50 protein-coding genes and 1 pseudogene (2 of these 51 running past the window's edge) are annotated in these 57,410 nt (G+C 60.7%); 36 read left to right on the top strand and 15 right to left on the bottom strand.

What is annotated here, in order from left to right; translation table 11 throughout:
* The 3 genes from LG30_RS0112205 to LG30_RS0112215 form a co-directional block, all read right to left on the bottom strand.
* A protein-coding gene (locus tag LG30_RS0112205) for an ATP-binding protein (RefSeq protein ID WP_033130984.1) crosses the window boundary here: on the bottom strand, positions 1-200 show its 5' end (the start). It extends 1,261 nt beyond the left edge of the window; 200 of the gene's 1,461 nt are visible here — the first part of the coding sequence; the start codon lies at positions 198-200; the stop codon falls past the left edge of the window.
* Positions 197-913, bottom strand: coding sequence for a response regulator (locus LG30_RS0112210; RefSeq protein WP_033130985.1), 717 nt, complete (start codon positions 911-913; stop codon positions 197-199). The genes LG30_RS0112205 and LG30_RS0112210 overlap by 4 nt, the downstream gene beginning before the upstream one ends.
* A gap of 87 nt (positions 914-1,000) precedes the next feature.
* Positions 1,001-1,819, bottom strand: a complete 819-nt coding sequence (locus LG30_RS0112215; protein ID WP_033130986.1) for an SDR family oxidoreductase — start codon at positions 1,817-1,819, stop codon at positions 1,001-1,003.
* A gap of 238 nt (positions 1,820-2,057) precedes the next feature.
* Between LG30_RS0112215 and LG30_RS0112220 the strand changes: the two genes are divergently transcribed.
* Positions 2,058-2,699, top strand: a complete 642-nt coding sequence (locus LG30_RS0112220) for a class I SAM-dependent methyltransferase (RefSeq protein ID WP_033130987.1) — start codon at positions 2,058-2,060, stop codon at positions 2,697-2,699.
* Positions 2,700-2,767: 68 nt separating this feature from the next.
* Entirely contained in the window at positions 2,768-3,985 is a 1,218-nt protein-coding gene (locus LG30_RS0112225) for a winged helix-turn-helix domain-containing protein (protein ID WP_033130988.1), read from the top strand.
* A gap of 109 nt (positions 3,986-4,094) precedes the next feature.
* Here LG30_RS0112225 and frdD read toward each other — a convergent pair whose 3' ends face one another.
* The 7 genes and pseudogenes from frdD to mscM form a co-directional block, all read right to left on the bottom strand.
* Positions 4,095-4,451, bottom strand: a complete 357-nt coding sequence (gene frdD, locus LG30_RS0112230; protein ID WP_033130989.1) for a fumarate reductase subunit FrdD — start codon at positions 4,449-4,451, stop codon at positions 4,095-4,097.
* An 11-nt stretch (positions 4,452-4,462) separates the two neighbouring features.
* Positions 4,463-4,861 carry a fumarate reductase subunit C gene (locus tag LG30_RS0112235; RefSeq protein ID WP_033130990.1) on the bottom strand — a complete coding sequence of 133 codons (399 nt, stop codon included), beginning with the start codon at positions 4,859-4,861 and terminating at the stop codon, positions 4,463-4,465.
* A gap of 16 nt (positions 4,862-4,877) precedes the next feature.
* A complete protein-coding gene (locus tag LG30_RS0112240) occupies positions 4,878-5,612 on the bottom strand; it encodes a succinate dehydrogenase/fumarate reductase iron-sulfur subunit (RefSeq protein ID WP_033130991.1) in 735 nt (244 codons plus the stop codon).
* Positions 5,605-7,389 (bottom strand): fumarate reductase (quinol) flavoprotein subunit, encoded by a 1,785-nt coding sequence (gene frdA, locus LG30_RS0112245; protein ID WP_033130992.1) that lies wholly within the window; start codon positions 7,387-7,389, stop codon positions 5,605-5,607. Before frdA ends, LG30_RS0112240 begins: the two co-directional genes overlap by 8 nt.
* 514 nt (positions 7,390-7,903) lie before the next feature.
* A pseudogene (locus tag LG30_RS20985) lies at positions 7,904-9,779 on the bottom strand (methyl-accepting chemotaxis protein).
* A gap of 158 nt (positions 9,780-9,937) precedes the next feature.
* Positions 9,938-10,615: a glycerophosphodiester phosphodiesterase gene (locus LG30_RS0112255; protein WP_033130993.1), complete on the bottom strand. Its 678-nt coding sequence runs from the start codon at positions 10,613-10,615 to the stop codon at positions 9,938-9,940.
* Positions 10,616-10,764: 149 nt separating this feature from the next.
* Positions 10,765-14,037 carry a miniconductance mechanosensitive channel MscM gene (gene mscM / locus LG30_RS0112260; protein WP_033130994.1) on the bottom strand — a complete coding sequence of 1,091 codons (3,273 nt, stop codon included), beginning with the start codon at positions 14,035-14,037 and terminating at the stop codon, positions 10,765-10,767.
* A gap of 155 nt (positions 14,038-14,192) precedes the next feature.
* Here mscM and LG30_RS0112265 point away from each other — a divergent pair, with 155 nt between their 5' ends.
* Positions 14,193-15,530 carry an MATE family efflux transporter gene (locus tag LG30_RS0112265; protein ID WP_033130995.1) on the top strand — a complete coding sequence of 446 codons (1,338 nt, stop codon included), beginning with the start codon at positions 14,193-14,195 and terminating at the stop codon, positions 15,528-15,530.
* Between the two features lie 88 nt (positions 15,531-15,618).
* Here the strand turns inward: LG30_RS0112265 and LG30_RS0112270 are convergent, their stop codons facing one another.
* Positions 15,619-16,446, bottom strand: coding sequence for a M23 family metallopeptidase (locus LG30_RS0112270; RefSeq protein WP_033130996.1), 828 nt, complete (start codon positions 16,444-16,446; stop codon positions 15,619-15,621).
* Between the two features lie 258 nt (positions 16,447-16,704).
* Here LG30_RS0112270 and LG30_RS0112275 point away from each other — a divergent pair, with 258 nt between their 5' ends.
* The 6 genes from LG30_RS0112275 to LG30_RS0112300 all read left to right on the top strand — a co-directional run bounded on the left by LG30_RS0112275 (position 16,705) and on the right by LG30_RS0112300 (position 23,255).
* Positions 16,705-17,247: a fimbrial protein gene (locus LG30_RS0112275; protein ID WP_033130997.1), complete on the top strand. Its 543-nt coding sequence runs from the start codon at positions 16,705-16,707 to the stop codon at positions 17,245-17,247.
* A gap of 46 nt (positions 17,248-17,293) precedes the next feature.
* A complete protein-coding gene (locus LG30_RS0112280) occupies positions 17,294-18,019 on the top strand; it encodes a fimbria/pilus periplasmic chaperone (protein ID WP_238566429.1) in 726 nt (241 codons plus the stop codon).
* Between the two features lie 75 nt (positions 18,020-18,094).
* Positions 18,095-20,674 (top strand): fimbria/pilus outer membrane usher protein, encoded by a 2,580-nt coding sequence (locus tag LG30_RS0112285; protein ID WP_238566430.1) that lies wholly within the window; start codon positions 18,095-18,097, stop codon positions 20,672-20,674.
* A complete protein-coding gene (locus LG30_RS0112290) occupies positions 20,671-21,399 on the top strand; it encodes a fimbrial biogenesis chaperone (RefSeq protein WP_033130999.1) in 729 nt (242 codons plus the stop codon). The genes LG30_RS0112285 and LG30_RS0112290 overlap by 4 nt, the downstream gene beginning before the upstream one ends.
* Positions 21,392-22,435, top strand: a complete 1,044-nt coding sequence (locus LG30_RS0112295; RefSeq protein ID WP_033131000.1) for a fimbrial protein — start codon at positions 21,392-21,394, stop codon at positions 22,433-22,435. The genes LG30_RS0112290 and LG30_RS0112295 overlap by 8 nt, the downstream gene beginning before the upstream one ends.
* Before the next feature lie 37 nt (positions 22,436-22,472).
* Complete coding sequence (locus LG30_RS0112300) at positions 22,473-23,255, top strand: BPSS1780 family membrane protein (RefSeq protein WP_033131001.1); 783 nt, start codon at positions 22,473-22,475, stop codon at positions 23,253-23,255.
* Positions 23,256-23,303: 48 nt separating this feature from the next.
* Here LG30_RS0112300 and LG30_RS0112305 read toward each other — a convergent pair whose 3' ends face one another.
* Positions 23,304-24,206 (bottom strand): LysR family transcriptional regulator, encoded by a 903-nt coding sequence (locus LG30_RS0112305; RefSeq protein WP_033131002.1) that lies wholly within the window; start codon positions 24,204-24,206, stop codon positions 23,304-23,306.
* A gap of 123 nt (positions 24,207-24,329) precedes the next feature.
* Between LG30_RS0112305 and LG30_RS0112310 the strand changes: the two genes are divergently transcribed.
* The 4 genes from LG30_RS0112310 (at position 24,330) to oxyR (ending at position 28,777) form a co-directional block, all read left to right on the top strand.
* Positions 24,330-25,187: a Vmh family MBL fold metallo-hydrolase gene (locus LG30_RS0112310; protein WP_033131003.1), complete on the top strand. Its 858-nt coding sequence runs from the start codon at positions 24,330-24,332 to the stop codon at positions 25,185-25,187.
* Between the two features lie 81 nt (positions 25,188-25,268).
* Complete coding sequence (locus LG30_RS0112315) at positions 25,269-25,919, top strand: DsbA family protein (protein WP_033131004.1); 651 nt, start codon at positions 25,269-25,271, stop codon at positions 25,917-25,919.
* 160 nt (positions 25,920-26,079) lie between these two features.
* Positions 26,080-27,717 carry a methyl-accepting chemotaxis protein gene (locus LG30_RS0112320; protein WP_033131005.1) on the top strand — a complete coding sequence of 546 codons (1,638 nt, stop codon included), beginning with the start codon at positions 26,080-26,082 and terminating at the stop codon, positions 27,715-27,717.
* 163 nt (positions 27,718-27,880) lie between these two features.
* On the top strand, positions 27,881-28,777 hold the full coding sequence (oxyR, locus tag LG30_RS0112325) for a DNA-binding transcriptional regulator OxyR (RefSeq protein ID WP_033131006.1): 897 nt from the start codon (positions 27,881-27,883) through the stop codon (positions 28,775-28,777).
* 66 nt (positions 28,778-28,843) lie between these two features.
* Here the strand turns inward: oxyR and LG30_RS0112330 are convergent, their stop codons facing one another.
* Complete coding sequence (locus tag LG30_RS0112330) at positions 28,844-31,333, bottom strand: penicillin-binding protein 1A (protein WP_033131007.1); 2,490 nt, start codon at positions 31,331-31,333, stop codon at positions 28,844-28,846.
* Positions 31,334-31,630: 297 nt separating this feature from the next.
* Here LG30_RS0112330 and tapM point away from each other — a divergent pair, with 297 nt between their 5' ends.
* The 22 genes from tapM (at position 31,631) to LG30_RS0112440 (ending at position 54,770) form a co-directional block, all read left to right on the top strand.
* The gene (tapM, locus tag LG30_RS0112335; protein WP_033131008.1) at positions 31,631-32,692 is read left to right on the top strand and encodes a PilM family type IVa pilus assembly protein TapM; all 1,062 of its coding nucleotides are present in this window, start codon (positions 31,631-31,633) and stop codon (positions 32,690-32,692) included.
* Positions 32,680-33,249, top strand: a complete 570-nt coding sequence (gene tapN / locus LG30_RS0112340) for a PilN family type IV pilus biogenesis protein TapN (RefSeq protein ID WP_033131009.1) — start codon at positions 32,680-32,682, stop codon at positions 33,247-33,249. Before tapM ends, tapN begins: the two co-directional genes overlap by 13 nt.
* The gene (gene tapO / locus LG30_RS0112345; protein ID WP_033131010.1) at positions 33,246-33,845 is read left to right on the top strand and encodes a PilO family type IV pilus biogenesis protein TapO; all 600 of its coding nucleotides are present in this window, start codon (positions 33,246-33,248) and stop codon (positions 33,843-33,845) included. Before tapN ends, tapO begins: the two co-directional genes overlap by 4 nt.
* Before the next feature lie 2 nt (positions 33,846-33,847).
* Positions 33,848-34,375, top strand: a complete 528-nt coding sequence (locus tag LG30_RS0112350; protein WP_033131103.1) for a pilus assembly protein PilP — start codon at positions 33,848-33,850, stop codon at positions 34,373-34,375.
* 16 nt (positions 34,376-34,391) lie between these two features.
* Positions 34,392-36,611 (top strand): type IV pilus secretin PilQ, encoded by a 2,220-nt coding sequence (locus LG30_RS0112355; protein WP_033131011.1) that lies wholly within the window; start codon positions 34,392-34,394, stop codon positions 36,609-36,611.
* Between the two features lie 191 nt (positions 36,612-36,802).
* Complete coding sequence (gene aroK / locus LG30_RS0112360; protein ID WP_033131012.1) at positions 36,803-37,321, top strand: shikimate kinase AroK; 519 nt, start codon at positions 36,803-36,805, stop codon at positions 37,319-37,321.
* Positions 37,322-37,337: 16 nt separating this feature from the next.
* On the top strand, positions 37,338-38,420 hold the full coding sequence (gene aroB, locus LG30_RS0112365; RefSeq protein WP_033131013.1) for a 3-dehydroquinate synthase: 1,083 nt from the start codon (positions 37,338-37,340) through the stop codon (positions 38,418-38,420).
* Positions 38,410-39,933 carry an SPOR domain-containing protein gene (locus LG30_RS0112370; protein WP_033131014.1) on the top strand — a complete coding sequence of 508 codons (1,524 nt, stop codon included), beginning with the start codon at positions 38,410-38,412 and terminating at the stop codon, positions 39,931-39,933. Before aroB ends, LG30_RS0112370 begins: the two co-directional genes overlap by 11 nt.
* Positions 39,934-40,003: 70 nt before the next feature.
* The gene (locus tag LG30_RS0112375) at positions 40,004-40,876 is read left to right on the top strand and encodes a Dam family site-specific DNA-(adenine-N6)-methyltransferase (protein ID WP_033131015.1); all 873 of its coding nucleotides are present in this window, start codon (positions 40,004-40,006) and stop codon (positions 40,874-40,876) included.
* A 471-nt stretch (positions 40,877-41,347) separates the two neighbouring features.
* Positions 41,348-42,019, top strand: coding sequence for a ribulose-phosphate 3-epimerase (rpe, locus tag LG30_RS0112380; RefSeq protein ID WP_033131016.1), 672 nt, complete (start codon positions 41,348-41,350; stop codon positions 42,017-42,019).
* On the top strand, positions 42,009-42,674 hold the full coding sequence (locus LG30_RS0112385) for a phosphoglycolate phosphatase (protein WP_033131017.1): 666 nt from the start codon (positions 42,009-42,011) through the stop codon (positions 42,672-42,674). Before rpe ends, LG30_RS0112385 begins: the two co-directional genes overlap by 11 nt.
* Before the next feature lie 34 nt (positions 42,675-42,708).
* Entirely contained in the window at positions 42,709-43,713 is a 1,005-nt protein-coding gene (trpS, locus tag LG30_RS0112390) for a tryptophan--tRNA ligase (RefSeq protein WP_033131018.1), read from the top strand.
* A gap of 122 nt (positions 43,714-43,835) precedes the next feature.
* Positions 43,836-44,051 (top strand): hypothetical protein, encoded by a 216-nt coding sequence (locus LG30_RS0112395; protein WP_033131019.1) that lies wholly within the window; start codon positions 43,836-43,838, stop codon positions 44,049-44,051.
* Positions 44,052-44,072: 21 nt separating this feature from the next.
* A complete protein-coding gene (locus LG30_RS0112400) occupies positions 44,073-44,654 on the top strand; it encodes an aminodeoxychorismate synthase component II (protein ID WP_033131020.1) in 582 nt (193 codons plus the stop codon).
* A 278-nt stretch (positions 44,655-44,932) separates the two neighbouring features.
* Complete coding sequence (locus tag LG30_RS0112405; protein ID WP_033131021.1) at positions 44,933-46,150, top strand: aspartate aminotransferase family protein; 1,218 nt, start codon at positions 44,933-44,935, stop codon at positions 46,148-46,150.
* A gap of 76 nt (positions 46,151-46,226) precedes the next feature.
* A complete protein-coding gene (astA, locus tag LG30_RS0112410) occupies positions 46,227-47,246 on the top strand; it encodes an arginine N-succinyltransferase (RefSeq protein WP_033131022.1) in 1,020 nt (339 codons plus the stop codon).
* A gap of 69 nt (positions 47,247-47,315) precedes the next feature.
* Entirely contained in the window at positions 47,316-48,782 is a 1,467-nt protein-coding gene (gene astD / locus LG30_RS0112415; protein WP_033131023.1) for a succinylglutamate-semialdehyde dehydrogenase, read from the top strand.
* A 188-nt stretch (positions 48,783-48,970) separates the two neighbouring features.
* Positions 48,971-49,768 (top strand): DUF1338 domain-containing protein, encoded by a 798-nt coding sequence (locus LG30_RS0112420; RefSeq protein ID WP_033131024.1) that lies wholly within the window; start codon positions 48,971-48,973, stop codon positions 49,766-49,768.
* A gap of 525 nt (positions 49,769-50,293) precedes the next feature.
* Positions 50,294-51,172 carry a helix-turn-helix domain-containing protein gene (locus LG30_RS0112425; protein ID WP_081966166.1) on the top strand — a complete coding sequence of 293 codons (879 nt, stop codon included), beginning with the start codon at positions 50,294-50,296 and terminating at the stop codon, positions 51,170-51,172.
* Between the two features lie 79 nt (positions 51,173-51,251).
* On the top strand, positions 51,252-52,631 hold the full coding sequence (dcuC, locus tag LG30_RS0112430) for a C4-dicarboxylate transporter DcuC (RefSeq protein WP_274518501.1): 1,380 nt from the start codon (positions 51,252-51,254) through the stop codon (positions 52,629-52,631).
* A 12-nt stretch (positions 52,632-52,643) separates the two neighbouring features.
* A complete protein-coding gene (locus LG30_RS0112435) occupies positions 52,644-53,954 on the top strand; it encodes a lyase family protein (RefSeq protein ID WP_052101028.1) in 1,311 nt (436 codons plus the stop codon).
* Positions 53,955-54,065: 111 nt separating this feature from the next.
* Positions 54,066-54,770, top strand: a complete 705-nt coding sequence (locus tag LG30_RS0112440; RefSeq protein WP_081966170.1) for an oligogalacturonate-specific porin KdgM family protein — start codon at positions 54,066-54,068, stop codon at positions 54,768-54,770.
* A 191-nt stretch (positions 54,771-54,961) separates the two neighbouring features.
* Here LG30_RS0112440 and LG30_RS0112445 read toward each other — a convergent pair whose 3' ends face one another.
* On the bottom strand, positions 54,962-55,558 hold the full coding sequence (locus tag LG30_RS0112445; protein ID WP_033131028.1) for an HAD family hydrolase: 597 nt from the start codon (positions 55,556-55,558) through the stop codon (positions 54,962-54,964).
* Between the two features lie 175 nt (positions 55,559-55,733).
* Between LG30_RS0112445 and LG30_RS0112450 the strand changes: the two genes are divergently transcribed.
* Positions 55,734-57,086: an MDR family MFS transporter gene (locus tag LG30_RS0112450; RefSeq protein WP_033131029.1), complete on the top strand. Its 1,353-nt coding sequence runs from the start codon at positions 55,734-55,736 to the stop codon at positions 57,084-57,086.
* 81 nt (positions 57,087-57,167) lie between these two features.
* Here LG30_RS0112450 and nifJ read toward each other — a convergent pair whose 3' ends face one another.
* Positions 57,168-57,410, bottom strand: the end of a protein-coding gene (nifJ, locus tag LG30_RS0112455; protein ID WP_033131030.1) for a pyruvate:ferredoxin (flavodoxin) oxidoreductase. 3,288 nt of this gene lie beyond the right edge of the window; only the last 243 of its 3,531 coding nucleotides appear in the window; its start codon lies beyond the right edge, outside the window; it ends in the stop codon at positions 57,168-57,170.

A 57,410-nucleotide genomic window follows, 5' to 3' on the forward strand; every position in this document is an offset into this window, starting at 1 on the left:
AGCTCGCCGCGTTGCTTCAGATAACGGCTGAGCAGCTGGTTGGTGATGCGGGCGGACTGGGCGAGGCGGGCATCGAACAGCTCTTCCATCTCGTGGTTCGCTTCGAGATAGCCGATGAAGCCGCTGACGGCCAGGCTGACACTGACCAGAGCCAGTATCCCGGCAAGCAGGAAGCGGCGGATGGAGCGGACGCGAGTCATGAACGGGGCGATCCTTCGGCGCTTGAGGCATTGCGTTGCGAGTCAATCTGCGACTCGATCTGCGGCACTATATACCCCACCCCGCGGATGTTGCGGATGAGTTCGGAGTAGAACTTCTTGCGCAGGTGGTGGATGTGCACCTCCACCGCGTTGCTCTCGGCCCCTTCATCCCAGCCATAGAGACTTTGCTGCAGTTGCTCCTTGCTCAGCACCCGGCCGCATTGGCTCACCAGCTCCTGCAGCAGTTTGTATTCGTGGGGAGTGAGCCGGACGGGCTCGCCCTGATAGGTGACCTGCTGGGCATCGGGGTGGATCAGGATATCCCCGTATTCCAGGCTGGCCTGCGCCTGCCCCTTGCTGCGGCGCACCAGGGCGCGCAGGCGGGCATTGAGCTCCTGCAGGGCGAAGGGCTTGACCATGTAGTCATCGGAGCCCGCATCCAGCCCGACCACTCTATCGTCGAGGGCATCGCGGGCGGTGAGGATCAGCACGGGTAGCTGATATCCCTCCCGGCGCAGCTTGCGCAGCAAGCTGATGCCATCGATGTCCGGCAGGTTGAGATCCAGGATCATGGCGGCAAACTCGTCACTCTTGAGTGCGGCGAGGGCCGGCAAGCCCTGTTGCAACCAGTCCACGGTGTAACCGCTGTGACGAAGGGCATCCTGCATGCCATCCCCCAACATCACATCATCCTCTACCAACAGGATCCGCATCTTTGTCGTTCTCCATCCATCAAATAGTCGCCATCAGACAGGCAGACGGCTCCAGTTTACATCATCGAGGAAGCAGGATGGCACTCATCACTTGGCGTTGTGGCCGGTGATGCCGGGCTGCCCGTGGCGGGCATAGTGTTTGATGACTGCTTGCTGGCGGGCAAGCAGCCGGTCGACCAGCCAGGGACAGAGGGCGTTGAGGCGCACCATCATCGCCTGCGGCCAGCCGAGCCAGCGGCGGCGGGTCTCGTTGCACAAGGCGATGACGGCCTGCTCGGCCACCACATAGGGGCTATCGATGGGGGTGCCAAGGGCCACGTTCATGGCGTAGGCGGCCTCGGAGTCCAGCCGGGTGCGGGTGGTGCGCGGGGCGAAGTGGAGCACCCTGATGCCCGAGCCTTCCAGCTCACGGCCGAGGGCCTCGCTAAAACCGTGCAGGGCAAACTTGCTGGCGCAGTAGACGCTGTAACCGGGGTGGCCGACGGCCCCCAGATTGGCCCCCACGTTCATGATGACGGCGGGTTTGCGCATCCTCGGCAGCAGGGCGCGGGTGAGTTGGATGGGGGCCTCGATGTTGAGGCGCAGCTGGCGCTCGACCTGCTCCGCGCTCTGATCTTCCAGCCAGGCGAACTGGTTGGTGGCAGCGTTGTTGATCAGCACGTCCAGCCCTTCATCCAGCATGGGGTGTTGCAGCAGGCTGGCCCGCTCGGACGCCGAGCCGAGATCGGCGATCACTATCTGGTGCCGATCGGACTGAGTCAGATCCCTGCGCAGTCGCTCCAGTGCGACTGCCCTGCGGCCCTGCAACAGCAAGTACGCACCCTGCGCCGCCAGCTCCTGAGCCAATGCTTCGCCTATCCCGCCGCTGGCACCGGTGAGCAGCACGCGTTTTCCTTGCAGTTTCATGATGAGATGTTCATCCCTAAGAGCAGACCGAGAGAAGGCGCAATCCGGCCTGGGTTTGGGGCCATGAGGGCCGCCGACCCGCACCTGTTGCTCGCAAGAATAAGGGACCAGGCTTAAGGAACCCTTAAGGGAGGCATAACAGTCCACTACGAACGGCCGAGCAGGGGGGACAAAATCCCTTGCCAGCGACCGAGGGGGCAGGCACCCTGCCGGGCATTCGTTCAACGCGAGACTCCTTATGGCTTCCTCCCCCTGCTGCCCACTCTGCGACCATCCCAACAGTTATTCTCTGCCCGTTGCCGGCAAGCATTACCATCGCTGTCTCGGCTGTGAGCTGGTCTGGCTGGATCCGGCCTTCCATCTGGCGCCGGCGGCGGAGAAGGCGGTCTACGACGGACACGACAACCAGGTGGACGATCCCCGCTACCGCGGCTTCCTGATGCGGGCCTTCGGGGAGGTGCTCGCCCGGGTGCCACCCCCGGCCAGCGGCCTCGACTTTGGCTGTGGCCCCGGCCCTGCGCTGATCGCCATGGGACGGGAGGCGGGCTTTGAGATGGCGGGCTACGACAAGTTCTACGCCGACGAGCCCGAGTTGCTCAATCGGCAATATGACTTCATCACCAGCACCGAGGTGATCGAGCACATCGCCGATCCGCGCAGTGCGCTGGACGGGCTTTGGGATTGCCTGAGATCCGGCGGCATCCTGGTGCTGCAGACCCAGCGGGTGCTCGGTGACGAGCGCTTCAGGAGCTGGCGTTACCGCCACGATCCGACTCACATCGTGTTCTTCGCCGAGGCGTCGTTTCGTGCCCTGGCGGATCGCTGGCAGGCAGAGGTCCAGTTCCCCCATGCGGATGTGGCCGTCATCACCAAACCCTGAGTCAGCCGTTTTCATTTGGCCATGAGTTGGGCATGCTGGGAGCCTGTTACCAAGGAGCTGGTATCCCCATGTCGATCCCTCATCTCTCCCTGCAAGACGCCCGTCACCTGCAACTCGCGGCCCAGGGGCTGTTGACGCCCCCCAGGCGCAAGGCGCGACCGGCCGACGTGCTGGCCTGCATTCAACGCATGGCGCTGCTGCAGATAGACACCATCTCAGTGGTGGCGCGCAGCCCCTATCTGGTGCTGTTCAGCCGCCTTGGCCAGTACGAGCCCGCCTGGCTGGAGCAACTGCTGGCAGGAGGTGACATCTTCGAATACTGGGCCCATGAGGCCTGCTTCGTTCCCCGCGAGGACTACCGGCTGCTGCGCCATCGCATGCTGGATCCCGCCGCCATGGGCTGGAAGTTTTCGGCTAACTGGCTCGCGGCTCATCAGCAGGAGATAGGCCAGATCATCGAGCGGATCCGCGAGCATGGCCCGGTGCGCGCCGCTGACTTTGAACGCAAGGAGGGCAAGGGCAATGGCTGGTGGGACTGGAAACCGGAGAAGCGCCACCTGGAGGTGCTGTTCACCGCCGGCCAGCTGATGGTGCGCGAGCGGCGCAACTTCCAGCGGGTCTACGATCTCGCCGAGCGGGTGCGTCCGGACTGGGACGACGGCCGGGACTTGCCGAGCTCGGAGCAGGCGCAGAGGGACATGGTGCGTACCAGTTGCCGGGCGCTGGGACTGGTCAAGACCGGCTGGGTGGCCGACTACTATCGCCTGCGCCGTGGCAAGTACGATGCCCTGCTCCATCAGCTGGCGGACGAGGGGGAGCTGCTGCCGGTGCGGGTCGAGGGCTGGCAGCACGGCGCCTTCGTCCACGCCTCCCTGGCCGATGAGCTGGCGCAGGCGCAGGCGGGTTCCCTCAAGGCGACCCATACCGCAGTGCTCTCACCCTTCGATCCCCTGGTGTGGGATCGCAAGCGGGCCAAGGAGCTGTTCGACTTTGACTACCGCATCGAGTGCTACACCCCGGCTCCCAAGCGCCAGTACGGCTACTTCGTGCTGCCCCTGCTACACCGGGGCCAGCTGGTGGGCCGCCTCGATACCAAGGCCCATCGCAAGGAGGGGGTGTTCGAGGTCAAGAGCCTCTATCTGGAGGCAGGGGTCAGGGTGACCAATATACTGGCGCAGGATCTGGCCAGGGTACTGCAGAAGCTGGCGGACTGGCACCGGACGCCGATCCTGCAACTTGGTGCCATCCCCGCGCCCCTGTTGGCGCTGTGGTCCAAGGCGTCCTAGTGGACAGGCGTCATCGCTAACTCATTGCAGGCAAATAATGCAGGCAAATAAAAACCGGGCGCCTTGGTGAGAGGCGCCCGGTTTGGCGTGTCGATCTGGTAGCTGCTTGTTACTGGAGAACCAGCACCATCAGCAGGCCGACGGTGATGGCGGACACCAGGAAGGCGAAGCCATAGAACACATAGTGGTGCAGCTTGGTGGTGTGGATCCCAAGGTCGTGCAGGCCGTGGTAGATACGGTGCATGCCGTGCCAGATCGGCAGGGCGATGATCACCAGCAGGATGCAGGCACCCCACCAGGAGCTGGCGAAGGCGTGTACGCGCTCAAAGCTCATGGTCTCCACGTCCATGATGCCCATGGGCACCAGCAGACCGGTAATGAGGACAATCACCGGCAGCAGCATGGCAACCACCATGCCACCGGCACCAAAGAGTCCCCAGTAAATGGGTTCGTCAGAACGTCTCATCATTTATCTCCTCAAGCCACGATGATCAGGATCAGCAGGGATACCACCGCCAGTGCCACGTATTGGGCGATGACAATCGGCTTCTCCGGCACCAGGTCTTCACCGCGGAAGATGCGCATGGCCTTGGGCGCCAGGGCGAACCAGGTCTTGGCGTGGAACAGGCAGGCTGCCAGTGCGATGACGTGGAACAGGATGGCGATTGGGCTCTGCAGGGATTCCAGCCAGCCGTTGAACGCTTCCTGACCCTGGACCAGGCGCATCAGCCCCCACATCAGCACCACGGCGTAGATGGAGACGAAGATACTGGTGCCTTCGCGGATCATGTAACCGGTGTAGAAGGCGTTCTTCAGCCACCAGTCTTTCTTCATTTCGCGCACGTAGGGCTTACGTTTGCTATTGGTGTTGTTCATGGTCTCACTCCTGGTCTCAATCCGGCTTGAACATGGCGATCATGTAGTCCTTGGCGCTCTCGACCTTGCCAAGCTGGATGGCGGCGGCCGGATCCACGCCCTTGGGACAGACGTCGGAACAGTAGCCCACGAAGGTACAGCCCCAGACGCCTTCGTCCTGGCTGAGGATCTTCATCCGCTCTTTGGACGCGCCATCGCGGTTGTCGGCGTTGTAGCGATAGGCCAGTGCCAGTGCCGCAGGACCGGTGAACTTCTTGTTGATGCCGTACTGCGGGCAGGCGGCGTAGCACAGACCACAGTTGATGCACATGGAGAACTGGTGATACTTCGCCATGTCAGCCGGGGTCTGGATGTACTCGCCGTCGCACAGGTTACGCGGCTCAGACGGGATGATGTAGGGCTTGATGCTCTCCAGCTTCTCGATGAAGTCGGACATGTCGACCACCAGATCGCGCTCGATCGGGAAGTTGTTGAGCGGCTCGATCTTCATCTTGCCCGGCAGATAGTCCCGCAGGAAGGTCTTGCAGCCCAGCTTCGGAATGCCGTTGACCATCATGCCGCAGGAGCCGCAGATCGCCATCCGGCAGGACCAGCGGAAGCTCAGGGTGGAGTCCAGCTGATCCTTGATGTACTGCAGCGCGTCCAGCAGGGACATCTCTTTCAGGTAAGGAACCTGGAAGGTCTGCATCCAGGGCTCGTTGTCCTGCTCCGGTCGGTAGCGCAGGATCTCAATTTCGATCATCTCAGCCATTCTTCTTAGCCTCGTCTTGTTTCTCACCCTCGGAACCGTACACACGTTTTGCCGGTTGGGATTTAGTGATCTTCACATCGGAGTAATCGATGGTCGGGACGCCTTCCTGGTTGTAGAAGGAGAGGGTGTGCTTGAGGAAGTTCACGTCGTCGCGATCCTCGTAACCGTCCAGACGCTGGTGGGAACCACGAGACTCTTTGCGGTTGATGGCGGAGTGCGCCATGGCTTCGGCCACGTCCAGCATGTAGCCCAGTTCGATGGCGTACAGCAGATCGGTGTTGAAGACGGAGGACTTGTCGTTGATCTTGACCTTCTTGTAACGGGCTTTCAGCTCGTTGATCTTGTCGATGGTGCCCTGCATCAGCTCTTCGGTACGGTAGATACCGACCCCGGCTTCCATGGACATGCCCAACTCATTGCGGATATCGGCCGGGTTTTCGGTGCCGTCGATGTCGAGCAAGGAGAGGTGCTGCTTGATCAAGGCCTCGGCCTTGGCGGCCAGGGCGGCGGTGTCGCCGTGGGCCTGGGTCTTGGCGAATTCACCGGCGTGTTCACCGGCCACCTTGCCAAAGACCACGATCTCGGACAGGGAGTTGGAGCCCAGACGGTTCGCGCCGTGCAGACCGACGGAGGCACACTCGCCGAGGGCATACAGACCCGGCATGCGAGTGGCGCACTGGCCGTTGGTCTCGATGCCACCCATGGTGTAGTGGGCGGTCGGACGGACCGGGATGGGCTCCTTGACCGGATCCACACCCACGTAGGCCTTGGCCAGCTCGCAGATGAAGGGCAGACGCTCCTTGAGGTACTTCTCGCCCAGATGGCGCAGGTCGAGGTGAACCACGTCGCCCATGGGGCCCTGGATCACGCGGCCTTTCTGCTGCTCTTGCCAGAATGCCTGGGAGAGGCGATCGCGGGGACCCAGCTCCATGTGTTTGTTCTTCGGCTGGCCGACCGGGGTTTCCGGGCCCAGGCCGTAGTCTTGCAGGTAGCGGTAGCCATCCTTGTTGAGCAGGATGCCACCCTCACCACGACAACCTTCGGTCATCAGGATGCCGGTGCCCGGCAGACCGGTCGGGTGATACTGGACGAATTCCATGTCGCGCAGGGGCACGCCGTGGCGGTAGGCCAGCGCCATGCCGTCACCGGTGACGATGCCACCATTGGTGTTGTAGCGATACACGCGACCGGCGCCACCGGTGGCCAGAATGACGGACTTGGCCTGGATGAAGCGGGTGATGCCGTTCTGGATGTCGAAGGTCAGGACGCCTTGCACGCGGCCATCTTCCACGATCAAGTCCATGCAGAAGTGCTCGTCGAAGCGCTTGATGCTCGGGTACTTGATGGAGGTCTGGAACAGGGTGTGCAGGATGTGGAAACCGGATTTATCTGCGGCGAACCAGGTGCGGGGGATCTTCATCCCGCCGAAGGCGCGTACGTTGGCCTTGCCATCCGGCTTGCGGCTCCAGGGGCAACCCCAGTGCTCGAGCTGGACCATCTCCTTGGTGGCGTTGTTGACGAAGTAGTCCACCACGTCTTGCTCGCACAACCAGTCGCCACCGGACACGGTGTCGTTGAAGTGGTTTTCGAGGGAGTCATCATCACGGACGACGCCGGCGGCGCCACCTTCTGCGGCCACTGTGTGGCTGCGCATCGGGTAAACCTTGGAGATCAGGGCGATCTCCAGCTCAGGGTGGGCCTCTGCTATGGCGATAGCGGCACGCAGGCCACCACCACCGGCACCGATGATGGCGACATCGGTCTTGATAATATCCACATCTGCCTCCTTAGGGATAGATTTGCTGGGCACGATTTTGCTCGATTAAAAAAATTCAGGCTTGATGCAAGTCAAACTGGTTTGTTTTAGTGCGTGGCAATGGTGGTTTTTACTGTAACCACCCCATTCCTTGGATAAAAACGCCGTCATTATCGCCATCCATCAGTCATCCGGATCAGCCATTAACATTGCTATGGTTATTTTAACCCCAAGATTATATGTAGTTTTCTTTCAAAAAAATGAGAAATGCCTCTCTTTTTAGGTATTACCCATAAAGTTTTTAAGTTTTTTATCAAAAATATTTAATAATAATTATTCTCATGCCTTTTGCACGTAAAAAGACTTCAAAAAAGTAATGCGAATATAGTGGAGTTGAGGCACGAATAGGCTGTATGTGACCTGAATGGAGAGGGGCGTCACAAAAATGACCGGGGTGGTCATCTGGTAATAACTACTGAAACAAAAGGGTTTTTACGAAAAAAAGGGCCTGGATGGCCCCTTGGTTTGGGTGGTCTCAGATGCGGAACATGCCCACCTGATTGTTCAGCTCACCTGAAATATTTTTAAGTTGAGCCGACAGGTTGCGGGAGCTGTCGGCATCCACCGCCAGCTCGTCGGAGACGTCCTTGACCGCCTGGATGTTGCGGCTGACCTCGTCGGTCACCGCCCGCTGCTCCTCGGCGGCACTGGAGATCTGGGTCGCCATGTCGGAGATCTGATTGATGGAGGTGGTGATCTGCTCCAACGCCTGAGTGGCATCGTTCGCATCTTCCACGCTGTTCTGGGCCAGCAGTTGGCCCTCGTGCATGGTGCTGACGGCGCCCTGAGTGTTGCGTTGCAGGGTCTCTATCATGCTGCGGATCTCGACGGTGGAGCTGTGGGTACGCTGGGACAGCACCCGCACCTCGTGCCACCACCGCGAAGCCGCGGCCCTGTTCACCGGCCCGGGCGGCCTCGATGGCGGCGTTCAGCGCCAGCAGGTTGGTCTGCTCGGCGATGCCCTGGATGGTGGAGAGGATGGTGTTGATCTCCTGGGCGTTCTTCTCCAGCTCCTGGATGATGCCGGAGGCCTGCTTGACCTGGGTGGCGAGATCCGTGATGGAGCGCTGGTTGCGGGCGATCACCTGCTTGCCGTGCTCACAGCTGCTGGAGGAGCTGCGGGCCGCATCCGCGGTCTGCTCGGCGTTGCTGGCCACCTCCACCGCGGTGGCGGACATCTCGTGCACCGCTGTGGCGATCTGGGAGATCTCGTTCTGCTGGCGCGCCAGACCCTGGTTGGACTTCTCCGCCATGTCGTGGGACGACCTGGCCTGCTGGTTCAGCTGCCCGGAGGAGTTGGAGATGTCCTGTACCATCACGTGGATCCGCTCGATGAAGGTGTTGACGTGTCTGGCGACCGTGCCCACCTCGTCTTCCCGCTCGATCTTGATGCGGCGGGTCAGGTCGCCGTTGCCGCGGGAGAGATCGGCAATCGCCTCGCCGAGGGTCTTCAGCGGTGCCAGGGAGCTGTTGATGGCGACGTAGGAGAAGCCCGCCACTATGAGGATGGTGAGCAGCCCCTGCAGCAGGGCGGAGCTGACCATGCGGGACACCGACTGATAGGCAACCGCCTCGTCCACCACTATGCCGAAGTACCAGTTGGTGTTGGGGATCTCGGTGAGATCGAACACGCTGGCCTTGCCGCTGATCTCCATCTCGGAGATGGTGTTGTCATGGGCCAGTTCGTTGACCTTGGCCGCCGTCAGCTCGGGGGAGAGGGCGGTGGCGGGCTTGAGGGTCAGCGCCTTGTCCGGGTGGGCTATGATGGTGCCGTTGCTGTCCACCAGGATGGCGTAGGTGCCCTCGGAGTTCATGGCCAGCACGTCGCGCACCAGCCCCTCGATGGAGACGTCACCGGCGATCACCCCCTGGGTGTTGCCACGGCTGAAGGGCTCGGCGATGGTGATGATGAGGTTGCCCGACGCGGCATCGGCGTAGGGGGCCGTGATGGCGAGCTTGCCCGCCGCCATGGCGTCCTTGTACCATGGACGCTGGCGCGGATCATAGCCGGCCGGCAGGCTGGTCTGCTTGCTCTGGATCATCCGGCCATCCTGGGTGCCCACGTAGACCAGATCGAAGTTGCCCGCGTTCATGGACTGGGCCAGGTGGCTGATGGGCTCATCCTCCTTGGCGAAGGCCTCCTTGGTGGAGCTCACCATGCTGATGCGGGCGTCCAGCCAGCGGGAGATCCCCTTCACGTTGGAGGCCGAGCTGTCGTCGATGAAGCTCCAGATCAGCCGCTGGGTTTCGCTGCGCAGCTGGGAGGTGTTGTACCAGACCTGCAGGCCGGTGATGACCAGGATGATGGCCCCGATGGCGAGGACCAGCTTGTTCTTGATGGATAGATTCATGTGTACATCCTTGTGAGCGTCAATCTGATATCTGGGTGTGGTCTGTTATTGTTATGAGCCAATGTTGTATCGGCTTGAATTGCACTTTATGTATCCCGATGCGCACTTATTTTTCCGTTTTTTTCACCTTCTTATAGCCCGCCAGGGCGCGTCAATACTCAGCTGAATCGATCTGGCCGGTTGGTAAAGATACCATCGACACCCATGGCTGCGAGTGTGTCTCTGTCACTCGGCTCATCGACCGTATAGACCAAGACTCTCAACCCTCGCCGGTGGGCATCCGCCACCAGCCCGGCATCGACGAAGTCCACATCGCAGTTGAGTGACCAGGCCCCCAGCTGCTCGGCAAAGCGGGCATGTTGCAACGGCAGGTTGGCGGTCAGGGCGCCAAGGCGCAGCTCGGGCCGTAACCGGGCGAAGCGTGCCAGCTCGGGATGATGGAACGAAGAGATGACCCAGTGCGCCGGGGTGAAACCGAGCTCAGACTCGGCGCGCCGGGTCAGGGCCGCCACCGGCTTGGCGGTATGGGCTCCCTTGAGCTCTATGTGCAGCTCGCAGCGCCCCCCGATCAGGGCCATCACCTGCCACAGGGTCGGAATATGTTCCCCTTCGCCCGCATCCAGTCTTGCCAGATAGGCGCGAGATTGCTGGGCGAGCACGCCGTGGCCATCGGTGCAGCGCTCCAGCCGCCGATCGTGGAATACCCAGAGCTCGCCGTCTGCTTGCTGCACGTCGAGCTCGATGGCGCTGACCCCGAGTTCGATGGCCAGCGCCATCGCCTTGAGGGTGTTTTCCGGCGCCAGCCCGCTGGCGCCGCGATGGGCAATGATCTGCATGCTGTGTTCCTCTCTCATCTACCGGGGCTAGCCCCGGCTCATTCTGATATCGATCTGCTGGTGCGGCAGATGCATGCCCAGTCGATGCAGCTTCTCCAGGATCAACGAATGGACTTCATGGGTGCACGATGGACATGGGGTGATCCCGCTCATCCGCGGCTCATCCTGATATCGATCTGCTGGTGCGGCAGATGCATGCCCAGTCGATGCAGCTTCTCCAGGATCAACGAGTGGACCTCATGGGTGATCGGCATGCGGTGATCCATGTTGTTCACGTAGAGGCGGATCTCGTAGATGAGCGCCGAGTCGGTGAACTCGACCAGGAATACCTCGGGAGTCGGGGTATCCAGCACCAGGCTGGACTCCTGCACACACTGCTCCAGCAACTGCTGCACTCGCTTGGGTTCCTGAGTCAGGCCGATGCGGATGCGCAGCTTGACCCGGGTGATGGCATCGGACAGGGACCAGTTGATGAACTGCTCGGTGATGAAGGCCTTGTTGGGGACGATGATCTCCTTCCTGTCCCAGTCGACTATGGTGGTGGCGCGGGTCTTGATCTTGGTGACTGTGCCGGTCAGATCGCGGATGGTGACGGTGTCGCCGAGCCGGATCGGCTTCTCGAACAGGATGATGAGGCCGGAGACGAAGTTCGCGAAGATCTCCTGCAGGCCGAAGCCGAGGCCCACCGACAGCGCCGCCACCAGCCACTGGGTCTTGGACCAGTCGATGCCGAGCATGGAGAAGCCGGTGAGGGCGCCTATCAGGATCACCATATATTTGCTGACGGTGGTCAGGGCGAAGCCGGTACCGGGGGAGAGGCTCAGATGCTGGAGCAGGGTGAGCTCCATCAGCCCCGGCAGGCTGCGGGCGGTGACCACGGTCAGGATGAAGGCGAAGGCGGTCAGCATCAGATCCTGCAGGGTAATGGCGGAGAGCTGCTCTATGCCGGCCACCTTGCTGCTCACCTGCCACACCTCGATGCTGCTGAGGAAGCTGAAGGCCGAGTTGAGATCCGACCATTGCACCACCACCAGTATGGTGAAGCCCAGCATCAGCAGGGTGCGCACCAGCCCCAGCGACTGGGCGCTGATGGTGTCCAGATCCAGCTCGGGCTCCTCCACCACGTCCGGGATCTCTGAGCTGAGATCGTCCTCGTCCCGTTCCCGCTGGGCCAGGATCTCGGCCCGCTTGCTCTTGGCGCGATCGAAGGCGAGGCGGCGGCGCTGGATCAGCATCCAGCGATGGGCCAAGTAATAGACAAGCAGGCAGCCGAGCCCCAGTAGCAGGCTCAGCTCCAGCTGGCGCAGCAGGGTGCGGGAGGTATAGAAGTAGCCGAACAGGGAGCCCAGCACCGCCAGCAGGGGGGCCAGCATCAGGCTGTTCCAGATGAAGTGGTGCAGCAAATGGGGCTTGGTCATGTCGGCCTGGCCCCAGGTCAGCGGCAGCTTCTCCCGGTTGAGGCGGGCGAAGAACAGCAGCAGCCAGAGCGCCCCTATGATGAAGGCCAGGCGGCCGAGGGAGTCGTAGAAGGCGTGCTCCTGATAGCTGTTGGCCATGCCCTGCACGAAGAAGCTCGGGATCAGCACCAGCAGCAGGGTGCGGAACTGGCCCCACACCCGCTGCACCGGTTCTTTCGGCCAGCGAAAATGCAGGATCAGGATCCCCTTCTCCAGGGTCAGATGGCGGGCGACCAGCAGCGCCAGCAGCAGAAACCAGATCTCGCCGAGGCCACGGGCCACGGCCACCGCGAAGGGGTATTGCCAGGCGCCGTCCAGCAGGCCGCGCATCATCAGCACCATGGCGGGCAGCGGCAGGGCGGCGAGCAGGGAGCGCACCAGCAGCCGGCTGGTGAGGCTGAACTTGTCCTGGGTCACCTTGCCGATGCGCGGGGCTATGTAGTGGCTGTACTGCACCAGGTGGCGCCCCAGCTTGGCCCAGCACCAGGCCAGCACCAGCAGGCCGAGCCCGGCCAGGGTGAGGTTCATGGGGTTGTTTTCCACGATGGCCCTGGGCAGTTGCAACCAGTTGGCGGGATCGATCAGCAGGCTCAGCGCGGTGGGCACCCCGAGCAGCACGGTCGGGGTGAGCGGGCGCACATCCGGCATCCAGAACAGGTGGCTGGCGCTGATGTCCCGGATCTCGTCGATTTTGCTGTTCTGACGGCTGTAGAGCAGCTTGAGCCGGGTCTGCTCCTGGATCAGGGTGTCGGAGGCGTCGTTGAGCCGGGTCAGCAGTTGCCGTCTGGCCTTGAGCAGGTTGTCGAGCACCGCCTGCTGGGCCCTGTCCAGGGTGATGTCATCACCGCTGAGCAGGCTGTTGCGGATCTGGTCGGGATCCTTGAGGGCATCCTGCTCTGTCTCGTACTGGTACTTCGCCATGCGCGCCTTGACGATGGCGGACTCCAGCTTCTCCAGCGGGAAGTAGTTGGGCAGATCGGCCAGCTTGCTGCGCAGGTTCTCACCGTAGGCGTTGCTGATCTGCAGCCATTCCAGCTGCTCGCGCACCGAGTTGACCAGATCGTTGAGTCCTGACAGGGAGGTGTCGATGTCCCGCTGTTCGTCCTGCACCCGTTCGATCTGCTCCTCCAGGGCGCCGAGTTGCAGGGAGAGCGCCTGATTCTGCTGTTGCTGCTCCTGCAGCAGAGGCAGATCCGAGGTGAGCTGCCGGCGCAGCCGCTCGCTTTCCGCCAGCGCCTGCTCCGTCTTCTCCCGCCGCAGCAGGTTCTGTTGCGTCAGCAGGCTGTTCTGCCACTCGTCCTCATCGGTGATGGCGAGGTTGAGCTCCTGCAGCTTCAGCTTGCCGAGATCGTTGCGCTGCTGGGCGGAGAGCTGCTCCAGCTCCAGCATCTGGATCCGGTCAGACAGGCTCTGCTCCTTGAGGCGGGTGGCCAGTTGATGGGCCTCCTGCAGGCGATCCGACTCGTTGCTGAAACTCAGGCGATCGAGCTGGGCGCGGGTCTGCAGCAGCTGCTTGCGCAGCTCGTCGACCCGCAGGTGATACTCCTGGCCCGTGCTCTCCAGCTGGTTGAGACCATCCATCACCGCCTGGCGCTCCTTGCGCAGGTTGATCTGGCGGTTGCTGCTCAGGCTGATGGCCTGGCGCAGTGCCTCCTCCTTGAGGGAGGAGAGGGGCGGGCGGGACTGGGGCTGATAGTTGTGCAGGCTCTCCTTGAGGCGGGCCGACTCCTTGGGGTAGTCGATGAGGATCTGCTGGTAGACCTTGCCCTGCTCCCGGTAGCGCTGGGCATCCCGGGCGTATTGCAGCGCCTGCTGGTAGCTCTCCCGCAGTTGCTGGTTCTCCGGAATATCGGTTTTGGGCACGCTCTGCAGCAGCTCTTCAACTTGAGTGATGGCGTCATTGGCCTGAGCGAGAGAGGGGAAGAGGCTGACGAAGATCAGCAGACAGAGCAGGCGTTGCAACATGGCGCACGTTTCCGTTCATGAAAAGTCGCCTTAGCCTAAAGCAGGGGCCAGGGCGGGTAAAGCCTTCCAGGTTAATGATTCACAACATAAATGACGGGTGATCAGGGCCTTGTTTGGCTATTATCCCGCTCGTTTCTCCTGTTGCAGAGTATCTTATGTCCTCCCTCGATTTGGGCACTGCGCCCCTCTCTCGCCTCTTCCTGCGTTATGTCACCCCGACGGTGGCGGCCATGCTGGTCACCGGGGTCTATGTGACCATAGACGGTATCTTCGTCGGCCATATCCTGGGTCAGGATGGCCTGGCCGGCATGATGCTGGCCTACCCCATCTGCGCCGTGCTCTATGCGGTGGGAGCGCTGATCGGCATGGGCTCCTCGTCGCTGGCCTCCTTCTACCTCGGCAAGGGGGAGCAGGGGAAGGCGCGTCACATCGTCGGCAACGCGCTGGTGATGGTGCTCATCGCCTCGGCCGTACTCGCTTTTATCGGCATTAATTACGGCGATTCAATGCTGGCCTGGATGGGGGCCGAGGGGGAGATCTTCGACGCCGGCCTGGCCTACTTGCAGTGGTACGCCTGGCTCGGGATCTTCGCCGTGCTCTCCATGGCGTTCACCGCCCTGCTGCGCAACGATGGACGACCCGGCCTCACCACCTGGATCCTGGTGGGCGGCGGCGTGCTCAACGTGCTGCTCGATTACCTGCTGATGGTGGTGATCCCCTGGGGGCTGGCGGGGGCGGCGATTGCCACCATGCTCTCCCAGGCGGTGACCGGCGGGCTCTGTCTGTGGCACTTCTTCACCCCCCGCAGCCAGTTGCGCATCCGCTGGGACACCCTGGTGCCGGACTGGCGGCTGATGGGGGAGACGCTGCGACTCGGGGTGTCGAGCTTCCTGATGTACCTCTACCTGTCGGTGGTGCTGGCGCTGCACAACAAGGCGCTGCTGTCGGTGGGGACCTCGCTGCACGTGGCCGCCTACGGGGTGATCAGCTACAGCGAGGCCTTCTTCTACCTCATCTTCGAGGGGATCGCCATGGGTATCCAGCCCATCGCCAGCTTCAACGCCGGGGCGGGCAACTGGCAGCGGGTGCTGCGGGTACGCAATCTGGCGTTAGGAGTGACTATGGTGGTGGCACTGTGCGGCATGATCCCGCTCTATCTGTGGCCAGAAGCAGTGGTTTATCTGTTTGCAGGGGACAACGCGGCCCTGCTGCCGGTGGCGACTCTCGGCATCTGGCTCTACTTCTGGGGCCTGCCGATGGAGGGCCTGCTGCTGGTGGGGGCGACCTACTTCCAGGCCATCAACCGGGCTCGTATCGCCTCTTTGCTCACCGGCGGCAAGCTGGTACTGATCGGCGGCTTCCTGTGGGGTTTCTCTTCCCTGTGGGGGGTGGCCGGGGTCTGGCTGGCGCTGCCGACCTGCAGCACTGTGCTGGTATTGGTGATGTGGCGGGCCATGCGCAAGGAGGTGGGGCTGCATGCCGGCGCGAGCTGAATATGATTGCCACCGGACCCTGGGTGACGGATGTGAAAAAAGAAGAGGCAGCCCAGGCTGCCTCTTCTTTTTTATGACGTGAGCCAGCTCAGGGCTTGAAGGCCCCGATAAAGATGGCGGGGTCGACGCGGGCATCGTTGAGACTGACGTTCCAGTGCATGTGGGGGCCGGTGGCACGGCCGGTGGCGCCGACCCGGCCGACGATGCCGCCCCTTGGCAGGCTCTGACCCAGTTTCACGTCGACCTTCGACATGTGGCAGAACATGCTGATCAGCCCCTGACCGTGATCGACGAACACCGTATTGCCATTGAAGAAGTAGTTGCCGATCAGGATCACCTTGCCTGCGGCCGGCGCCTTGATGGGGGTGCCGGCACCGACCGCGAAGTCGAGACCCGAGTGGGGGTTGCGTTCCTCGCCATTGAAGAAGCGGCGCAAGCCGAAGGGGCTGGAGAGCGGGCCGTTGACCGGTTTGTCGAACAGCAGGTTGCTGGGCTGGGTGGGGCTGAAGGTCTGATAGGCCTGGGTCTGTTCCGCCAGCTCGCGGTTGATGCGTGTCATGTCTTCGGCCAGCGGGTTGACCTGGCGGCCGTTCTTCAACTTGATGTGTTGCTCGCGGTAGTGCTTCTCCCCGACCTGGAAGCTGAGGCGGCGGCCATCGTCCAACACCAGCTGATAGGGGCCAGCCGCACTCTTGAGCGGGATGCCGACGATGGCTATCCAGCGACGACCCTCCTCACGCACGACCAGCACCGGCTTGTCTTGATAACGTGCGCTGGGCGCCTCTGGCCCGTCCCCCAGTGCTACCACGGCGACGCCACCCGGGACGGGGTGATTGAGCAGCCGACTGATGAAACCGGGCTCGGCATAGAGATGAGTGCTACCCAGCAGCAGGACGAGAAAGAACAGTCGACGCATTACGACTCCATCGAATAACAAGGGGATGAGATAAAGGGGAAAATGATGCCACATTCCTGCCGGGCTGTCCGTCACCTTGGACAAGGACGCCGGCCAAAGATGTTGTCCGGCACTGAGCAAGCTTAACAACTCTGTGCTATTTACTAATGTGTCACTAAATGTTGGTTGTTGAATGAAACCCATTGTGACAGAAGGGATATAAGCGCTGGCAGGGAAAATGGCGGTCGCTGGCGGCACCCAGGGTAAATGGAGGTTGTGATGAAGACGAACGCTCTCTTAATGCTCGCACTCGCCATGGGCGGGCTGGTATCGGTCCCCGTTGCCGCCTTCAACGGCACCATTACCATCAATGGGGAAGTGACTGCCGGCACCTGTGCCATCGCCGTCAATGGCGGCACCGCATCGGCCACCGTGACCCTGCCCACCGTCAGCACCAATGCGTTGACCAGCATAGGCCAGACCGCGGGGGCAACGGGTTTCAATCTGGCGCTGACCGGCTGCCCAGTAACGGGATCGGTGCGGGCCTACTTCGAGAATGTCGGGGTGGCCCAGGCCACGGGCAACCTGACCAACAAGGCCGTGGCCGCGGGTGGCAAAAATCCGGCCCAGAATGTGGAGGTACAGATCCTCTCGGCCAACAGCAGTCCCATCGACCTTCGCACCAACACCAACAACTCCCTGGTCAATTTCAGCGGCACCGGGACGGCCACCCTCTACTACAGCGCCCAGTATGTCGCCACGGGAGCCGTCGGTGCCGGTCTGGTCTCGGCGGATCTTATCTATTCGCTGGATTATCACTGAGAGCCGTCCCATGAGGCGGCTCGGTAGTTGGAAAGGAAAGGGAATTGTGTTGGGTCGTCTGCTCTGGTGCTTGGCTCTCTTGTTTCCGTGGCAGGCCTGGAGTTATGTCCAGATTTCCGGCACCAGGGTTATCTATCCTGCCAGTGCCAGAGAAGTCACGCTGGAGCTGATCAACAAGGGCAATACGCCCTCGCTGGTACAGGTGTGGATCGATTCCGGTGATCGCCGTATCCGCCCGGGCGCCGAAGCGGTTCCCTTCCTTATCACTCCCCCCATCACCCGCATCGAGGCTCAGCGTGGGCAGTCGCTGCGCCTCGCCTATGTGGGGCAGGGGCTGCCCCAGGATCGCGAGTCGGTATTCTGGCTGAATGTGCTGGAGGTACCGCCGAGCGCCAAGTCCACCCAAGCGGGCCAGAATCTGGTTCAGCTTGCCTTTCGCTCCAGGATCAAGCTGTTTTACCGACCCGAAGGGTTGGCAGGCGACATGGAGCACTCCGCCCATCACCTGAGCTGGAGTCTCGTCAGGCAAGGGAACGGCTATGCGCTGCGAGCCAGCAACCCGAGCCTCTACCACGTCAGCATCAGCAATCTGGAACTGCAAACAGCCCAGACGACGCGCTACAACAACCTCAGCGGTGGCATGGTGGCACCGGGGAGCAGCTTCGATTTCCCGGTCGATCGTCTCTCTGGCACCGTGCATGCCAAGGCGGTGACCTTCTATTGGCTCAATGACTATGGCGCCCGCGAGGTGGGCCAATTCGTCTTCAACTGAACCCTTGGTGTGGGAGCCGGATGGCCAGGCCGCCTCTCCCTGCACCTCTGCTGGCTCTGAGAGGGGAGGTATGCCGTGATTGCCAGCGTTCTCCCGTTATCCATGTCCTTCCCCCGTATCCATGCCTGGCGCCATCTTCGCGAATGCTGGTGGCTGCCCTTGCTTTGCTGGGGCTCCCTGACCATGGCGGATGAGACCGCACCCGGCCCGGCGGCGACCGGGGTTGATACCACCGCCACGGATGTCGAGTTTGACAGCCGGTTGCTCGACAGCCTGGGGGTGAACATCGATCTTGCCCGCTTCGCCCGCGCCGATTTCGTCCCTCTTGGCCTCTATCAACTCGAGATCACCATCAACGGCAAGGAGCGGATGAGCCAGCAAGTAGAGGTACGAGCGGGGACCGATCCCAAGGTGCCCCGATTTTGCTTCAAACCGGGCCAAGTGACGCAGTGGGGCCTGCTCGTCGACAAATTGCCCAATCAACCATCGGCAAAACAACAGCTTGAAAGTGACTGCATCGAAGTGGCTTCCCTGGTGCCAGGGGCCAGTTTCGTCTTCGATCTGGCGAGCCTCAGCGGGGCACTCAGCCTGCCACAGGCGTATGTGGGTCAGGTCAGACGCGATTATGTCGGCCCGGATCAGTGGGTACAGGGGATCGATGCGGCCTTCGTCGGCTATAACGCCAACCTCTATTACAGTGAGCAGGACGGGGTCGACGAGCCGTTCAGCAACAGCGTCAACCTCAATACCGGTATCAACCTGGGGGCCTGGCGCCTGCGTCACAATGGCTCTTATCAGGGCAATGACGGCGGCAGTTATCAGCCCCTCAACAGCTATGTCCAGCGCGATGTCACAGGGCAGACAGCCCAGCTAAGTCTGGGGGAGTATTTCACCCCGGGGGACAGCTTCGACAGCGTGCCCTTTACCGGCGTGCAGCTGGCCAGCGACGATGCCATGCTGCCCGATTTTGAGCGGGGCTTTGCCCCCGTGGTGCGTGGCGTCGCCCAGAGCAATGCCAGAGTCAGCATTCGCCAGGGCAGTGCCCTCATCTATGAGACCCAGGTCGCCCCCGGCGCCTTTGCCATCGACGATCTCTATGCCACCAGCTTCGCCGGGGATCTGGATGTGACCATCACGGAGGCGGATGGCAGTGCCCGCAGCTTCACCCTGCCATTTTCTTCCGTGGTACAGATGCTGCGAGACGACACCTCCCGCTTCAGTCTGACCCTTGGCCGTTATCGAAACGAGTCTGGTCCCGATGGCCCGGATTTTCTGCAAGGCACCTATCGCCGCGGCTTCTCCAACACCCTGACCCTGTATGGCGGCACCATAGCCGCCGAAGATTATGCAGCCCTGCTGGGCGGCGCCGCAGTGGGCTCGGACTACGGCGCCCTGGCCCTCGACATCACCGGCTCCTGGGCGCGGGATCTGCCCGCCATGTCCGACCTGCCCTCGTCACTCTCCGGGCAGAGCTACCGCCTCACTTACAGCAAGCAGATGGATGTGACCCAGACCTACTTCACCCTGGCAGCCTACCGTTTCTCCAGCGAGGGCTACCTGGATTTGAGCGATGTGGCCGCCGTGCAGTCGCAGACCTTCGATCAGTTGCAGCGCGAGCGCAATCGCTTCCAGCTCAACATCAACCAGCCCATAGGGGAGTGGGGGGATATCTACTTCAACGGCATCAGCCGCGACTATTGGGGTGGCCAGACCGAGAGCAGCAGTTTCCAGCTCGGATACAACCGGGGCTTTGACTGGGGCAGCCTGACGCTCTCGGCCAGCCACTCTCTCGACGACGGGGTCGGCGATCAATACATGTTGAGTCTCAGCATTCCCATCGGGAACCGGCTCGGAGCCCCACGGCTGAGCAGTACTCTCTCCTATCAGGAAGGACAGGGATACAGCGCCAGACTGGATCTCAACGGGGGGGCCCGGGATGGCCGCTTCTATTACGGGCTCTATGGCAGTCAGAGCCGGGGCGGTGGTATGGGTTATCAGGGCTATGGTGCCAACCTGCAGTATCAGACGGCGGCCACCCAGCTCGGCCTGTCAACCAGTCAGGGAGACGGCTACTCCCAGTATGTGGCCTCGGCCAAGGGCACCCTGCTGGTGCATGAAGACGGCTGGGTGCTGGGGCAGACACAAGGTGAGACGATGGCGCTGGTGGAGGCCAAGGGCGCCCAGGGGGCCAGGGTCAGCCACGGCATCGGCAGCGAGGTGGACGGGGATGGTTACGCCGTGCTGGCCGGTCTCAACCCCTATCGCACCAACGTGATCGGCCTGGATCCGAGCGGCTTGCCGCTGGACGTGGAGATAGACGGCAGCGCCCAGATGGTGGCCCCCCGTCGGGGAGCCATCGTCAAGCTGGCGTACGAGACCCACATCGGCCAGCCGTTGCTGCTCAAGGTGCAGCGTTCCGATGGCAGCGCTCCGCCTTTTGGTGCCGAGGTGATGGATGGTACGGGCGATTCGGTGGCCGTGGTCGGGCAGGGGGGGCTCATCTTCGTGCGTGGCGAGCAGTCCGTACTGCATGTTCAGTGGGGCAAGGAGCCCGATCAACAGTGTCGGCTGGACTATCGGGTGCCGAAGCCTGATCCGGCCGTGCCTTATCAGCAGGTGTCCGCACGTTGTGTCACGACGGGGGGAGGATCATGAGAGGTTGCTGGTGCTGTGGTCTTGTCCTGGGTGCCTTGCTGTGGGGGCAGAACACGGAGGCCGCGCTCAACCTGCTGCGTACCCGGTTGATCTATGAGGGGGGTGGGGAGGCGAGCCTGATGGTTCACAACGGAGGGGCCGAGCCCAGCTTGTTGCAGGCCTGGGTCGATGGGGGGAACGAACACCAGGGGCCGGCCGAGGTCTCGACCCCCTTTCTGGTGGTGCCGCCCATGATCCGGCTCGGGCCGGACAAGGGGCAGACGCTGCGTATCCTGGGGGCGGATTTGAACCAACTGCCCAAGGACAGGGAATCCCTGTTCTGGCTCAATGTGCTCGGGCTCCCCCCCAAGGCGAGCAGCTCAGAGGCCAGCGTGCAGCTCGCCTACCGTACCCGCATCAAGCTGTTTTACCGCCCGGCCGGCTTGCAGGGGGCGGTGGCGGAGGCGGTGACCCGACTTCGCTGGCAGGCACAGGCACAAGGGCTGAGCGTCAGCAACCCGAGCCCCTTTCATATCAGCCTGAGCGAAGTGCTGCTCGAGGCGGGGACAAAGAAGGTCAGCTGGCAACAGGGGGGGCTTATCCCACCCTATGGCATGCTGCAAATACCCATCCAGGTGGTCGAAACGACTGGTGGAAAGGGGAGGATGCGCTGGATAGATGATGATGGTAACTATCACGAGCAGGGGTTTGTGCTTGGCAAGCAGGGAGGCAACACCCATGACTGAACAAACGGGGCATTATTGGCCGGGTAGGCCGATCCTCTGGGTGCTGGGAGTCTTGCTGCTGAGTTATCTGCTGTGGCAGCCCGGCGCCCATGCCGTCAATGGCCAATGCACCAGCCCCTTCGTGGCGACCGGGCCCATTACCGCCACCAGTACCCTCTATCAGCCCGGTGCGACCAGCGGTCCCACCGCCTTCTCGACTACCAGCTCGGCTACCTGTGATTGTGTCGGGATTTCGGTGGGGTTGTTGGTGACTGTCTATTATCAGGGCTCCACCAGCCTGCCTACCGTCGCGGATCCTTCGGGGACCCTCATCAAGCTCAACTCCTATTTTGGCCTCAAGGCCGAATTCAATGCGGCTGGCAGTTATCAGACGGTACCGTTCAATGCGACCTCGAGCGGGTTGCTGAGCCTCTGCATCGGTAACGTGGTGAATCTGGCGTTGGGTGGGATCAACGTGACTGGCGGCCGCTATACCCTGAAACTGCTCAAGGGGGTGACGGGCACCCAAACCTTCAACGGTACCGTCGCCTATCTGTTCGTAAGACGTTCCAACCTGCCCGACACCAGCCCGGCCAATGCCTTCAGCACATTGGCGATGAACATCAGCGTTACTTCGACCCCGACTTGCCAGTTTCCGGCCGGTACCAGCATTCCCATCGATCTCGGGGCCGTGGCCCAGAGTGCTTTCGTCGAGGGAGAGGTACCCAGAGGCTATGCTCCGCGTAGCGTCAATGTGAGCGTCACTTGCAGCCAGATCCCGAGTGACTACGTGGTGCCGCTCAGCTATAGCTTCGGGGGGGCGCTCAGCAGCCAGAATCGTTTCATCACCACCAGTCTGGCCGGGGTCGGGGTCGGAATGCTCGAGCAGGACACCCAGACCGCTATTCCATTTGATACTGCCATCGCGGTACCCTATTTAGCCGCCACCAATAACACCAACTACAAGGTGAGGCTCTATCCGACCCGGTTGCCGGGTCAGGTGGTGCGCACCGGCGCTTACACTGGCACCATCATGGTCACGGTGAGCGTGCCCTGATCGCGTGCCTTCCTGCTTTTTTTCAACGAGGTCGATGATGAACAGTGACAACATCCTGCGTAGCGAACCCAGGCGCCACCCCATAGGGCGAGGCTGGGCCTGGGTCCGCACGGGATTCGATATCTTCAACAAGGGCATGGGTGTCAGTGTGGCCATGATAGTGCTCTGGTTCCTGGTGGGACTGGTGCTGGAACAGTTACCGGCGGGCGGTTTCATCTCCCAGCTGCTGTACATGGTGTGGGGCGCCGGCTGGGTGGCGGTGGCGGCGCGGGGCTACGGGGGCAACGCTCTGCAATTCTCCGATTTCTTCTCCGGTTTCCGTCACCGATTGACGCCTCTGATGCTGGGCGGGCTGATGGTGCTCTGCCTGTTCACGCTGATCCTGTTGATCTGCTTTGGCCTGCTGCATCTGTGGGATCTGACCGGCTTGCTGTCTCAGGATCCGGAAACCCTGACGGTGACACCCGAGCAGGCGCAGAGATTCCTGCTCTGCCTTTTGTTGGGGCTGGCATTGCTGGTGCCCGTGCTGATGGCCATCACCTTCGCCCCCGCCCTCATCTTCTTCCACGGTGTCGGGATCTGGCAGGCAGCCAGGCTGAGTTTCAAGGGCTGCCTGAGCAACATGTGGCCCTTCCTCTGGTGGGGGCTGCTGGGAGCCGTCCTGATACTGTTCGGTGCCCTCCTGTTTCTGGTCGGTCTGCTGGTGGTGCTGCCGGCCATCAACTACTCCATCTACGCGGCCTATCGCGACATCTATCTGGAAGAGCAGGAGTGCACAGACGCGCCGCCACCAGTCAAGGCGTTCGGCTTCGAGGCGTAAGCCAGCACAGCATAAAAAGGGGCCCTCGGGCCCCTTTTTATTGCGCGCCTATTCGGTTTGCCACAGGGGATCGTCCGCCATGCGGGCGATGAGGAAGTCGAGGAAACTGCGCAGCAGGGGGGACATCTGCTTGCGGGTGCCGTAGACGGCATAGACACCGAGCCGCTTGGGCCGCCACTGGGTCAGCAAGGGCACCAGGGCGCCGCTCTCCAGTTCCGCCTGCACCGAGTAGCGTGGTTGCAGGCTGATCCCCGCCCCATCCAGGGTCGCCGCCAGCAGCAGGTTGGAGATGTTGGCGCTGAGGTTGCCGCTCACCGGCACGGACTCGGGCCCATCAAGCCCCTGAAATTCCCACAGGCTCTTGCCGAAATAGGTGTAGGTGAGGCAGTTGTGCAGGGCCAGATCCTGCACCCGTTGCGGCGTCCCATGACGAGCGAGATAGGCCGGGCTGGCACAGACCACGGAGTGGCAGGTGCCGAGACGGCGCGCCACCAGATTGGGATCCAGATCGTTGGTGATGCGCACCGCGAGATCGATCCGCTCCTCCACCAGGTTGACGGTTCTGTCCAGCAGCAGGATGTCGATGGCGGTGCCGGGGTAATGGGCCAGATAGTCGTTCGCGGCCTTGACCAGCAAGGCTTCCGAGAGGGAGTAGCTGCTGGTGATGCGCAATTGCCCCTTGGGGGCCTCGTCACTGCGGATGGCGAGCTGCTCCATCTCCTCCCCCAAAACCAGCATGGATCTTGCCCGGTTCAGCGCCTCTTCCCCCGGTCCGGTGAGGCTCAGCCGGCGGGTGGTGCGGTGCAGCAGGCGGGCGCCCATCCAGCGCTCCAGCTCCGCCAGATAGCGCGACACCATGGCGCGGGACATCTCCAGCTTGTCCCCGGCACCGCTCAGACTGCCCTGCTCGACCACAGCGACAAAGACCCGCAGTGCCGTCAGTCGATCCATGTTCCGCCCTCCAATATGCTCGATTTGTGCAACAGTGATGCGCTCATTATGCGGTATTTGCGCTCATAAAGTTCCAATAAACTGTGTTCATTCGATGACAAGCGACCTTATGAGGAATACCCGATGAACACAGCACTTCGTACCCTGACCCTGGCCATCACCCTGCTCAGTGGCGCCGCCCTGGCGGGCCCGCTGACCGTGACCGTCTACAATCCCGGCGACAAGGCCATCTTCCCCGTATCCTCCGAGCTGGTGACCGGCGACAAGGAGGCCATCCTGATCGACGCCCAGTTCGGGGTCAATGACGGCAAGGCCCTGGTGGATCTGATCAAGCAGAGCGGCAAGAAGCTGACCACCGTCTACATCAGCGGCGGGGATCCTGACTTCTACTTCGGGCTTGAGCCCATCAAGGCCGCCTTCCCCGAGGTCAAGATCCTGGCCAGCCAGCACGTGGTCGATCACATCAAGCAGACCAAGGATGCCAAACTGGCCTACTGGGGCCCCATCCTCGCCGAGCAGGCGCCCAAACAGTTGATAGTGCCAGAGGTAATGACAGCTTCCCAGCTGACCCTGGAAGGGAAGACGATCGAGATCAAGGCGATGAACACCCCGACTGCCTACCTCTGGGTTCCCTCCATCAAGACGGCGTTTGGCGGCGTGCCGGTATACAGCGGTACTCACGTGTGGATGGCCGACAGCCAGACCAAGGCGGCGCGAGCGCTCTGGGTGCAGACCCTCAATGAGCTGCTGGCCCTGAAACCGGAGCGGGTCGTGCCGGGTCACTTCCTCGGGGCTGAACCCAAGGGTGCCGAGGCAGTCACCTTCACCCGCGACTATGTGCAGCGCTTCGAGCAGGTGCTGGCCAAGTCCAAGGGGTCGGCCGAGCTTATCGACGGCTTGAAGCAGGCCTTCCCGGCCCTGCCGGTCGACGACGGCCTAGCCATCGGTGCCAAGGTCAATACCGGCGAGATGAAGTGGTAATGGCCTGAGTCCAATTTCCTGTGTTTTTTACCGGGCAGTCGCTGCCCGGTTTTTTCAATTGATGGCGCCCGGAGCGAACCTATGAACGAAACCACCTTGCATTATGTGTACGACCCCCTCTGTGGCTGGTGCTATGGCGCGGCACCTCTGCTCGCGGCCGCGGCCGGGATCCCCGGCCTTGGGATCGCGCTGCATGCCGGCGGCCTCTGGCTGGGCCCGCGTCGCCAGCCGATGGGAGAGGCGCTGCGCGACTATGTGCGACCCCACGACGAGCGGATCCAGGCCCTGACCGGCCAGCCGTTTGGGACACGCTACTTCGACGAGCTGCTGCTGAGCGAGGGCCTGTCCCTCGATTCCGAGCCGCCCATTCGCGCCATCCTGGCGATCGACGAGCTGGGGGGAGATGGCCTGACGCTGCTGCACCGCATCCAGCAGTGCCACTATCGCGATGGCCGTTGGGTGGGCTCCCTGGACAACCTGGGCGAACTCGCGGCGGAGCAGGGCATCACGAGAGGCGCGTTCGAGCTGGCCTGCCAGAGGGTGGATCTGGCCGGGCACCTAGCGGAGAGCCAGCGCTGGTTGCGCCGCCTCGGCGGTCAGGGGTTCCCGACCCTGGGGTTGATGCAAGGTGAGCGGATCACCCCGTTGCCGACCGCCTCCTTCCTCGGGGATCCGGCCGCCTTCGCCGCTCATCTCGCTCAGGCGATTGGGCAGGGGCACGCCTCGGCATGAGGGATCTGGTCTGAACAGTGCCTTTCAGAGCCATATTTGCTCATGCTTGGAGCCGTGCCGATGATATAGGATGACGCAGCTAAAAATATCCATTTATGGATAGTCATCTTGTCGGGCGCCAATGTCCCGAATGTATCTCTTGTCGGCAAGGATCTTCACCATGTTCAACAACATGTCTATTAGCCAGAAACTGAGCGGTGGATTCGCCGTCTTGGGCGTCCTGATCGTCGCCCTTGCCTGGTTCTCCGTGTCCCAGTTGTCGGGCCTGTATCGTGACAGCACCGAGATCACCGGCAACCTGATCCCGAGCATGCAGGCCGCCAACCAGATGGAGATCGCCCTGCTGGATGCGCGGCGGGCCGAGCTGAACATGGTGATAGCGGCGCGGGAAGATCAGCAGGAAATCGCGTTGCACGACAAGACCTACCTGGCGGCCAGGCAGGAGTTCGACGCCGCGGCCCAGGCCTATGGCGCCATGCCGTTCACCTCGAGGCAGGAAGAGCAGGAGTTCATGGCCCTCAAGGCGGCGGCCAGCCAGTACTTCACCTCCCATGAGCAGCTGATGGCGGCCCTGCATAAGGGGGATCTGGAACGGGTCATGTCCCTGCGCAAGGGGGAGACCCTGGTCGCGCTGGAGGCGGTCAGCAAGCAGGCACTGCTGCTGCGCAGCATCAACGACAACGCCGCCCGTGACATGACCACCACCATCAAGGGGGTGTACGAAGATTCCCGGCTGCTCAACATCCTGGTCGGCTCGATCGCCGTGCTGTTCGTGGTGGTGGTGGCCTGGCTGCTGACCCGGCTCATCCGCAACCCTGTCATGCTGTTGCTGGCCCAGACCCAGAAGGTCTCGGCGGGGGATCTGGCGACCGAGCTGAGCCTGGCCCAGTTCAACTATGATGAGCTGGGGCAGCTGGCCAGGGGCTTTGGCGAGATGCAGGGGCGTCTGCGGGATCTGGTCAGCGAGGTGTCCGGCTCCGTGGTGCAGCTCAGCTCGGCCGCCGAGGAGATCAGTGTGGTCGCCAGGCAGTCGGCATCCAGCATGAACAACCAGCAACATGAGCTGAATCAGCTTGCTACCGCCATGAATGAGATGCAGGCCACGGTGCAGGAGGTCTCCCGCAACACCAACGACGCGGCGGGGGCGGCCACCCTGGCCAGCAGCACGGCCGAGCAGGGCGCCCATACCGTCAACGACTCCATAGTGCGGATCGAGCAGGTCGCGACCGCCATCGAGAGCACGGCCGAGGTGATCCGCCAGCTCGGCGATGACAGCCGCAACATCGGCATGGTGCTGGAGGTGATCCGCGGCATCGCCGAGCAGACCAACCTGCTGGCCCTGAACGCCGCCATCGAGGCGGCCCGGGCGGGTGAACAGGGGCGTGGGTTTGCGGTGGTGGCCGATGAGGTGCGTACCCTGGCGAAACGGACCCAGGATTCCACCGCCCAGATCAACACCATCATCTCCGAGCTGCAGCAGCGGGCGGAGCAGGCCGGCAGCACCATGGCGCAGAGCCAGGCGCTGATGCAGGCGACCGTCGGCACGGCGCGGGAGGCGGGGGCCTCCATCACCGAGATCAGCGGCTCGGTCGAGAGCATCTCCCAAATGAACATCCAGATAGCGACGGCGACCGAGGAGCAGGGGGCGGTGAGCGAAGAGCTCAACCGCAACGTGGTCAACATCAGCCATGCTTCGGAGGAGGTGGTGGCCGGGGCGACCCAGATGGCAAATGCCTGTCAGGATCTCAATCTGCTGGCGACGCAGTTGCAGGAGATGGTGCGTCGTTTCAGGGTGTGAGCACCCGCTGACGATGGCCCTTAGCACGGGCCCGGATCTCGTATCCGGGCCCGTTTTGTTTTGCTGTGCCGGGCCGGCTCTTCCCGTTTGATGCTCATCCCTTGTCCCCCCGCCCGTTCTTGGGCATCCTAATGGCCCCATTGATTGGCCGGATTCTGGATGTATGAACCTTCGCGATCTCGAGTATTTGGTAGCGCTGGAAGAGGAGAAACACTTTCGCAAGGCGGCGGAGCGCTGCTTCGTCAGTCAGCCGACCCTGAGTGGCCAGCTGCGCAAGCTGGAAGATGAGCTGGGGGTGATCCTGATCGAGCGCACCTCCCGCAAGGTGCTGTTCACCCCCGCCGGCGACGCCATGGCCCTGCAGGCCCGCAAGGTGCTCAAGGAGGTGCGCGAGCTGAAAAGCATCGGCCAGCACTTTGCCGAACCCATGTCCGGCGAGATCCACATCGGCTTCATTCCCACCGTGGGCCCCTATCTCTTGCCCCACATCATTCAGGATCTGCGGGAACATTTCCCCAAGTTGGAGTTCTACCTCTACGAGGAGCAGACCCAGGCGTTGCTCAAGCGGCTGGAGGAGGGGACCCTGGATTGCATCATACTGGCCGAGCTGGAAGGGATGGAGGGATTTGGCTCTATACCGCTGTATCAGGAGCCCATGTGGCTCGCCGTGCCTCAGCAGCATCCCGAGGCGCACGCCAAGGCGGTGCCACTGCACAACCTTAAGGGCAAGAAGCTGCTGATGCTGGCCGACGGCCACTGCCTGCGGGAGCAGGCTCTGGGCTTCTGCTTCGCCGCCGGCATTGGTGAGGATCAGCGTTTCAAGGGCACCAGTCTCGAGACCCTGCGCAACATGGTGGCGGCGGGCAGTGGCCTGACCCTGATCCCCCGACTTGCCGTGCCGGCCAATCCCGAGGAGGGCGGTGTCAGCTACCGGCCCGTGGTGGATCCGGTGCCGGGCCGCGCCATCTCGCTGCTTTACCGCCATTATTCGGTGCGAAGGCCCTGTTTCAATGAGCTGGCCGCTCGCATCTCACTGCTGATGAGACCATTACTGGGATAATGCTCGGCATGCCAAATAAAAAACCGGCGCCAAGGGCGCCGGTTTTTTTACATGTCGGGGTTCTGCTTAGAAGATATCGTCGGTCGAGACGGGACCATCGCTGCTGGAGCCATCGCCACCGTAGACCTGATTGCCGTCGGAGAGCTGGCTCGCGTAGCGGGTAGGCTCAGTCCCTTCCTTGAAGAACTCCTCGGTGGTGCTGCCGTCGGTGCGATTGGTCAACAGACCGGTTTCGCGATCGATGCGCACCTGCATGACCCCCTCCGGCACCGGCATCTTGCGCTCCGGTACCTGTTGCAGCGCGGTCTTCATGAAGTCGATCCAGATGGGCTGAGCGGCGCCGCCACCGAACTCGGCCCGTCCCAGACCACGCTGGTGGTTGTCAAAACCGATCCAGGAGGTGGCGACCAGATTCGGGGTGTAGCCGGAGAACCAGGCATCCCGCGATTCGTTGGTGGTCCCGGTCTTGCCCGAGATATCGTGACGCTTGAGATCACGGGCCGCGCGCCAGCCGGTACCACGCCAGCCGTTGCCACCCCAGATGGCGGTGGTCAGGGTGTCGGTCACCAGGAAGGCGCTCTGGGCACTGATGGTCTGCGGTGCCATGTTGTTGGGCACCACGGGGTCTATCGGGCACTGAGCCTTCCAGTCGCCAACCGTATTGGCATAAGCATCGGCACTGTCGAGGCCGGCGGCGGCGAGCACGCCACAATCGCGGCAGGCGGCGGCCGGATTGGCCTGATACAGCGGCGTGCCGAAGCTGTCGGTCACTTCGGTGATGAAGTAAGGGGTGACCTGGAAGCCGCCGTTGGCCAGCACCGAGTAACCGCGCACCACTTCCAGCGGGGTGAACTCGGCGGCGCCCAGCGCCAGGGATTCGTTGGCGGAGATATGATCCCGTGCGAAGCCGAAACGGGTCAGGCCGTCGATGTAGGTATCCAGCCCGATGGCGCGCATCAGCCGCACCGACATCACGTTCTTGGACTTGGCGAGCCCCAGACGCAGGGTGGTGGGGCCTTCATAGATGGCCGGGGAGTTCTTGGGCTGCCACATGGGGCCCTTGGCGGGATCCCACTGGTTGATCGGCGCATCGTTGATCAGGGAGGCCAGGGTGTAGCCTTGCTCCAGCGCGGTGGCATAGAGGAAGGGCTTGATGTTGGAGCCGACCTGGCGACGGGCCTGATCGACCCGGTTGAATTTGGACAGCTCGAAGCTGAAGCCGCCGACCAGCGCCTCTATGGCCCCGTCCTGCGGGTTCATGGCGACCAGGGCGGCGTTGACGTCGGGGATCTGGGACAGCAGCAGCTCTTCCCCTTTCTCCCGTACCCAGATCTGGGCGCCGACTTTGAGCACATCCCGCGCCGATTTCGGTGCATAACTCTGGCGATCATCGGTGATGAAGGCGCGTGCCCACTTGATGCCGTTCCAGCCGAGCTCGGCCTGCTTGCCGTTCTTGAGGGTCAGGGTGGCACTCTTGTCACCCAGCTTGGTGACCACGGCCGCCATCAGCGGCTGGTAAGTGGGTTGCTTGGCCAGATGGGCCATGATCTGTTCGTAATCCCAGGCGGGCTCCCCCGCCTTCCACAGCAAGGCGGTCGGGCCGCGATAGCCATGGCGGGTGTCGTAATCGAATACCCCGTCCAGCAGTGCTTGGTGGGCGGCGCGCTGACGCTTGGCGGTGACGGTGGTGTAGACGTGCAGCCCCATGGTGTAGGCGTCTTCGCCAAACTGCTCCACCATCTTCTGGCGCACCATCTCGCTCAGGTAAGGGGCATCGAGGGTCGTTTCGGCGCCGTGATAGCGGGCCTTGATCGGCATCTTGGAGGCTTCATCAAACTGGGCCTGGGTGATCTTGCCGGTCTCCAGCATGCGCCCCAGCACCACGTTGCGGCGCGCAAAGGCGCGCTCGGGGGAGCGAATGGGGTTGAGCATGGAAGGCGCCTTGGGCAAGCCGGCGATGATGGCAATCTCGTCTAGGGTCAGATCCTTGACCTCCTTGCCAAAATAGACCTGCGCGGCGGCGCCGACCCCGAATGCCCGATAGCCGAGCGGGATCTTGTTGAGATAGAGCGTCAGGATCTCGTCCTTGGAGAGATTCTGCTCGATGCGCCAGGCCAGGAACACTTCCTTGACCTTGCGCACAATGGTCTTCTCGTTGCTCAGGAAGAAGTTGCGGGCCACCTGCTGGGTGATGGTACTGGCGCCCTGACGGGCCTGGCCGGAGACGGCCCAGACGGTGGCGGCACGGATGATGCCGATGGGATCGATACCCGGGTGCTCATAGAAACGGGCATCCTCGGTGGCGAGCACCGCATCGATCATGGGCTGGGGAATCTCGTCCAGCCGCAACGGGATGCGACGAATTTCGCCAAATTGGGAGATCAGTTCCCCATCCCGGCTGTACACCTTCATCGGGGTGGCCAGCTTGACGTCGCGCAGTGCGCTCACATCCGGCAACTGGGGCTTGATGTAGAAATAGATGCCGATGAGGCTGGCAACACCCAGCGCTGCACCCAGCATCATGACAATAAACAGGCGAACGAGCCATTTCAGCATGGAAGAACTACCAATCGTCTTAAAATTAGCCAACGGGCGCAGAGTATAGCCTTTTTACCCCCGCAGATTCGAGATTTTCCTGTCCACAGACCCTGACCTCGAGAAGAGGCGCGAGGGTAGCATTCCATGGCGCAATTACCAAGGGGGCGGCGGCCATGGCCGAAAGGAGAGCCGCGTCAATTTTTGACATAAACTTTATGACATTGATAGATAGAGCATTATATTGAGGTAAGTCATCACCTCGTGATGAGCTGTCCTACAATAAGTCCTAAAACCCAATAACGCATGGATGTGTATATGTTTGGGCTATTCAGCAAAGGATCCCTCCTCTCCTTGGCGGGTATTGATTTTGGCAGTCAAACCATCAAGGCCGTCACCCTCAGCGGACGTCCCGGCAAGGTGCATCTCGAATCGGTCGCCGAGATAGCCACGCCCAAGGGCACGTTGGTCGATTACCAATTGCAGGATATCGAACGGGTCAGCCAATCCCTCAAGTCACTCAAGCGCCTCATTCAGGGGGAGTGCGAGCACGTGGCCACCGCGGTGACTGGCTCCAACGTCATCACCAAGGTCATCCAGGTCGATGCCAAGATCAGCGACAGCGAACTGGAGAGTCAAGTCCAGCTGGAAGCGGAGCAAATCATCCCTTTCCCCCTCGATGAGGTCAGCCTGGATTTCGAGATCCTCGGCATGACGACCGACGAGGCCCGCCAGGAGGTGCTGCTCAGCGCGGCCCGTACCGAAAGCGTCAGCGGCCGGGTCAGTGCGCTCACCGAGGCGGGCATGATCACCAAGGTGGTGGACGTGGGGGCTCATGCGCTCGGACGCGCTGTGCTGGCCTGTCTGCCCGAGTTGCAGACAGCGGATAAGCCGATCGGCATCATCGATATCGGTGCCAGTGCCATGACCTTTGCCGCCCTGCTCAGAGGCCAGATCATCTACTCCCGCTTGCAGAACTTCGGGGGCGATCAATACAGCCAGGCCCTAGCGTCTTTTTACAGCATGAGTCTGGAGGAGGCCGAGCTTGCCAAGATCAAGGGCAACTTGCCTGCGGATCATGAAGTCGATGTGCTCTCACCCCATCTCAGTTCGCTTGTGCTTCAGGTAAGGCGCAATGTGCAGCTGTTTTGCAGCTCGTCGGGCAACAAGGAACTATCCAGACTGGTGCTGACAGGAGGTGGCAGCTTGTTGCCGGGCCTGGCTCAGCAGATAGGTCGCGAGCTTAATTGCGATGTCTTGCATCCCGATCCCTTCGTGTTGTTTGGCAAACCCAAGGGAGATGGGGGGGAAACTCATGGGGCCAAGTACATGGCTGCGTTGGGTCTGGCACTGCGGAGCTTCACACCATGTCAAATATAAACCTCCTGCCCTGGCGAGTGGCCAGGGCCCAGCACCAGAAGAAGCAGTTTGGCGCCATGATCGGGATTTTTCTGGCGGCGACAGCATCCTTGGCGTTTGCCATCGACTGGTTGGTGATGCAGCAGATTGGTTATCAGCAACAGCGCAATCAACGGCTGCAACAGGAGATGGCCATACTCGATGCCCAACTCGGGGAGATACGGTTGCTCAAGGATCGACGCAAGGAGCTGATCGATCGCATGCAACTCATCGAGCAATTACAGACGCAGCGCAACATACCGGTGCGCCTGTTCAACCAGTTACCCGTGCTGGTGCCCAACGGGGTCTACCTCAATACCCTTGCACTGCAAAACAACCGGATCGATGTCAACGGCAAGGCCGAAGCCTATGGACGGGTTGCCAGCATGATGAGGCGCATCGACAGTTCGGGTTGGCTGGGGCAATCACAAATCAGCACCATCTTCACGGCAGACGTGGCTCCCGTTGCACTCAGCCAGTTCTCCATGATGTTCCAGATTGCTGGCACGACCCTGAATGTCGCTAAGGGGCAAGAATGAACCTGCAACAGCTCAATGATCTGGATCTCAATGACATAGCCCGCTGGCCCAAGGTGGCAAAGGGGGTCTTCATTTTGTTCTGTTGTGCCTTGCTTGGCGGTGCCATCTATTACTACGTGATTGCCAATTCTCTGACGGCACTGCGCCAGGAGGCGGGTAAAGAGAATGAGTTGAAGGCCCAGTTCGAGAGCAAGGCCATGCTGGCCGCCAATCTGGGAGCATACAAGAAACAAATGGTGCAGCTTGAACAGTTGGTGGATACCCAGCTCAAGCAGTTGCCCAATACCCATGAAGTGGCGGGGCTGCTGGATGACATCAGCTTCATTGCCACCGACAACGGTCTCAAACTGAACAGGATCAACTGGGAGGCCGAGATCCAGCACGAGTTTTCAACCGAGCTTCCCATGCGTATCGAGGTGGTGGGTACCTATCACGAGCTCGGTAAATTCACGGCCGACATGGCCGCCTTGCCGCGTATCGTGATCCTGGAGTCCTTCCTGCTCAATCAAAGCAAGGAGCAAGGAGAGATGATTGGCATGTCCATGCAGGCCAAAACTTACAAATACAACGGTAAAACCGTGGAGCAGAAGCCATGAGCATGAGAGTGATCGGCCTCCTCTTGCCGGTGCTGTTGTTAACGGCTTGTGGCGGACAGGAAGACATGGATGAATATGTGCAGCAAACCAAGGCAAGGCAGCCCATTCCTATCGAGCCTTTGCCGGAAATAAAGCCATTTACTCCAATGGCCTATCAGCGAAGTGATCAACGCAGCCCGTTCATTGAGCCTCAGCCAGAGACCAGCTCCAGGATCGATGCCAAGGCCAAACCGGATTGCGCCCAGATAGTGGCCAATCGAGACAAGGAGGTATTGGAGCGCTATTCGCTGGCCAGCCTGAGCATGAAGGGCTCGATTGGTAAACAAGGACAGTTGTGGGCCTTGATCAATACGCCAGACGGACAGGCGGTACGGGTCGGGCTGAATCAATACATAGGGCTGGATCAGGGAAGAGTCATCAAGATCACGAACACCCATGTTGACTTGATGGAGACGGTACCGGATGGCAAAGGATGCTGGGTCACCCGAGAAACTCAGCTGGCCATGGCCAATCTCGACGCAAAACTATGATCAGGGATGAGCAGAGATGAGAACAACAATAAGCAGGATGACCGGCGTGGCGCTGCTGTGTCTTGGTGTATGTGGTCAGGTGTGGGCAGTACCAACGTTGCAGGAGGTCAAGGTGAATCCACTGTTGGCCGATCAGCTCTTGTTGGAACTGAGTTTCAGCGAGCCGGTGAGCAGCTTTACCGACAGACTCTCTTATGAACCCAATCAGCTACTGCTGCATGTGCCAGGTGCAGTAGGAGCGTTGACGGTCAATCCGTTGCCCATCAAACAACAAGGGGTGGACAGCCTCAAGGTAGAGGGCAAGGGAGAGGGGCTCGATATCAAGATAGCGCTCGATCAGTTGACGCCCTATCAGGTCCATCAACAAGGCAATAAACTGCTGGTGTCATTGGGAGAAAAGGTCAGTCAATCGACTGTGACCGCTGCAGCGTCTCCCACGACGACTTCATCGGCGCTTGTCAGGAGCCAGCCGGTGACGCAGTCGGCCTTGGTTGATACCCAGCGGATCGCCCAGAACCAATCTCAGTACCAGCCCGCGGCTGTCTCCTCTCCCGTGGCGGCTCCCGCCCCTGTTGCCGCCAGTAAACCTGTGTTGTCCGTCTCGCAGGCGAATACAGACGGTGCTTATTTCAACTCAGTCAAGGGGGTGGATTTTCGCCGTGGCAAGGAGGGACAGGGGGAGTTTCTCGTTACCCTGGACAACAGCTCGGCGGCGGTAGACGTCAGCAGCCGTGGTCAGAAGGTATTGGCGAAGTTCCATGGGACCCGGATACCGGACGATCAGCTCAATCTCATCAACGTGCAGGATTTCGCAACCCCGGTTTCCCAGGTGGAGGTCTTCCGCCAGGGCAACGACACCCTGTTTGAGATCTCGGTCAATGGTCAGTTTGATTATCGCTACGATCAGGCCGACAAGATGTTCATCATAGAGGTGAAGAAGCGTGTCGCCACGACCGCGGCTAAGCAGTATCAGGGCAAGCCTATTTCCTTGAACTTCCAGGATATTCCTGTGAGAACCGTGCTGCAGATCATCGCCGACTTCAATAATCTCAACCTGGTGACCACGGATTCCGTCTCCGGCAACATCACCCTGCGTCTCGACGGCGTGCCCTGGGAGCAGGCGCTGGACATCATTCTCAAGGTCAGGGGGCTGGATAAGCGGTTGGATAACAACATTCTGCTGGTGGCGCCGGCGGATGAGATTGCCGCCCGTGAGAAGCAACAGCTGGAGAGTCGCAATCAGGTGGCCGATCTGGCGCCGCTGTATACCGAATATCTGCAGATCAACTATGCCAAGGCGGCCGAGGTTGCGGCCTTGCTCTCCTCCGAGAGTACCAAGCTGCTCTCTGTCAGGGGGGCGGTGAGTGTAGACGAGCGGACCAACGTACTGGTGGTCAAGGACACGGCGGATGTCATTGGCAACGTCAAGCGGATGCTGGATATCCTCGATATCCCGGTCAAGCAGGTGGTGATCGAAGCGCGCATGGTGACCATAGATGACGGCTTCGATGAGGCGCTGGGGGTGCGTTGGGGGGTGACCAAGACCGATGGTCATGGCAATGGCACCTCGGGCACCATAGAGGGCAACGACGGGTCGGGCAACAATGCCAGTACCTCCGCCATTACCCGGCCAGATGTCGAGGACAGGTTGAACGTCAATCTGCCGGTGACCAATGCCGCCGGTACCCTGGCATTCCAGGTGGCGCGCCTGGCGAACGGTACCTTGCTGGATCTCGAGCTCTCGGCACTGGAAAAAGAGAGCAAGGCCGAGATCATCGCGAGCCCGCGTGTCACTACCGCGAACCAGAAGCCGGCCCTGATTGAGCAGGGTACCGAGATCCCCTATGTGGAGTCTTCCTCCAGCGGGGCAACCTCGGTCACCTTCAAGAAGGCGGTGCTGAGCCTCAAGGTGACGCCGCAGATCACCCCGGACAACAGGGTGATTCTGGATCTTACCGTGACCCAGGATACCAAGGGGGAAACAGTCCCGACCGGTACCGGGGATGCCGTTTCCATCAACGCCCAGTCGATCACCACTCAGGTGCTGGTCAACAACGGCGAGACCCTGGTGCTCGGTGGCATCTATCAGCAGACCATCAAGAGCGATGTCAGCAAGGTGCCATTATTGGGCGATATTCCCGGCCTTGGCTATCTGTTCAAGAAAACCACCAGTGAGAACAAGAAGCGGGAATTGCTGATCTTCGTGACCCCGCGGATAGTCACCGACGCCCTCTGAAAACTTTACATATGAGGGTAAAACACATATAACCTTACGCCCCAATGAAGCTGGGGCGTAAGGGCTGCGGTTGCCAGTCCTGATTTCTATTGAGATAATCCCCCTCCTGATCCATCGCAAGATAAGGTTCATAGGTACCCCGGTCGAGTGTTTACCGGGGCCATACAGTTTGTAATTACTAACGAAAAGACATGGCTGAGAAACGCAATATTTTCCTGATAGGTCCCATGGGTGCGGGCAAGAGCACCATAGGTAGACATCTGGCAGAACAACTGCACATGGAGTTTTTCGACTCGGATCATGAGATTGAGCGCCGCAGTGGTGCCGATATCGGCTGGGTGTTCGATGTTGAAGGCGAAGAGGGTTTCCGGATCCGCGAAGAGAAGGTCATCGGTGATCTTGCTGAACAGCAAGGCATCGTGCTGGCCACGGGAGGCGGCGCTATCAAGAGTCGCGAAACCCGTAACAAGCTCTCTGCGCGTGGCATAGTGGTCTACCTCGAAACCACCATTGAAAAGCAGCTGGCACGTACCCAGAGAGACAAGCGTCGCCCCCTGCTGCAAACCGAAGAGCCGCCGCGTGAAGTGCTTGAGCGTCTGGCGCAAGAACGCAATGCCCTGTATGAAGAAGTGGCTGACTTTGTCATCCAGACCGATGATCAAAGTGCAAAAATTGTTGCTAATCAAATTGTTAAGTTGATTGGCATGTAATCAATAGAGGACGTCCATGGAAAGGTTGAAGGTCGAATTGGGTGAACGCAGCTACCCGATTGAGATAGCTGCTGGTCTGTTGCAACGCCCCGAGGTGCTGACGCAGACCATCAAGGGCAAGCGGGTCATGATAGTGACTAACACCATCGTTGCCCCCTTGTATCTTGAGCAGATCATTCAGTTGCTGTCCGGTTTTCAGGTGGAACACCTGATCCTGCCGGATGGCGAGGCCCATAAAACCCTGGCAACCTTCGAGCGGATCATGTCTGCTCTGCTGGAAACCAACCATGGTCGTGACACCACCCTCATCGCTCTGGGAGGTGGCGTGATAGGTGACGTTGTCGGCTTTGCTGCGGCAAGCTACCAACGTGGCATTCCGTTCATTCAAGTGCCTACCACGCTGCTCTCCCAGGTTGACTCCTCCGTCGGCGGCAAGACCGCCGTCAATCACCCCCTCGGCAAGAACATGGTGGGCGCTTTCTATCAGCCCAAACATGTCGTCATCGATACCGAATGCCTCAAGACCCTGCCTGCCCGCGAATTCGCAGCCGGCATGGCCGAGGTGATCAAATACGGCATCATTTGGGATGCTGAATTCTTCTCCTGGCTCGAAGCCAACATGGTGCGTCTGCAGCGACTCGATACGGATGCGCTCTCCTATGCCATTCGCCGCTGCTGCGAAATCAAGGCCGATGTGGTCGCGCAGGATGAGACCGAACACGGCGTGCGTGCCTTGCTGAATCTGGGTCACACCTTCGGCCATGCCATCGAAGCTGAGAAGGGCTATGGCAACTGGCTGCACGGCGAGGCGGTGGCGGCGGGCATGATGCTGGCGGCGGACACGGCCCTGGCCCGTGGCGATGTGACCGAACAACAGGTTGCACGGATCCGCGCCCTGCTGCTGGCGGCAGATTTGCCTGTTCAGGCGCCGCCCGAGATGGATTTCAACGCCTTCATTCGCCATATGCGCCGCGACAAGAAGATGCTGGAAGGCAAATTGAGACTGGTGTTGCCGGTCGGGATCGGCCAGGCCCAGGTGGTGGGTGATGTCACGGATGCACAATTGATGGCGGTGATCGAGTCTGGTCGTGACGAATAAACTGCTTAAACTCCCTTCCCAGCGGCAGCTGGTTGACCGGCTGCTGCACCTGATTGAGTTCAATCACCCTTTTATTTTTCTCTGTGGCAAACCCGGCAGCGGGCGTGGCACCCTGTGTGAATCCCTGCTGGGAAGACTGCCCGATACCGTACGGGTGGTGAGCCTCATCGGCAGCGCGGCCATGAAGATGGCCGACGTGCGCCAACTGTTGCTCCAGCAGGTGGTGGCACGCCCCCTGTTCAATGCGCAGGATGCGCTGGCAGACAGTTTCTTCCGCATGCTGGAGGGCCAATCCTCGGCCCTGCTGCTGCTCATTGAGCGCGCCGACGAATTGCCTGCCGAGCTGGCCGGGGAGCTGTGGGCGCTCTGTCGCCACAATGACACCCTCGAACATCCCCACAAGCTGGCGATCGTGCTCTCTGGCGGTGACGTCTGGTGTCGCAACCAGAAGGCTGGGCTCAAGGGGCGGGCCATGCCCGCACTCGAGCTGGAAGTCGCGCCACTGAGCGCGCCGGAGCAGCGTATCTTCTTGTATGAGAAGGCCAAAGAGCTCAAGATCCCGACAGCCCTCTTGCCCAAGCTGAAAGTGGAAGAGATCCTGAATGGAGCAAACGGACACCCGTCCGCCATCATGCAGTCATTGGAGGATATCATGACCGACAGAAGGCCCAAGAAACGTCAGGCCGAGTTGCCCGTCAAGAAGATAGCGACCGTGCTGGCACTGGCCGCCGCCGGCCTGCTGGCCCTGAGTTATCTTCCCCTGTTTGATGATAAGGGCAAGGAGGATTCCCAGGTGTCATCCGAGGGCACAGCTTTGCCCAATCCCGTTGTGGTCGATCCGCTCAATGCGGGGGGGGTGAGCGGGGCCCAGGCCAGTGCCACCTCGCCCGGCGAACCGGGTAACAATCAGGTCGCCCGGGACTGGCAGCCCGATGCCAAGACCTTGCCCAAGAAGGTCGAGAGCGAGACGGTCACCACGGAGTCGACCAATTACGAGGGGCGCCGGATCGTCATCTCCGACGAGGTGGTCGAGAAATTGATGAAGCAGCCCAACGTCAGCGGCGCCCTGCCCACCGCTGTGGTGGACGAGCTGACCGGCGCTGAGCCTGTGCCGACACCGGCGATGCAGCAATCTGCCGTCAAGGCTCAGGGCAGCGCGCCCGTAGCCAAGCCCGTTGTGGCGGCCGAACCCGTCGCCGCGCCGGCACCCAAGGTAGCGCTGACGCCGGTCGCCACGCTCAACAAGAAGGCCCGAAATCACTACAGCATCCAGCTGATGGGGGCGAGTAACACCCAGGCGGTTGATAGCTTCGTGGCCGAGCATGGGTTGGCGGGCAAGGTGTGGGTTTACAAGACCCGCTTCCGTGGCAGCCCCTGGTATGTGGTGGTGCAGGGGGATTACGTCAACAGCACCCAGGCCAAGGCGGCGATCCGCAAGCTGTCCCCGGCCCTGCTCAAGGGACAACCCTGGCCCAAGTCGTTTGCCCAGATACAAAAAGAGTTGAAGCAATAGCCATTCGCCCTGCGAAGGGGGTAGAATCGTCCCCCTTTTTTGAGCGTTGCCTTCTTAACACCGGATTTCCATGAAAAAAACACGCGCATTTTTAAAATGGGCCGGGGGAAAATACTCCCTGGTTGAAGAGATAGCCGAGCGGTTGCCGGCCGGGCGTGTGTTGCTGGAGCCCTTCGTCGGGGCGGGCTCGGTGTTTCTCAACACCGATTACGATGCCTACGTGCTCAACGACATCAATCCGGATCTGATCGGTCTCTACAATCACCTCAAGCAGCAGCCGGACAGCTTCATCGGCGAGGCGCGCAAGCTGTTTGTGGCCGAGTACAACCACAAGACCGCTTACTATCGACTGCGTACCCAGTTCAACCAGACCGAAGCCGGTTTTGAGCGGGCCCAGCTGTTCCTGTTCCTGAATCGTCACGGCTTCAACGGCCTGTGTCGGTACAACAAGAAGGGCGGTTTCAACGTACCGTTCGGTTCTTACAAGAAGCCCTATTTCCCGGAGAAGGAGCTGTGGGCCTTCGCCGAGAAGGCACAGAAGGCGACCTTCATCTGCGAGAGCTATGCCGATGCCATGGCCAGGGCAGAGGAAGACTGGGTGATCTACTGCGATCCCCCTTACGCGCCGCTCTCCACCACGGCCAGCTTCACCAGCTATTCGGCCGGTGGTTTCACCCTGGACGATCAGGCCCTGCTGGCCCGGTTGGCACGCCACACCGCCGCCCACAAGGGGGTGCCTGTGCTCATCAGTAATCACGACCTCGAGTTGACGCGGGAGCTGTATCGCGGTGCCCGGCTGGATGAAATCCTGGTCAAGCGCACCATCAGCCGCAATGGCGGCAGTCGCAACAAGGTGGCCGAGCTGCTGGCACTTTACCCGCCGGGCATAGCGCCGGAACAAGGTTACTATCCGAGCGAGACCGAGCTGGTTCCTCTGGGTTGATCCTCTGGCGGCACCTTCGGGTGCCGCTAGCGTTTTCGGGCCCAGAGACCGGTTTCGGTGGCTAGCTGCTGGCCTCTGCGGTTTCTTCCCCGCACTTGAGTCGTTTTCATCGGATATTGGCGGTAACGCTGGCGGTTCACTTTTTCTTCTCCCGGTTCGGACTGTTTTCGGTGGATATGGGCGGTAAAGCCGGTGGCTTGCGCTTCCTCCCCGTGTTCGGGTCGTTTTCATCGGATATTGGCGGTAACGCTGGCGGTCCACTTTTTCTTCCCCCTGTTCGGGCTGTTTTTGGTGGATATGGGCGGTAAAGCCAGTGGCTTGCGCTTCCTCCCCCTGTTCGGGTTGTTTTCGGTAGATATGGGCGGTAAAGCCAGTGGCTTGTGCTTCCTTCCCGTGTTCGGGTCGTTTTCATCGGATATTTGCGGTAAAATTGCGCCGCTTTTTCTGCCACGCTGCCAATGGATGACGCTGATGAAAGACTTTCTGATTGCCCCCTCGATCCTCTCCGCCGACTTCGCCCGTCTGGGTGAGGATGTCGCCAAGGTGCTTTCCGCCGGCGCCGATGTGGTGCACTTCGACGTGATGGACAACCACTATGTCCCCAACCTGACCATAGGCCCCATGGTCTGCCAGGCCTTGCGTGACTACGGCATCGAGGCGCTCATTGATGTGCACCTGATGGTCAAGCCGGTGGATCGCATCGTCCCCGATTTCGCCAAGGCGGGCGCCAACCTGATCACCTTCCATCCGGAAGCGTCCGATCACGTGGATCGCACCCTGGGTCTCATCAAGGAGCAGGGTTGCCAGGCTGGCCTGGTGCTGAACCCGGCCACCCCGCTCTCCTGCCTCGAGTATGTGATGGACAAGCTGGACGTGATCCTGCTGATGTCGGTCAACCCGGGCTTCGGTGGTCAGAGCTTCATCCCCGGTACCCTCGACAAGCTGCGTCAGGTGCGTCGCCTAATCGACGAGAGCGGCCGCGATATCCGTCTCGAGATCGACGGTGGGGTCAAGGTGGATAACATCCGCGAGATCGCCGCGGCCGGGGCGGACATGTTCGTGGCCGGTTCCGCCATCTTCGGCAAGCCGGACTACAAGGCGGTGATCGATCAGATGCGGGCGGAGCTGGCTCATGTCCGTTGAACGTCCCTTCGATCTGGTGCTGTTCGATCTGGATGGCACCCTGATCGACAGTGCCTCCCAGTTGGCGCTGGCGGTCAACCGTACCCTCTCCGATCTCGGGTTGGCCGAGGCCGACGAGGCAGTGGTGCGCACCTGGGTCGGTAACGGGGCCGACAAGCTGATCCAGCGTGCGCTGGATTACCGCGAGGCCCCCGAGTTGTTCCCCAGGGCGCGCCCGCTGTTCGACCAGCACTATCAGGCCTGCCTGCTGGAAGGCCTGGGCATGTATGAGGGGGTCGAACGGAGCCTGCGTCGCCTGCAACGGCTCGGTTACCGCCAGGCGGTAGTGACCAACAAGCCGAGCCACTTCGTGCAGCCCATTCTGGATGCCCTCGGCATCGCCGATTGCTTCGCGCTCTGGCTGGGGGGCAACTGCGTGCCCGAGAAGAAGCCGAGCCCGTCGCCCTTGCTGCACGCCTGCCACGAGCTGGGTGTCAGCCCGTCCCGTACCCTGATGGTAGGGGACTCCGAAAATGACGTGCTGGCCGCCCAGGCCGCCGGCATGAAGGTGGCGGGGCTCACCTATGGCTACAACTATGGCCGCCCCATCGCCGATTCCCGCCCGGATTGGGTATGCGAGCAATTTGTCCAGCTCGATGCCCTGCTGGCCGAGTAATGCCGCTGGCTGAACAACAAGGATTCACACTCTCATGACTAAACCAATCGTATTGAGCGGGGCCCAGCCCTCGGGCCAGCTGACCATCGGCAACTACCTGGGGGCCTTGCGTCAGTGGGTCAACATGCAAGATGACTTCGACTGCCTCTACTGCATCGTCGATCTGCATGCCATCACCACCCGCCAGGAGCCCGCTGCCCTGCGCAAGGCCTGCCTGGATGCCGCCGCCCTCTATCTGGCGGTGGGGATCGATCCGGCCAAGAGCACCGTCTTCATCCAGTCTCATGTGCCGCAACACGCCGAGCTCGGCTGGATCCTGAACTGCTACACCCAGATGGGCGAGCTGTCGCGCATGACCCAGTTTAAGGACAAGTCCGCCCGCTTCGAGAACAACGTCAACGTCGGCCTGTTCGGTTATCCGGTGCTGATGGCGGCGGATATCCTGCTGTATCAGGCCAATCAGGTGCCGGTCGGCAACGATCAGAAGCAGCATCTGGAGCTGACTCGCGACATCTGCACCCGCTTCAACAACCTGCACGGCGAGGTGTTCACCCTGCCGGAGCCCTTTATCCCGGCCGACGGCGCCCGGGTGATGAGCCTGCAGGATCCGACCAAGAAGATGTCCAAGTCTGATGACAACGAGGCAAACTTCATCGGCTTGCTGGAAGATCCCAAGCAGATCATCAAGAAGATCAAGCGGGCGATGACCGACTCTGACGAGCCGGCAGTGGTGCGCTTCGATCCTGAGAACAAGCCGGGGGTCTCCAACCTGCTGACCCTGATGTCCGGGGTGACGGGTCGCTCCATCCCCGAGCTCGAACAGCACTTTGAAGGCAAGATGTATGGCCACCTCAAGACCGAGACCGCCGAGGCCGTGGTCGCCCTGCTGGAGCCCATCCAGGCCCGCTTCCACGCGCTGCGTCAGGATGAGACTCATCTGCAGGCAATTTTGGCGGCTGGAGCACAAAAGGCGCGGGAAAGGGCTGAAAAAACCCTGACCAGCGTATATGATGTAGTCGGCTTCGTTCCTCGAGCCTGACATACTGGGAAGGTGTAGTAGGAGAGAGCTGGGTATCTGCCTGGCTTTCTTTGTTTTACCCGACCCTTATTCACGATTCCTTCTTCCAATGTCAAACGCGGGTATTTGCCCCAAGAGAAAGCATGTCTGTCGAATCAAATTCCGTGATTGAAGAACTGGGTGACAAGGGTCACTGGCTGCGCAAGTTTCGCAAGGCCAAGAACCTCAACACCCTGCAACTGATGGTCTCCAACGCCATCGACAAATACCACAAGACCCCGGCCATCGCCGCCGCCATCTACCTGGCCGAATGCCAGCGCGAGCGTGAAATGGAACAGGGCCGCTATCTGGATCGTTGATCCTTTGCCTTCGGTTATCCCATGCTGTTGTTGATCGATAACTACGACTCCTTTACCTGGAACCTGGTGCAATATTTTGGCGCCCTGGGCCAGGAGGTGGTAGTGAAGCGCAACGACGAGCTGAGCCTGGATGACATCATCCGGCTCGCCCCCCGCTATCTGGTGATCTCCCCCGGTCCCTGCACGCCGAACGAGGCGGGCATCTCTCTTGCCGCTATCCGCCAGTTCGCGGGCCAGATCCCCATCCTCGGCGTCTGCCTCGGCCATCAATCCCTGGCCCAGGCGTTTGGCGCCCGTGTGGTCCGTGCCCGCCGGGTGATGCATGGCAAGACGTCCCTCATTCGCCATAGGGGAGAAGGTGTGTTCAAGGGATTGAAGGATCCGCTGCGGGTCACCCGCTACCATTCGCTGGTGGTGGAGCGCGAGAGCCTGCCCGACTGTTTCGAGGTGACCGCCTGGAGCGAGCACACCGATGGCAGCGTCGACGAGATCATGGGATTGCGGCATAAAACACTGGCGCTGGAAGGTGTTCAGTTCCATCCGGAGAGTATTCTGAGCGAGCAGGGCCACCAGTTGCTGGACAATTTTTTAGCCGCCTCCTGAAAAAATCGTGATGCCCATCCCAGAATCGGAATGAGGCCAAAAATATTTTCTCTGACACTTTATTCACCCCTCTTCCTGCCCAAATTATCTCTTGCCAACCCCCCCTGAGCCGTTATGCAATGTGGCTGCCTAAAATCTCACAGGCAATCGAACATTGTTCCCTGTAACTCGACTTGTTGCAGACTTTTAGCTTTTTTTCTGTGACAATGCCGATGTGTTTACATGGATTTAACTTTTAAGCGGTGGATTATTCTGTCGCCAGCTAGCAGGAGAGCGATATGTCAGAGTTGTTGGCAGTGACACGTGAAGTGTTTGATGAAGTGATGGTTCCCAACTATGCGCCCGCCAAGATCATTCCGGTGCGCGGCGAGGGATCACGTGTCTGGGATCAGGAAGGCCGCGAGTATGTCGACTTCGCGGGCGGGATCGCGGTCAATGGCCTCGGTCATTGCCATCCCAAGCTGGTCGAGGCCCTGAAAACCCAGGGTGAGAAGCTGTGGCACCTCTCCAACGTGATGACCAACGAGCCGGCCCTGCGCCTGGCCAAGAAGCTGGTCGACGCCACCTTCGCCGAGAAGATCTATTTCTGCAACTCCGGTGCCGAAGCGAACGAGGCCGCCCTCAAGCTGGCCCGTCGCTACGCCATCGACAAGTTCGGTGCCCACAAGACCCAGATCATCGCCTTCCATCAGGGCTTCCACGGTCGTACCTTCTTCACCGTCAGCGTCGGCGGCCAGGCTGCCTACTCGGACGGCTTCGGCCCGAAACCTGCCGACATCACCCATGTCACCTACAACAATCTGGCCGAGCTGGCTGCCGCCATCTCCGATAACACCTGTGCCGTGGTGATGGAGCCGCTGCAGGGGGAGGGTGGCATCATTCGTCCCACCGACGAGTTTGCCAAGGGGGTGCGCGAGCTGTGCACCAAGCACAATGCCCTGCTGATCTATGACGAAGTGCAATCCGGCGTCGGTCGTACCGGCGATCTGTACGCCTACATGGGTCTGGGCGTTACCCCGGACATCCTCACCAGCGCCAAGGCGCTCGGCGGCGGCTTCCCCATCGGCGCCATGCTGACCACCAGCGAGATCGCGGCTCATCTGAAAGTGGGCACTCACGGCTCCACCTACGGCGGCAACCCGTTGGCGTGCGCCGTGGCGGAAGCCGTGCTGGATGTGGTCAACACCCCCGAAGTGCTCAACGGCATCAAGCAGCGCGAGCAGCTGTTCCGTGACGGCATTGAGGCCATCAACGCCAAGTACCACTGCTTCAGCGAAGTGCGTGGTCAGGGGCTGCTGCTGGGAGCCGTGCTCAACGATGATTTCAAGGGCCGCTCCCGTGACTTCCTGCTGGCCTCCATCGACCAGGGGCTGATGGCGCTGGTAGCGGGCACTAACGTGGTGCGCTTCGCACCCTCACTGGTTATCCCGGAAGCGGACATCAAGGAAGGTCTGGCCCGGTTCGAGAAAGCGGTCGCTCAGGTTATCAACGCCTGATCAGGAATTGAGGTGGGGAGCCCTCCCGGCAGGAGCCGGGACCCCACCTGTCGTCAATGAAAGGGAGTTGTCATTTATGTTGGTTATCCGTCCTATCGAGCAGCGCGACTTCGCCGGTCTCAAAACCTGTGCCATCGAATCCGGCACCGGCATGACTTCATTGCCCGTCAACGACGAGCTGCTGCAACGCAAGATCGATGCCTCGACCCAGACCTTCCTGGACAAGCCTGCCGGCAAGGGAGACTGCCTCTATTTCTTCGTGGCCGAGGATCTGGAGACCGGCGAAATGGTCGGCACCTGTGCCATCGATGCGGCCGTCGGCCTGTCCCAGCCGTTCTACAACTATCACATCGGCAAGGTGGTGCACTCGTCCCCCAAGCTCGGCATCTACAACGTGGTCGAGACGCTCACCCTGTCGAACGACTACACCGGCAACTCCGAGCTGTGCACCCTGTTCCTGCGTGAATGCGCCCGCGAGGGGCTCAATGGCCGACTGCTCTCCAAGCACCGTTTCCTGTTTATGGCCGAGCACCCGGAATTATTCGATGAAACCGTCTTTGCCGAGATGCGCGGCGTCTCCGATGGCGACGGTCACAGCCCCTTCTATGAGTGGCTGCAGACGCATTTCTTCTCGATGGACTTTCCCACCGTCGACTATCTCACCGGTATCGGCAAGAAGCGCTTCATCGCCGAGCTGATGCCCAAGTACCCGATCTACGTCAACCTGCTGAGCAACGAGGCGCGGGCCGTCATCGGCCAGACCCACGAGAAGACCCGCCCGGCCATCAAGATGCTGCAGGACGAGGGTTTCGTGAACCGCGGCTACGTCGACATCTTCGATGCGGGCCCCACCGTCGAGTGCGACGTGAAACACATTCGCAGTGTGCGCCGCAGCCAGAAGCTGCGGGTGCTGGTCGGTGAGCCCATTGGCGGTCATACCTATCTGCTGTGCAATACCCGTTTCGATCAGTACCGCGCCTGTTACGGTAACATCCGGGTCGATCTGGACAAGCACGAGGCCATCATTCCGCCCAAGATGGCGACCGCCCTCAAGGTGGAGAATGGCGACATGGTGCGGGTCGTCGATCTGGAGTGACGGCTCGGCGAGGCCCCATAACATCTGAAGCAGGCAGCCACGGCTGCCTGTGAACCACAGGGAGTGAATATGTCTTTAGTGCAACTTATCGATGGGCAGTGGCTGGCCGGTGCAGGCAAGCCGTTCGAGTCAAAGGATCCGGCCAAGAATGAAGTGATCTGGCAAGGGGGGGCAGCCAGCGCCGCCCAGGTCGATGCCGCCGTCAGTGCCGCTCGCCATGCCTTCTACCATTGGTCCGATCTGGCCCTCGAGGATCGTCTGGCCATAGTGCGCCGATACGCCGACTTGCTCGGCGAGCACAAGGAGGCGCTGGCCCTGACCATCGCCCGTGAAACCGGCAAACCGCTGTGGGAGACCCGCACCGAGGTCGCCGCCATGCAGGGCAAGATCGCCATCTCCATCCGCGCCCATGACGAGCGCACCGGCACCATTGAGAATCCTATGCCGGGTGCCAAGGCGTTCGTGCGCCACAAGCCTCACGGCGTGGTCGCGGTGTTCGGCCCCTACAACTTCCCAGGCCACCTGCCGAACGGCCACATAGTGCCTGCGCTGATCGCCGGCAATGCGGTGGTGTTCAAGCCCTCCGAGCTGACCCCCATGGTGGCCGAGGCCATGCTGAAGATCTGGCAGGAGGCGGGGCTGCCCAAGGGCGTGCTGAATCTGGTGCAGGGCGAAGTGGAGACCGGCAAGGCGCTGGCCGGCAACCCGGACATAGACGGCCTCTTCTTCACCGGCTCGTCCCGTACCGGTCACTTCCTGCATCAGCAGTTTGCCGGCCAGCCGGGCAAGATCCTGGCGCTGGAGATGGGGGGAAACAACCCGCTGATCGTCAAAGACGTGAGCGATGTGGACGGCGCCGTCCACGCCATAGTCCAGTCCGCCTTCATCACCTCGGGTCAGCGCTGCACCTGCTCGCGCCGCCTGTTTGTCGAGCGCGGCACCAGGGGCGATGCCCTGGTCAAGCGGCTGGTGGACGTGGTCGGTCAGATCAAGGTTGGCCTCTATGACGCCGCCGATCAACCCTTCATGGGCGCCATGATCAGCGAGCGAGCGGCGCTCGGCATGGTGGAGGCGCAGGCCAAGCTGCAGCGCCTCGGTGGCGAGAGCCTGCTGGTGCTCAAGCATCTTGAAGCGGGCACCGGTTTCGTCTCCCCCGGCATCATAGACGTGACCGCGGTGAGCGCACTGCCGGATGAAGAGTACTTCGGCCCGCTGCTGCAACTCATCCGTTACGACGACTTCGATGCCGCCATCGATCAGGGCAACGCCACCAGCTTCGGCCTGTCGGCCGGCCTGCTCGGCGACAACGAGGCAGACTGGCAGCACTTCTTCAAGCGCATCCGTGCCGGCATAGTCAACTGGAACAAGCCCATCACAGGCGCCTCCAGTGCCGCGCCCTTCGGCGGCATCGGTGCCTCCGGCAACCACAGGGCGAGCGCCTACTACGCCGCAGACTACTGTGCGTACCCGGTCGCCTCGGTGGAAGACAGCAAAGCCGCCATGCCGGATCAGCTGTCGCCTGGCCTGACGTTCTAGGAAAGAGGCCGATATGAACAGGCAGGTGCTGGCCGACTACTGTACCCATTGCCCGGTCGCCTCCGTCGAGGACAGCAAAGCCGCCATGCCGGATCAGTTGTCCCCCGGCCTGACCTTCTGATAACAAGAAAATAAAGAGGGGCACTCAGAGGTGCCCTTGTCTGTACCCGCAATCAAAGGAAAGAGAGATGCAAAAGGATATCGAGACCCTGTTTGGCCATCTGTGGGACAACTACATTCAGGTCACCCCGAGCGCCCATCAGGTTCATCAGCTGCTGGGGGGCGGCGCCCCCATCATCAACGATCACGTGGCGTTTCGTACCTACAACCTGCCCAAGCTGGGGCTGGAGAAACTGGCTGCCCACTTCCGTGCCCTGGGGTACGAGGAGAAGGGCGAGTATGTGTTCAAGGCCAAGAAGCTCTACGCCAAGCACTTCGAACACGCCGATCCAGACGCCCCCAAGGTGTTCATCAGCGAGCTGAAGGTGGAAGAGCTCTCCGAGACGGCTCAGGCCATCATTCACAAGCTGGTGGATCAGGTGCCCGATCACCTGACCGATACCCCGGCCTTCCTCTATACGGGCGCCCCCTGGCAGGTCTCCTGGAGCGATTACCAGACCCTGCTGGCCGAGAGCGAGTATGCGGCCTGGATGGCAGCCTGGGGCTATCGCGCCAACCACTTCACGGTCAACATCAACCGGCTGGCCGATTTTGAGACCATAGAAGAGGTCAACTCAGCCCTGAAGGCGGCGGGCTTTGTGCTCAATACCGTGGGCGGCGAGGTGAAGGGGGAGCCTCAGGTTATGCTGGAGCAGTCCTCCACCATGGCCGACAAGGCGGACGTGCCCTTCAGCGATGGCGTGCGCGCCATCCCGAGCTGCTTCTACGAGTTTGCCCGGCGCTATCCCCAGGCCGACGGCGTGCTCTACCCGGGCTTCGTCGAGGCCTCGGCGGACAAGATCTTCGAATCCACCAACGCCATGTGATGGCCCAGAACGCTAAAAACGCCCCGCATGGGGCGTTTTTTATGGTGCTGGCACAGGCCGGCATCGTCTCTGCCCCACCTTTTCGGATGGATCCGTTCACGTGCCTGCGCGCTCATGGGCGCAGAGAGCGGCATATGGGGTTATTTCGCGTCATGGCGTGGAATATTTGTTGTCAGATGCATCCGAGTGGTCTCCAGCGGATACGATTCATGGGCGGGCGGCTTATTCTATCGCCTTGAAATAATACGGAAGACACTAATAAGTTTGCGGCCTTGTGAACGTAATATATCGGCTTGGATCACCCATTCATTATACAGAGTAGTTCAGGTCCGCTTTCCAAACGGCTTGTCAAATATGTGATCCAGCCCTTGACCCATCCCAATAAACATATCTTTAAATCCAGAATTGACATGTTATTGTAGTTTTGGGCGACATAGTATGTAAAGCATACTGATATGCAGTCGATGTAATTCAGCTGTTTATGAAGTGAATCGGACTCACGAAATAACACTCTAGAGTCAATATATGGAAAACCAACACAAATATCAGATCCTGGTGCCATTTATAGAGCCTGTTGGAAACCAGTCTGTGCCTTCGGTCAACTATTCCAAGACGCTGGGAACGAGCGATAGCTGGATTGGCTGTGGATATATAAACCGGAATGGAAAATCGAAGGTGCTTGCCAATGTCAGCTTCCCTTATTTTTCATTGGTACTGGTGCTGGATGGCAGGGGAAATTATATCGATGAGCAAGGCCAGCAATATTCCCTTGGCAAGGGCAGCGTCTTCTTGCGCAGACCCGGCCAGCGCCATTCCAGCCATTGCGAGAACCTGCCCGCCTGGAAAGAGGTCTATCTGGATTGCGACCGGGCTCTGTATGAACACCTGGCCTCATTCCTGATCCCGGAGCACGGCGCCGTCGTCTTTCAAACGGCCAGCCCGCTGGAGGCCATCGATCACTTCTCCAGTTTCATGGAGTTTGTGAAGAACGCCAGCGAGCTGGATATGCCCAGCGTTTATATCAAATTCATCGAGCTGCTCGGCGCCCTCTTTAATGGCTCGATGAATCATCCTGAGCACCATGAAAACAACATGGTCAATCAGGTAAAATTGGCACTGGATGAACTCTGTCATCAGCGCATAGATTTAAAACTGTATTGTGATGAGCTGGGGCTGAACTATGAGGTATTTCGCAAGGAGTTCAAGGAGCAGACCGGACTGTCGCTGATGAAATATATCGTCAGGTGTCGCCTGGATAAAGCATGCACCCTGCTGAGAACGACCAATCTGCGGATATCCGAGATCTCCAATGAACTGGGCTATTCATCGCAATACGAATTTTCGAATCAATTCAAGCGTTATTTCAATCTATCTCCAAGGCAATACAAACAAGGCATTAATTAAATCCTGTCGGTTGGGTTGTGATTGCTGCCTTCACCATGATTTATTCTGTTAAATGAGAGAGCTGTCCATGATTGCTTATATGGCTGTGCCCATCGTTTTTATAACGATGTATATGATCATAAAGAACTATCAGACTCATACCACCTTGACGATTTCCGGCTTGCTGATGCTGACCGTGGGCGTCGTATTCACCCAGGGCGGCATTGCCGACTTTATGGGGGCACAATATAAATTCAGTTCGACGGGATCCACCTTCTTCGATCTGTTCGGGGCCTTCAGCGCCATCATGTCGGAGCGCACCGCGACCATCGGCATGATCGCCATGACCTCGGCCGGCTTCGCCTCCTACATGAGCAAGATTGGTGCCGCCGACAGTCTGGTCAAGGCCTGCGCCAAGCCACTGCAGCTCATCAACAAGCCTTATCTGATCCTGGCCCTGGCGTTCATCATAGGGCAGGCCCTGAACCTGGTGATCCCGAGCCCGGCCGGGCTGGCCATGCTGCTGCTCATCTCTTTCTACCCGATCCTGCTGCAAGCCGGGGTCAGCCCGCTCTCGGCCGCCGTGGTGATCGGCACCTGCGGCTCTCTCGATCTGGGCCCGGGCTCCGGCAACTCCAACGTCGCGGCCGAGCTGCTGGACATGTCGATCACCGAATACTTTGCCAGCACCGAGATTCTGGTGGCCATACCGGTCACCCTGACGGTGGCGGTCACCCATTTCTTCGTGCAGAAGTGGTTTGACAAGCGTGATGGCCACAAGCGCTCGCAGACCGAGGTCAAGGTCGCCGGCGAGCAGGACGTTCGGCAGGGCGCTCCTTACTCCAGGCTCTATGCCATGCTGCCCTTCCTCCCCCTGGCGCTGCTGCTCATCTTCTCCGACATTGGCATCGCCAGCGTCAAGATCAACGCGCCCATCGCCATGTTTGCCTCCTTGATCATGATCGTGGTGATCGATGCCTTCAGGGTGAAGAGTCTGCAGCTGGCGCTCGATCACTCCTTCGAGTTCTTCAAAGGCATGGCGGGGGCGTTCAGCACCGTGGTCGTCCTGATCGTGGCCGCCACCATGTTCACGCTGGGGCTGGATGCCATCGGTGCCGTCAACGCGATGAAGTCGATGATCCTGGCGGGTGATGTCCACTATCTGCTGATCACCCTGTTCGGCATGCTGATCATCGCCTTTACCGCCATGTTGACCGGATCAGGCAGTGCCGCCTTCGTCAGCTTCTCCAACCTGGGCTCAGAGTTGTCGGCCGCGGCCGGCGTGAAATCGGTGCTCATGCTGGTGCCCATGCAACACGCCGCCGGTTTTGGCCGCTCCCTGTCCCCCGTCGCGGCCGTGGTGATTGCGGTGGCGGTGGCGGCCAATGTCAGCCCGTTCGAGGTGCTGAAGCGGGCGTTGATCCCTTGCATCGTCGGTATCTTCTCCACCCTGTTCTACACCCAGCTTATTTTCTCTTAATGGTGCCATTAAATGACCACATGCTACGATCCGACGAGCTATACCCTGAACCGCAATGGGTTCGAGAATATCTACGAAGATACTCATATTTATCAGACCTGGCTGGACATTGAGGCCATTCTGGCGAAGGTACAGATTGAGCTCGGTATTATCCCAAAGGCAGAGGGGGAGGTGATCATCCAGCACTGTGATATCGGACTGCTCGATCGGGAAAATATCATCCAGGGCTATATCAAGACCAAGCATCCGCTGGTGCCGGTTCTCAATGAATTGGGGCGCATAGTGGGTGATGAGGCCGCCAAATATATTCACTACGGCATCACCACCCAGAATATTCAGCAGACGGCCGAGCTGTATCTCTGCAAACGATTCAATCAGGAATTTATTGCCCTCATCGACAAGATGGTGGTCAATATAGGTGAGCTGAAACGGCGGAATAAAGACGTCGTCATCGCGGCGAGGACCCATTCCCGGCATGCGCTGCCCATACTGTTGAATACCAAGTTCGCCGTGTGGGAAGACGAACTGCTGAGGTGCAAGGATATTCTGGTCGGCTCGGCGCCAGGCATCTTCCAGGTCATGATGGGGGGGGCCGTGGGGGGCTTCCATACCCTGCCAGAGGTGGGGCCCGGCATGCAGGCGCGGATTGCAGAGCTGCTGGAGATGGGGGAGATGAAGATCCCCAGCCGCTCTATCCGGGTGCATATGTGCCAGTACGTCAACAACTTGACCCTGATTGCCCAGAGCTGCGCCAAGATCGCCGAGGAGGTCTACATCAGCTCATCCGAGGAGTACTCGGAGATGAGCGAGGGCTTCTCCGAGGGCCAGATAGGGAGCAGCACCATGCCCCAGAAGATCAACCCGGCCCTCTGCTACGGCATCATCGGCAACGCGCGCATCCTGTTCAACCTGCCCAGCACCATGCTGAACATGGCCGTTCGCCCCTTCGAAGCCGATGGCTGCAGCAACCTGATCATCGACAATTCACTGCGGGAGGCGAATCTGCTGACCCATGAAATCATGCTGAAGACGGAGGCGCTGTTGCAGGATCTCTTTATTGACCGTGCGGCCATGCAGCGCAACCTCGATATTACCCAGGGCATGATCAGCGCCGAGAATGTGATGATGGCGCTGTCGAAAAAAGGATTGGGGAAGGCGAAGGCCCATGAGGCCGTATATGACATCATCATGCGGGCCAAGAAAGAGGCCATCTCTTTCAGCGAAGCTTATATTCGCCAACCTGAGTTGCATGCTTTTCTGTCAGTCGATGAATTTGAAAAGGCGACAGCCCCGCGATCCTATGTCGGACTGGAATATTTCTGATAGCCATTTCCCGCTAATTAAATAACCGATTTTATATTCCCCCTTCTTCCTGACATTTCCGGCAGGAGGGGCATTCATATACATTTTTACGCAGAACAGTTGGAGTAAATAATGAAACTTGCTGTAAAACTGAGTGTGGTCGCACTGACATTGGCCTCCGCGGGCGCGCAGGCCCTGACCCTGGATTATCGCCATGAATACAAGGCCGATAGCGAGACCCAGGCCAATCGCCTCAAGCTCTCCCATGCCACGGAGGATGGCCTGTTCTTCAGCGTCGAGGGCAAGATGGCGGAGGGCTCAGACGTACAGGCGGACGGCTTCAAGGACGGTAACGGCAACTGGAGCGGCAGCGGCAGCGAGTGGGAAGTGGGCAAGAAGTTTCAGGTCACCGACAAGCTGGCGCTGGCGCCGGCCATCAACCTGGATGTGGGGGATTCCTATATCGGCTATCGCGTCCAGGTGAAGTCGTTCTACACCATCACCGACAACTGGTTCACCACCCTGCGCTGGCGTGGTGGTATCCAGAAGGATGAGAAGCCGACCGCCGCCGACAAGAATTACAACCAGCTCAACTGGGAGCTCGGTTATAAGGGGGAGGGCTTCACCATCACCGGGGACTACGAATACAAGTTCACCAATTACGAGGACTACAAGGGCGATCACAGCAATTGGCTGTATAACGTCGTCGTCGCCGTGCCCATCAACAAGCAGTGGGTGCCCTACACGGAAATTGGCTATGTGCCGCGTTATAACAGCGAGCACGACAACGACGAGATGGAAATGCGTTACCGCCTCGGCATCAAATACAACTTCTAAGCCAGGCTGAAGGTTTGAGTCACCGGCTTTCTGTTGCCGCAGACCTCATAGGGGGTCGGGCACGGAAAGCCGGTTCATCTATTTCCCCTCCACTTGCCACCTGGTCTCCATCAGGTTTCATATCATGACGAAACGGGCGGCCGGCATGGGGCCGCGTGCCTATTCGCGAGCCCCATCGCGCTATCTCCTGTTTACACCAGCTGCAGTTCACCCTCGGTGGCGAGCACAGTTGCCATGCCGGCGGCCTTGCCGGCCTGGATGCCGATCCGGGTGTCTTCGAACACCAGGCAGTTGGCCGGATTGGCGCCGAGCCGTTCGGCCACTCGCAGGAAGGTATCGGGATGGGGCTTGTGGTTGGTCACGTCGTCGGCGCTCACCAGCACCGAGATATAGGCATCGAGACCGGTACTTCGCAAGATACGCTCGGCCTGATTGCGCGGTGAGCCGGTGCCTATGCCCATGGGGACCTTGCCGTGGTGCTGCCTGACCAGCTCCCACATCTGGGGGAAGACGCCGGCCTTGTCGATCTGCTCCATGTAGAGCGCTATCTTGCGGCGGGCGAAGGCCTCGATGTCGATACTCAGCCCGTGCTGCTCGGCCAGGATGGCGACGATCTTGCGGGTGGGAATGCCGCCATATTCATTGAGTTGCGCCCGATCGAACAGCAGGCCGAACTCGGCACTGGTCAGCTCCCAGGCATCCAGATGCAGGGGCATGGAATCCACCAGGGTGCCATCCATATCGAAGATCAGGGCGTCGTAGCGATCAAACTGGAACTGCTCGGTCATGGGGCTGCTTCCTCTTGGGCAAAAGAGCACAGTACCAGATCCGCCGGCCGGATGCCGCGACCGGGCTCATGCCTGGCGGCAGGGGCAGTGGTTTTCGCCATCGGCAGGCGATCTATGAGACAATAATGAGCCCTGCAGCCCAGTGCTTGGCATTTTATAGTAGCGAGATCTCGATATGTCCCCCAAAACCATCTTCGCGAGCGTGGCCCTGGTGATCGCCCTGGGATCGCTGGAAAAGAGCATTGTCACCACCCCCTTGCCCATCATTGGCGCCGAGCTGAACGCCGGGGCCACCCTCACCTGGGTGGTGACCGCCTACCTGCTGGCCGCCACCGCCGCCCTGCCGGTCTACGGCAAGCTGAGCGATCTCTTTGGCCGGGTGCGGATGCTCAATATCGGTATCGGCTTCTTTCTGGCGGGATCCGTGGCCTGCGCCCTCGCCCAGGATCTGCCGACCCTGCTAGGGGCCCGGGTGCTGCAAGGGCTGGGGGGCGGGGGGCTTATCGCCCTGGCCTTCACCGTGATCGCCGACAGCATACCGCCGCGGGAGGTGGGCAAGTATCAGGGCTACATCTCGGCGGTGTATGCGGTCTCCAGCATCGCCGGGCCCCTGCTCGGCGGCTACTTCAGCGAGCAACTGAGCTGGCGCTGGATCTTCTGGATCAACCTGCCGCTCGGGGCGCTCGCGCTCTGGCTGGTGAATCGTAACCTCGGCCACCTCAATGTGCGTCGCCACAGCCGCTTCGACTGGAAGGGGGCAGGGCTGCTCATTACCGTCACCACCCTCACCTTGCTGCTGCTCTCGCCGGACACCACGCTGTCCGCCCTCTGGCTGGCGGCGGCCCTGTTGCTGCTGATCCTGGTGGAGCGGCGCGCCCAGGATCCCATCTTGCCGGCCCATCTGGTGCGGCTGCCCGGCTATCTGGTGAGCGTGCTGCTGGCGCTGGCCTCCCAGCTGCTGATGTTCGCCGTGCTGGTCTATCTGCCGTTGCAGATGCAGTGGCAGAAGGGGATGGGGGCCAGCGAGAGCGGGCTTTACATGGTGATCTTCATGGTCTGCATCACGGCGGGTGCCTTCATCGGCGGCAAGCTGATCGGCCGCACCGGTCACTACCGGCGCTTCGTGGTGACGGGCTTTGCCCTGGCGGCGCTGGCACTGTGGCAAATTCATTTCGATCTCTGGGCCAATCTGGGGCTGGGGCTCGCCGGTCTGGGCCTCGGACTGGTGCTGCCGGCGCTCTCCGTGGTGGTGCAAAATGCCCTGCCACGGGAGGATCGCGGCATCGGCATGTCCCTGTTCAACTTCGGCCGTGAGCTGGGGGGCGCGGTCGGGGTCGCCATCTGCGCCATGCTGTTCCACTCCGCCCTGCCGGCGGGTAGCAGCCGGGATCTGGCGAGCCTGAGCCCGGCCGAGCTGGCACCTGGTTTCGGCGCCACCTACGTCGGCATGGCGTTGATTGCCAGCGCCGCCTTGCTCATCACCCTGCTGGCCCTGAAGCGCCACGAGCTGGCCAGCATGCCCGCCTGATGGCCGGTATCGCAGAGAGAAAGAGGGCTCCCCATGGGGAGCCCTCTTCATTTAGCTAGCGTCTCACGGCCTGGATGTCACTCACTCCTGCGCCGGGGCCTCCTTGCCGGCGAGCTGGCTCAGCCAGGCGAAGCGGCGGTTCGCATCCAGCTCCGCCTCCCGGTAGAGCTGGGTGGCGATCTCCGGCAGCTGGCGCTCCAGCCGCTTGAAGCGGGGCTCCTGTTGCAGGGTCTCGGCCAGGGAGGCAGTAGGAGCGCGTGAGTCCAGTGCCAGTGGCGCCTTGCCCTCCTCGCTGCGGCGCGGATCGTAGCGGTAGAGCGGCCA

Origin of the sequence: Aeromonas aquatica (genome assembly GCF_000764655.1) — a bacterium.
Lineage (GTDB): Bacteria > Pseudomonadota > Gammaproteobacteria > Enterobacterales > Aeromonadaceae > Aeromonas > Aeromonas aquatica.

What these genes read in the sequence shown, in the direction of transcription:
- LG30_RS0112210 (WP_033130985.1), bottom strand. Translation starts at nt 913, where the DNA reads ATGCGGATCCTGTTGGTAGAGGATGATGTGATGTTGGGGGATGGCATG.
- LG30_RS0112215 (WP_033130986.1), bottom strand. Translation starts at nt 1,819, where the DNA reads ATGAAACTGCAAGGAAAACGCGTGCTGCTCACCGGTGCCAGCGGCGGG.
- LG30_RS0112220 (WP_033130987.1), top strand. Translation starts at nt 2,058, where the DNA reads ATGGCTTCCTCCCCCTGCTGCCCACTCTGCGACCATCCCAACAGTTAT.
- LG30_RS0112225 (WP_033130988.1), top strand. Translation starts at nt 2,768, where the DNA reads ATGTCGATCCCTCATCTCTCCCTGCAAGACGCCCGTCACCTGCAACTC.
- frdD (WP_033130989.1), bottom strand. Translation starts at nt 4,451, where the DNA reads ATGAGACGTTCTGACGAACCCATTTACTGGGGACTCTTTGGTGCCGGT.
- LG30_RS0112235 (WP_033130990.1), bottom strand. Translation starts at nt 4,861, where the DNA reads ATGAACAACACCAATAGCAAACGTAAGCCCTACGTGCGCGAAATGAAG.
- LG30_RS0112240 (WP_033130991.1), bottom strand. Translation starts at nt 5,612, where the DNA reads ATGGCTGAGATGATCGAAATTGAGATCCTGCGCTACCGACCGGAGCAG.
- LG30_RS0112255 (WP_033130993.1), bottom strand. Translation starts at nt 10,615, where the DNA reads ATGCAGATCATTGCCCATCGCGGCGCCAGCGGGCTGGCGCCGGAAAAC.
- mscM (WP_033130994.1), bottom strand. Translation starts at nt 14,037, where the DNA reads ATGTTGCAACGCCTGCTCTGTCTGCTGATCTTCGTCAGCCTCTTCCCC.
- LG30_RS0112265 (WP_033130995.1), top strand. Translation starts at nt 14,193, where the DNA reads ATGTCCTCCCTCGATTTGGGCACTGCGCCCCTCTCTCGCCTCTTCCTG.
- LG30_RS0112270 (WP_033130996.1), bottom strand. Translation starts at nt 16,446, where the DNA reads ATGCGTCGACTGTTCTTTCTCGTCCTGCTGCTGGGTAGCACTCATCTC.
- LG30_RS0112275 (WP_033130997.1), top strand. Translation starts at nt 16,705, where the DNA reads ATGAAGACGAACGCTCTCTTAATGCTCGCACTCGCCATGGGCGGGCTG.
- LG30_RS0112290 (WP_033130999.1), top strand. Translation starts at nt 20,671, where the DNA reads ATGAGAGGTTGCTGGTGCTGTGGTCTTGTCCTGGGTGCCTTGCTGTGG.
- LG30_RS0112295 (WP_033131000.1), top strand. Translation starts at nt 21,392, where the DNA reads ATGACTGAACAAACGGGGCATTATTGGCCGGGTAGGCCGATCCTCTGG.
- LG30_RS0112300 (WP_033131001.1), top strand. Translation starts at nt 22,473, where the DNA reads ATGAACAGTGACAACATCCTGCGTAGCGAACCCAGGCGCCACCCCATA.
- LG30_RS0112305 (WP_033131002.1), bottom strand. Translation starts at nt 24,206, where the DNA reads ATGGATCGACTGACGGCACTGCGGGTCTTTGTCGCTGTGGTCGAGCAG.
- LG30_RS0112310 (WP_033131003.1), top strand. Translation starts at nt 24,330, where the DNA reads ATGAACACAGCACTTCGTACCCTGACCCTGGCCATCACCCTGCTCAGT.
- LG30_RS0112315 (WP_033131004.1), top strand. Translation starts at nt 25,269, where the DNA reads ATGAACGAAACCACCTTGCATTATGTGTACGACCCCCTCTGTGGCTGG.
- LG30_RS0112320 (WP_033131005.1), top strand. Translation starts at nt 26,080, where the DNA reads ATGTTCAACAACATGTCTATTAGCCAGAAACTGAGCGGTGGATTCGCC.
- oxyR (WP_033131006.1), top strand. Translation starts at nt 27,881, where the DNA reads ATGAACCTTCGCGATCTCGAGTATTTGGTAGCGCTGGAAGAGGAGAAA.
- LG30_RS0112330 (WP_033131007.1), bottom strand. Translation starts at nt 31,333, where the DNA reads ATGCTGAAATGGCTCGTTCGCCTGTTTATTGTCATGATGCTGGGTGCA.
- tapM (WP_033131008.1), top strand. Translation starts at nt 31,631, where the DNA reads ATGTTTGGGCTATTCAGCAAAGGATCCCTCCTCTCCTTGGCGGGTATT.
- tapN (WP_033131009.1), top strand. Translation starts at nt 32,680, where the DNA reads ATGTCAAATATAAACCTCCTGCCCTGGCGAGTGGCCAGGGCCCAGCAC.
- tapO (WP_033131010.1), top strand. Translation starts at nt 33,246, where the DNA reads ATGAACCTGCAACAGCTCAATGATCTGGATCTCAATGACATAGCCCGC.
- LG30_RS0112350 (WP_033131103.1), top strand. Translation starts at nt 33,848, where the DNA reads ATGAGAGTGATCGGCCTCCTCTTGCCGGTGCTGTTGTTAACGGCTTGT.
- LG30_RS0112355 (WP_033131011.1), top strand. Translation starts at nt 34,392, where the DNA reads ATGAGAACAACAATAAGCAGGATGACCGGCGTGGCGCTGCTGTGTCTT.
- aroK (WP_033131012.1), top strand. Translation starts at nt 36,803, where the DNA reads ATGGCTGAGAAACGCAATATTTTCCTGATAGGTCCCATGGGTGCGGGC.
- aroB (WP_033131013.1), top strand. Translation starts at nt 37,338, where the DNA reads ATGGAAAGGTTGAAGGTCGAATTGGGTGAACGCAGCTACCCGATTGAG.
- LG30_RS0112375 (WP_033131015.1), top strand. Translation starts at nt 40,004, where the DNA reads ATGAAAAAAACACGCGCATTTTTAAAATGGGCCGGGGGAAAATACTCC.
- rpe (WP_033131016.1), top strand. Translation starts at nt 41,348, where the DNA reads ATGAAAGACTTTCTGATTGCCCCCTCGATCCTCTCCGCCGACTTCGCC.
- LG30_RS0112385 (WP_033131017.1), top strand. Translation starts at nt 42,009, where the DNA reads ATGTCCGTTGAACGTCCCTTCGATCTGGTGCTGTTCGATCTGGATGGC.
- trpS (WP_033131018.1), top strand. Translation starts at nt 42,709, where the DNA reads ATGACTAAACCAATCGTATTGAGCGGGGCCCAGCCCTCGGGCCAGCTG.
- LG30_RS0112395 (WP_033131019.1), top strand. Translation starts at nt 43,836, where the DNA reads ATGTCTGTCGAATCAAATTCCGTGATTGAAGAACTGGGTGACAAGGGT.
- LG30_RS0112400 (WP_033131020.1), top strand. Translation starts at nt 44,073, where the DNA reads ATGCTGTTGTTGATCGATAACTACGACTCCTTTACCTGGAACCTGGTG.
- LG30_RS0112405 (WP_033131021.1), top strand. Translation starts at nt 44,933, where the DNA reads ATGTCAGAGTTGTTGGCAGTGACACGTGAAGTGTTTGATGAAGTGATG.
- astA (WP_033131022.1), top strand. Translation starts at nt 46,227, where the DNA reads ATGTTGGTTATCCGTCCTATCGAGCAGCGCGACTTCGCCGGTCTCAAA.
- astD (WP_033131023.1), top strand. Translation starts at nt 47,316, where the DNA reads ATGTCTTTAGTGCAACTTATCGATGGGCAGTGGCTGGCCGGTGCAGGC.
- LG30_RS0112420 (WP_033131024.1), top strand. Translation starts at nt 48,971, where the DNA reads ATGCAAAAGGATATCGAGACCCTGTTTGGCCATCTGTGGGACAACTAC.
- LG30_RS0112425 (WP_081966166.1), top strand. Translation starts at nt 50,294, where the DNA reads ATGGAAAACCAACACAAATATCAGATCCTGGTGCCATTTATAGAGCCT.
- dcuC (WP_274518501.1), top strand. Translation starts at nt 51,252, where the DNA reads ATGGCTGTGCCCATCGTTTTTATAACGATGTATATGATCATAAAGAAC.
- LG30_RS0112435 (WP_052101028.1), top strand. Translation starts at nt 52,644, where the DNA reads ATGACCACATGCTACGATCCGACGAGCTATACCCTGAACCGCAATGGG.
- LG30_RS0112440 (WP_081966170.1), top strand. Translation starts at nt 54,066, where the DNA reads ATGAAACTTGCTGTAAAACTGAGTGTGGTCGCACTGACATTGGCCTCC.
- LG30_RS0112445 (WP_033131028.1), bottom strand. Translation starts at nt 55,558, where the DNA reads ATGACCGAGCAGTTCCAGTTTGATCGCTACGACGCCCTGATCTTCGAT.
- LG30_RS0112450 (WP_033131029.1), top strand. Translation starts at nt 55,734, where the DNA reads ATGTCCCCCAAAACCATCTTCGCGAGCGTGGCCCTGGTGATCGCCCTG.